The organism is Cylindrospermum sp. FACHB-282, assembly GCF_014697195.1.
GTDB lineage: Bacteria > Cyanobacteriota > Cyanobacteriia > Cyanobacteriales > Nostocaceae > Cylindrospermum.
This window is the reverse complement of sequence record NZ_JACJRJ010000003.1, coordinates 57,672-115,342: the sequence shown is the minus strand read 5'-3', so window position 1 is coordinate 115,342 and position 57,671 is coordinate 57,672. Positions and strand designations below refer to the sequence as shown.

Sequence of the window (57,671 nt, the reverse complement as noted above, 5' to 3'; positions counted from 1 at the left end):
TTGGCGGAAATTTCCTTTTGTATGGACTTTTGGTGCAGTTCTGGTAGTTTTTCCATTTCTTTCACCAGAGGGGCAATGTAGCGCGGGGGCAGGGTATTATCTGCCGCTTTTGCCCTAACTGGTTCAGGTAGCAAATCTGAGGACATAGCTGTCCATTCGTCGCTGAGTTGTCGCACTTCTCGGCGCGTGATGCGATCGCCTTTTTGGGCAGCTTCACTCACCATCTGTTGTACTTCTGGGGAAGCTTTGGCGGTTTCGACAAAGGCACGTTTGCTAAAATTATTTACTGCATCAGGGTCAAGTTTGCCATCTTCAATCAAGGTATCAGCACTGTTTGCCAGTTGAATCCAGGCATAAGCTTGACTTTTACTGATTTCCCGTTCCTTCAGCCATCGCAGAAAGCCGGTACCGCGTCCGTCTCCGCCTTTTTTCTCTCTGTCACGGATAGCGCGTAAAATTCGCCCCCGCCAGATTTCGGTTTGTAAATCAAAGCGATCGCATACCTGCCAAGCTACATCCAGCTGCTGTTGAAAATCTGACTCCAGAATCAGTTCATCTTCGGGGTCGGGCAGTTCAAAGGTTAAATCGGCTGGCTGTTGCAGTGCAGCAGCAATGTCATTGATAGATTCGGTATCTTGCACGATGGATAGCTGGTTGGTGTGTGCGATCGGCTTATTATCACACAATCTGTATACTTAAATTGTTGACAGCATTTGCAGCAATAAGCAGGTGAATATTATAAATGAGAATTTTCTATCTGCTGCAATTTTCAGCAAATTTAATTTCACGTTACCTTAAAACAAAGTAGCTACAATTTAGACTCTGCATTTCCGGCTTGACAAAAACTGCATCTTCTAAGTCAAGACCATAAAAGAATTATAAAGCCATGAACCAGGTAGATTACCTCCGAATTAGTTTAATTGATCGCTGCAATTTTCGTTGTCAGTACTGTATGCCTGAGGGGGCAGAACTAGACTATATCCTCAAGCAACAATTGTTAACTGATGAGGAACTCTTAACCCTGTTGCAATACGTGTTTATCCCTCTTGGTTTTACCCGCTTTCGCTTGACGGGGGGGGAACCGCTGTTACGTCCCCGTGTACCGCAGTTGGTTCATGCGATCGCATCTCTCAGACAAACTCAAGATATCTCAATGACCACCAACGGGTTTTTACTAGCCCCAATGGCGCAAAATCTCTATGATGCAGGTTTGCGGCGGATTAATATTAGCCTAGATTCTCTCGATCCAGACACCTTTGAGCAAATTATTGGTAATCACGGACGTGGGCGTTGGCAACAAGTTTGGCAGGGAATTCAAGCCGCCTATCGTGTGGGATTTGACCCGTTGAAGCTGAATGTAGTGGTGATTCCCGGTGTCAATGACCACGAAGTGCTGGATTTAGCTGCCCTGACCATTGACAAGCAATGGCACGTCCGGTTTATTGAGTTTATGCCGATTGGCAATTCCCAGTTATTTGGCGATCGCGGTTGGGTATCTTCAGCCGATTTACGACAAAGCATCCGCGAGCGCTGGGGATTGACAGAATCACATATCTGTGGTAACGGGCCCGCTGATGTCTTTCAGATTCCCGGAGCCAAAGGGACATTGGGATTTATTAGCCAGATGTCAGAATGTTTTTGCGATCGCTGTAATCGGATGCGTCTTAGTGCCGATGGCTGGCTGCGTCCCTGTTTATTGAATGAAACTGGGCAAATTGACTTAAAAACTTCTTTGCGTGCCGGCATCAGTACCGCCGAATTGCGAGAGCAGGTGAGGCAAGTACTAACAATCAAGGCAGAAATTAACTTTAAACAACGCGACTCTGGTACTGTCGGCACATACACCCGTACCATGTCGCAAATTGGGGGTTAGTCATTGGTCATTAATCCTTAACTAATGACTAAGGACTAATGACTAAGGACTAATGACTAAGCCTGACGTGAGTAGTATTCCACCACGAGTAGTTCATTGACTTGTAGTGCTACCCATTCCCGCTCAATTAAGCTGTTGACTTTACCAACCAGCTTGGTTTTGTCAAACTCCAAATGATTGGGGATGTTGGCTAAACCGGGATATTGCAAGTTAGCTTCCACCAACTTCCGTGATCCTTCCTTATTCTTGACAGCAATTTCTTCACCAGCACGGCACTGATAGCTAGCAATATTCACTATTCGACCGTTCACAGTTATGTGACCGTGATTCACCAGTTGACGAGCTGCTGGAATGGTGGGAGCTATACCCATCCGGAAAACGGTATTATCCAGACGCATTTCTAGTAATTGCAGCAATACCTGTCCGGTAGAACCAGCCACACGTCTGGCTTTCCGTACATAGCGTAGCAGTTGCTTTTCAGTCAAACCGTAGTTGAAGCGGAGTTTTTGCTTTTCTTCTAGACGGATGGCATACTCAGAGCGCTTCTTGCGGTTCTGGCCATGCTGACCTGGTGGATAAGCGCGTCTGGGGCTTTTCCGAGATAATCCTGGTAATTCACCCAGGCGACGTACAATTCTGAGGCGTGGCCCTCTATATCGGGACATGAGTTTCCTTAATCTAATTCTAAAATTAACCAGATCGACAATTTCAAAATTCACCCAACTATTCGTTAGGCGATTTTTGGTTTATCTGCTTTTCAGACAAGGTAGGAGGCAGTAGACAGAAGAAAAGATTTTCATGAAGAATGTCTTTGTACCTTGTCCATTTGGGTTTAAGACCCCTACTAAATAGCAGATTCAGTAGTCTTCAATTGGTTGGAGTCTAAGACCCCAATTAATTGTTCTTTCTGCCTGAAGTTTTTTTTGCCACCAATTTACTATTATAGTCTATATCAACAAAAATTGACATATCTATTTGATCGCCTAGCCCAAAAATAATGCTAACGCTGAAATTTGCTTGATTAGAGCGGCGTTTTCGCAGATTTGAGTTAGCATTACCTTGGGTGTTTGGAGAATAGCTATGTTACGGAGCGAAAAAGAGATTAGCAGAGTTAGGAACAAACAAGGCAGAACTGCCTACGGGATTTTGACAGTACCAGTTGTGGCGATCGCTGGATTGTTAGCAAATGTCTTACCCAGTATGGCTGTTACTGATTCCTATTACAATGATTACCGTGTCTGTGCTGCTCAACTTCTGAGTGTAGGTGTAACCGCACAAGCGGCTTCTACTGGTTGTGCAACGGCATTGCGTCCACGGGACTTATCGAGTTGCGTGGCTACAATTAAGAAGGAGACACAAATTGACCCTGCGGAGGCGTTTTCTCCCTGTAGACAAGCCCGCCGTCCCAAAGAGTTAGCTTCCTGTGTTGTTGGTATCAGCAAAAATACGCAAAATCAAGTTAACCCAGACGTTTTAAGATACTGTGGTCGCAGTTTACTACCTGTGACTTTTGCTCAGTGTGTAGTTGGCTTGCGGAAAGAAATCGACTTAGCCCCCACTCAGGCGCTGGATACTTGTATTGATGCCAGTGAACGAGCCAGTGCGCTTGGGACTTCATCTACACCGCCATCTAGAGTGCCGACGGGATTTAGTCCCACTTTTGAAACTCAGCCAATTCCCGCAAATCCTGGCAATTAATCACCGCTATTAAAGGCATTTGCGCCTTTCACTAAGTAAAATTCAGGGGGTTTGGGCGCAAATACTTGGTAGAAATTTGTCTACTTTCACCCAAAAGTCAGAAGCAATCTTCTGACTTTTGATTTATCAGTCGTCTTTTTTACCGAAAACGGTCTGTAAAATCATGGGGATGCCACCGTCTTGGTGATATTTATCTGCCCAAGTGCGGATAATGTCATCTAACTCTTCCTTAGCCTGCTCCATGCGTTCGGCGGGGATATCCAGTTCTTCCAGCAAGCGCATAGCATTTGGTCGTCGCTCTGCCCAATCTTTCATGATGCGGAAATACCGAGCGGTATCTTCCACCATAATGTAAGTACGCTCTTGGTCATCTGCTGGGGCATAAAAAGGACGGGTAAGAGCGTAGAAGGGCATTCCCCAAGGAGAATCAATGCGTGTGACTGTTCCTGAGTATAGGAGACGGCGCTTGATATGCTCTGCTAAGGCTTCGCTCAAAGGCATCTGATGGTGAGATGGCAATTCCTCTTGCGATCGCTTGTGCAGAAACTCAATCAACTCCAGAAACTCAAATGAGGAGACTAACTGGGCATCAGGCAGATTATTTGGTAGCTTCTGCTCAATTTGTCTTTTTTCTTCACTTGTCAGACTTGTACCAGGAACGCGGCTGCGCCCCGGTTGCCAAGGATATTTTTCGATCCAGACATAAGGTAATTGAATCAGATAGCGAGGTTCTTGAGAACCCAGCATCTTCAGCAATTTGCCCTCAGTTAGGGCTAGTCTGACTTCCTCGACAATGATTTTTACTCGCTTCGGCTCAAGGTGGTGCAAATGCCCTGTCATTCGCAGGTTTTGTCCCTGTTCCAGATAGGTCATGTAAATTGCACATTTGGCTGCTGTTGCGGCGGCGTCTAAAAATGCCCCATGCCTGTGCCCACTAGTCCGCATGGCACTAAAAGCCAGATAAAGCATGATCTGATCCATCGCACTGGGGCTAAGACGCTTGATCAGATCTATGTCGTTAGTCATATTGCAGTCAGTTGAATAGCATGTTTACGATGTTGAGAGCCAAATTAAATTAAGCAGTATACACCCAATTCACGGCGATGTTCTTACTCCAAGTTATTCATTATGCATTAACTGGGGAATTTTTGGTTGGCAAAATTGTGAATTTCACGTATTTTCTGGCACATTGGCAGACTTTGTTTTGTGGCGAGAGTTGCCTTGACAGGTAATCCTCCGTAATTTTCTATGGTGCTAGGAGTTTTTGTCCTCCTCAATTGCCTTCTGGACAATCCGTTGACTCGTGGTGACATGGTTTTTTTTGTCTAGTGCTGAAATTTTATACAGTGTTCTTTCTTAAATACCTGAATTTCAGATATGAAAGTTTCCATATATTTAGCAGCATTTTGATCAGTTATGGTTTCCAAAAATATAAACATATATCTCCTGATTAAAGTTAGCAGGGTCTCACCCCGACGGGGTGTTAGCGCTTGCTCCACTCTCTGAGGCATAACAATGCCCCCTATCCCTAGGCTCAAAAATGGTGGCAACAGTTGGAGATCACAAAAGCTGATTCACTAGTGCACCATGGCGAAAATAACTATCCAGTTAAAAAGATTCATTTATCTGATCAAAACTTGCAATATCCCTGCTGCTGAATTGCTCTAGCTCTTGCACCATCCACAGTCTAGAATCCAAAATGGTATGAGGAGCGGGTGCATTCATTGAGCTAGAAAGTGCTATTGGTGGAAGTCACCATGTTTAGGCTGATTAATACTCGACATTTAATTAGGGGAACTAGAAGGTTTAACCTGATTCCGCATTTTTTCAAAGCTGAAAGCAGCCGCGCCAAAAGTGACTAGTAATACGCCCAAAACCTGGACAATATCCAAGGCTTCCTGAATCATCAATCCGGCAAAAATCACGGTTAAGACTGGGACGGAGGCACCAATGATGGCTGACCGCGATGCACCTAGTTGGCGAATGCCAAAATTATTGAATAAGTAGCCGCAGAGAGTCAGTACACCCAACATAAAAGCACTTAAAATCAGTTCCAGTAATCTAGAGGTGTCAATGTCTAAACTCCAACTACTGGGTAAAGGTATTAATAAACAGATAAAGCTACAGAGCAACATGGTAGCGAAGTTAATTAATGTAAAAGATACTGGGTGAAGTTTGTCAGAGCACAATCGCGTCAGAATCACATAGACAGCAAAGGCCATGCCAGAAAATATGGCGGTGGTACTTCCGACCGAGGTATTACCGATGTTGGGAGAACTGGCCAAAACTAGCAATTCACCGCAAAAAATCGAGGCGATCGCACCGAAGCCCCATAAATTAGGGCGTGAGCGAAACAGAAACCACGATAAGAGGGCGCTAATCAAAGGATAGATAAAGAAAAGTGCGATCGCCATCCCAGTCGCTACTTCACCAATGGCCATGTATATCAGCACCTGAGACAAAAACAAAAAGCAACCACTGACAATGGACAACAGCAAAACTCGTTGTATCGCTGCACGATCAGGATTAGCATTTCTGCGTTTTGAATCAAAGAGATTTTGCAAGTCTTCCCAAACTGGTGGATGTAGTATCGGAGCCAAAAGCAACATCAGCGGTACAACCACAAGTAATCGCAGCATCAAAACTAAGAGAATATTGCCTACAGTCGGTTCTAACCCTGCGAAAACATCAGAACCTGTTTGGAAAATTGCCTTAACAGCTACGTTGTAAAGTGACGACACCACCGTTGACAACACAACCAACAAAAAACCCACCTGAATCGGCGACCAGTTTGGGGAACTACGGGATGGTCGGCGTCGGGGGGTTGCACCATGCTTTGATGGTGATACAGCTGGAAGCTTTGATGTAGTTGACAAATCCGGTCTGAGGACAGAAATTGGCTCTGGGGTCTTTTCCCTTGCTAGGGGCTTGGGTATTGATACAGCAGGAGGTATTGATGTATCTGTACTCTCTGACAAGTCTGGGATGAGAACAGAAACTGGCTCCGGGGTTTTTTCCTGGGGTATTGATATAGTTTGGCTCTCTGACAAGTCTGGGATGAGAACAGAAACTGGCTCCGGGGTTTTTTCCTGGGGTATTGATATAGTTTGGCTCTCTGACAAGTCTGGGATGAGCGCAGAAAATGGCTCCGGGGTTTTTTCCTGGGGTATTGATATAGTTTGGCTCTCTGACAAGTCTGGGATGAGAACAGAAACTGGCTCCGGGGTTTTTTCCTGGGGTATTGATATAGTTTCGCTCTCTGACAAGTCTGGGATGAGAGAAATTGGCTCGGCGGTGTTTTCTTGGGGTGGCGCTAAACTAAGAGGAGGCTCGGATATAGTTTCGCCCTTTGGTAATTCCTTGGGGATGAGAGAAATTGGCTCAGTACCGTTTCTCGTTGTGGATGCCTCAAAGAAGCTTTTTTCTCGTGGGTCAATTAGTTGCAATACAGTTGGTGTTGTTGGAGCTTGTAAGGGTTTTGCTTCTGTGGTTTTTTCCAGTTCTCCATGTAGGCGATTGACAAACTCAGCCAATATTGCTTCCCCTTGCTGTTGTTGGTCATACATCCGGGACAGCTGTTGGGAAAGACTACTTTGATAGTTTTTTAGCTCCTGTTGCAATGAGTTAAAGGTGATGGTAACGGTATCATCGAGAGTGTCAAGCATTTGTCCGACATTCTCATTGATCTCGCCCTTGACATTGTTGTTTACTTCAGCGGACTTGAGAGCAGTTCGTCCGTAGGATTCACCCTCAATTGCTTGGGTTGCTAAAGTTGTTAGTGAGGATTGCAGTTGATTCGAGATGTGCTTGGCTAAAACTTCTGCTAGCTGACGAATTAACACTTGCTGTTCAGTAATTTGCCGCGTCTGCTGTAGCTTGTCTCTTTCCTCTAAAAGCCGTTGAATGTCATCAGCTAAACGGTTTTTGTCTATTTCTAACCGTTTTACGTCTTCCTGCAACGACCTCAGCACGTTTGAAGAGAGATTTTCCAAATCTTCAACTACAGCCCAGAGGGCATTTTCTGCTGCTCTGGATAGGTCGCCTCTGACTCGTGGGTTTTCTGGTCGCTTCTCAAATCGCCCCATCATTTTTTAACCTCTAACACCTTGACGATAAAGTTGCTTCCCATACAGTGGCTCGGCGCTCATACTAAATTTCCTGTATTTTGTCAGATAAAACAGAAATTTTAACAGGACTTACGCGTTTCAACGTAATTCTGGCCCGCTGAATACGGGGTTAACAAAGTGTAAAATTTACCTATTGTCTACTACGCTGGGTTGTCTCCAGCATCACAGACTAAAACTCTGTCGGTCTAGTTTCCCCTGAATATTCTCCAGTGCAACTTTTATTCTTCAAAAAAATTCCACCCAAAATTAATACATATTATTTTGGTGAGGATATTAATTGTCAAAGACTTGCAGATGGGTATGTTGCTACAAGCAAATTGTCTGAACTGTTAAGCTATCTGTAAATTTGTGCGGAATGTAACTTGCGTGACAGTTTACATCTCGGATAGGGATTTAAAGTATTTTTCTGTGGAAATTAAAACTATTACCATCCCCTGCACAACATTCTAAATGAATGAGCAGCGATTATGCAAAAGTCCGCTTTGTTTAGAAGCGTTCGTTGCATAGTTTTATGGTTTCAAGATTCATCTTAAAGAAACAAAATCCGGGCGATGGTAAAAATACCGGCACTGAGGAGGGCGCTGATGGGGACTGTAATTAACCAGGCGGCGGCGATTCCTTGGAGAGTTGAAAATTTAATTGATTTGATATTCTGCACCAATCCTATACCAACTACACCGCCAACAAGGGCGTGGGAGGTGGAGACGGGTAAACCTAAGCGAGAGGCTAGTAAAATGGTGGTGGCGGTGGCGATTTCGGCACAGAATCCACTACTAGGTTGCAAGGAGATGATGTTTTCGCCAATGGTGGCGATGACTTTTTTTCCCCAAACTGCTAAACCACCGACAATGCCGGCACCACCAAGGATGAGTATCCAGATGGGGATAGTAAGATTATCTGCGGGTACGCCACCAGTGTGATTGATGTAGACGATCACAGCTAAGGGTGCGATCGCATTTCCGACATCATTAGAACCATGAGCAAAGGCGACAAAGCAAGCACTCAACAGTTGAAAGCGCCCAAATAATCCTTCAACGGGATTTGGAATTTTGCTGTTTTCTAGTTGTCGCCAACTGATGAGGGTGAGTCCAATGGCTGCTGCTGCACCTGTAAAAAGTGGGATGTCGTGGGGGGGGATGTTGTACCCAAGTTGGTTAATTAAAAAGTTTGTCAGGGGTTGGGTGAGTGTGGGTAAAACAATTATGCCAAATACACTCAGTAAAATTGTGCTTAACCAGGGTATCCACTCCTGTAACTGGATTACTGGATTTGGTTGTTCTAAAATCCAACCCTTGATGGAACTGTAAAATAAAGCGGCGATCGCCCCACTCATTAGAGGTGTTAAAATCCAGCCAATGGTGATTAAGCCAAGTGATGACCAATCTATGGCACTTGCGCCCAAGGCTACCCAAGTAAATCCGGTGATCGCACCGACTACTGCATGAGATGAGGATACAGGTAAACCCCGTGAGGTGGCAATTTGCAGCCACACCCCACTAGACAGCAGTACCGTTAACATCCCCATAACTAATGTTTGCGGTGTAGTGGCGAATAAAGCAGGGTTGGCAATTTTCGTCCCTAGGGTTTCTGTGACTCCCTGCCCAAACAAGATAGCACCGCTAAACTCTAATACCCCAGCAATAATTAGTGCCTGTTTTAAGGTGACAGCTTTGGAACCCACGGAGGTTCCCATCGCATTAGCAACATCGTTGGCGCCGAGATTCCAGGCGACGTAGAAGGCTAATATGGCGACTATAACTAGGGTGTAGGGCATTTTTTTTGGACTGGTGAGTAATGGGTAATGGGTAATTTATACAACCCATAATCTAGGTTTTAGGGATAAATTAAGATTTTGTAGGTTTCTGGTGTGGGTGCGATCGCCATTTCGACAGCTGCTGATAAATTTTGTAATGGATAGCGATCGCTAATTAAGGCTGATACATCAATGCGACGATTAAAGACAATATCCGCCGATAAACTCTGAAGCCGATAGGATGAGCTATAACTGCCCATCAAGTCAATCTCCCGACGGTAGAGTGTATTTGGGTTGATGGGAATTGTCAACTCATCGGGAAATTCAGCGAAAAAGAGGATTTTTCCGCCTTTGCGGGTGCAGTCAAGGGCTTGAAAGAAGGCTTTATCACTGGGGACAGCTAACAAGGTGACATCCACACCCATCCCATCAGTAAGAGCATGAATTTTGGCGGCTAAATCAGGATCACGAGCGTCAAAAGCCGCTTCTGTACCCACTTCTAGAGCTTTTTCAATTCTGGATGGGAGTAAATCAGTGGCGATCGCTTTACCGCCGAAATACTTCACCAACATCATAAACATTAACCCAATCGGCCCCGCGCCAGTTACCAAAACCGTTTGTCCCGGTGCTATTTGCGCTTTTTTCACCGCCTTCAAACAGCAGTTAGTCGGTTCAACAAAACTCGCTTCTTCAAAACTAATATCATCAGGAATGGGAATTAAGCCCCCATTTTGGACAATATGACCTGGTACCTTCACATACTCAGCAAAACCGCCGCCACTGGCGTTAAAACCCGCTGTGGTGGAGATATTTTTGTACACATTGCACATGGAGAAATTATCATTTAGACAGTAGGCACAACGCATACAAGGAATATGGTGCATCACCGCCACCCGTTGTCCCTCTTGCCAACCTACAACCTGAGAACCAACAGCCGCAATGACTCCAGCGGTTTCATGTCCAAAAATGCGCGGCGGTTCATAAAGTGGATATCGAATTTTTTTAATATCTGACTGACACAACCCCACAACCCGCACCTGTACCAATACTTCATCCGGTTCCAGCGTCGGGACTGGGATCTCTTCGTAGGATAATTGATTAACGCCTCTAAATACCTGTGCTTTCACGCTGCTTTTTCTCCACTCAACGTTACTAGATGTAACATTTAGCGGTTCAGGTTAGCTTATAAAGTTTCAGATTTCTCTGTTTTAGCTTCTTATAATTGTTGCTTTAAGCTTTGTTCAAACATTTGGAATGCTTCAACATCCACTGAGGATAGATATCCCCCAATTAAGCCATTCTCAAGTCTGAGAATCTCACCACGGTTGTCTTTAGCCGTAATTGTTAAAATTTCGCCTTTTTGCCAGAGTCGATAACGTTCACCCTCAAAGCATCTTCCACCTTCTGGTGCTTTCTTTGCAAACTGACTCTTCAAAGCTTGTTTGGCGGTTCGCACAATTTCCTCAGCATAAAACTGGCAACGAATACTACGAGCAAATTTTGGTACTCTATTATTTTTTTCTAACTTGTCAAGGGACTCAGGAACAGTTGCTGGACGTTTAAGATCATTAGATTGCTGCCAAATAACTTTAATCATTGTTCCTAGATGTTGCTCATCAAGGTACATCAAAAAATCGTCTGGATGCCAAGCTTCAATATCATAAGGAGCTAAAGCTTCTAAAGGAAAGTCTTTGAGATTAGCAGTAACAATGAGTTCTGCTTTAGCAACTATAGCAGCAGCGACAACATGGCGATCGCCTGGATCATTCCTCATCGCTGCAACTAAATACTCTGGTACTTCTACCATCGCATCAGGAAAATTTGTCTTGATTTGTTCTTGAAAGTATGATTCCTGGGCATTTGTCATTCTCCCCTTTTTTACAAGGTTGCGAGTAGCGCCATCTAGAATTTCCTGTGAAAAATAGAGTTCGTATAACTCTGCCTCAGCAGCACGCATCAAAGTATCACACAAAGGCATAGGGTAGATGACACAGGAATCTAAAACAACCGAGAGTACCATTTTACTGATCTAATTCGCTACTCTCATCATCATAGAACCCCTCAGCTTCCAAGAACTGAGTGAATTGCTTAAGTCCTTCCCGACGCTTACTATCGCGCTGTTCCTTATATTTCATCAAATCGTCAAAACGAACACGTCGATGTGTTCCCACTCTAATGTAAGGAATTTCACCTTGGTCTAATAACTTAATCAGGTGAGGACGTGATACTTTGAGAACATCAGCTGCTTTTTGAGTCGTCAGTTCTTTATCCTGAATGACTACAGACACCAGTTTACCTGATGCCATTGCGTGGACAACATGACGCAACACCTGATAAACTGGGTCAGGAATGGTAATTTGTTCTCCGTTTGCTCCTATTAGTTGCGCTTGGGAGCCTTCAATCTGGAGGATACTTTCAAGGTGCTTAATAGATAATGAATCCTGTTCTTGAGCCATCACTGACTCTACAGGCAAGTTTTGCCCAGGTATGATGGTCTTCATGGTTATGGTTACTACAATTAATAGATGATTCTTGTTTTTGAGCCATCACTGGCTATGTAGGCAAATTCTGCCCAGGGATGATGGCCTTCATGGCTGTGGTTACTGCAATCAATATAGGGGGGGAGCATCCCAATGCAAGCAAAAACGCGGAATTAAGTATCCGACAACCCTCTGCTTTTTTCTTACCTTCGTGTTCTTTGCGTCCTTCGTGGTTCGTTCATTTCATAAAAATACACGGTAAGTGGGAAACTCAGCGGCTTTAGCCCTGAGAGGGAAACGGCACGAGCGGTTTTAACCGCTTTGAATATTTTTTCATTACCGCCTTGGAGTCAGAAAATTTGGGGTACTTTTGTGATGTACTTTCAACGGGACAATTACCGATTCAAATTTCCCAACTCTGTACGCATAATGTGTTGCTCCGAAGAGCCTCCCTTTCGGGGTAATGTTAGCTATCTCCCAAGGGGAGACGCTTCGCGAACGACCAGTTATCAGAGCTTGTTAGGCTTGCAACACTGTCCCAGTGACCTTAGAACTGTTTAATCACAAGCGACAGAGCAAGGAACTAGCTACGCATTCCAGGGTGTCGTGACTCAAATAACGGCTACCCTTTGACTAGGCTTAGGGTGGTCTGGTCAGTACGGCTTGCTTGATTACTCTTACAAGCCCAGTCCCTTTAGGGCTGGGTTACTGACGTCTTGTTTAAGTTAGAAGCTCAGAAAAAAATAAACTTACATATGTGGGATATACCCTAGTAGGGTATATGTTGATCTTGCCATACATCTCATATAAACGCAATATCCGAAACCATCCATTCGTTAATATAGTAGCTATCTCAAGAACAACTGGAATTATGGTTAATATACAGATTGCATTCAAATGGATAATGCATAACGCTTAAAAAAATATCTGCGCCCCTAGCTAGGGTTGGGGTTACACCAGCATAGAATGCTTGTACAGCAGGATAAAAAGAGGGGACGAGTTGAGAAACTTATCCCCTTGCTTGTTGCTGGTGAAAAACAATCATTACAAAAACACACAAAGCGCTATTTATGGTTAATCAGATATATACAGCCGATGTTTTGGTTGTTGGTGGGGGTACTGGCGGGACTGCTGCGGCTATCCAAGCGGCGCGTAGAGGCGCTAAAACTATCCTTGTGAGTCAGTTTCCTTGGTTGGGGGGAATGCTAACCTCGGCGGGGGTTTCTGCACCGGATGGGAATGAATTAGAAGCCTTTCAGACGGGGTTATGGGGTGCGTTTTTACAGGAATTGAGACGCCGACAACCGGGGGGATTAGATAATAGCTGGGTGAGCTTTTTTAGTTATGATCCGCGTATTGGGGCGGAGATTTTCGCCGATTGGGTGCGGGAATTGCCCAATTTACAGTGGATTTCGGGAAAAGTGCCGTTAGAGGTTTTGCGGACGGGAGACTGTATTACAGGTGTCCGCTTTGCAGATTTCACTGTCACCGCTAAGGTTATTCTCGACGGTACAGAGTTAGGAGATTTATTGGCTTTAGGAGAAATACCTTACCGTTGGGGCTGGGAATTGCGATCGCCTAGGTTGGGGCGAAGCCCATCGCAATGGGGAGAGCCGAGCGCACCAGACAAACCCAATTCTCTCACAGAAAAATATCCTGTGCAAGCGCCAACTTGGGTAGTCATCATGGAAGATTTTGGGGATGATATCGCACCAGTTATTCCCGCTGCTCCTAATTATGATCCATCTCAGTTTGCAGGTGCTTGGGATGACTATGGCGCTGAGAAATTTCTAAATTACGGACGCTTGCCAGATAATCGATTTATGATTAATTGGCCTATCTGTGGCAATGACTACGGCGTTGGGGTAGGGCGTTTGTTAGAGTCGGAGACATCAAGAGGTGAGTTTCTCCAAGAATGTCGCTGGCATAGCCAAAACTTTGCCCATTTTATCCAAACTCAGCTTGGTCGGCGCTATGGTTTAGCAGAAGGGATTTTTCCTTCTTCTGCTAATGCCTTTGCACTGCATCCCTATTACCGGGAAAGCCGCCGTTTAATCGGGCTGACTACGGTTTGTGAGCAGGATATTTTACCATTACCAGAGGGTAGAGTAGCATCTCTTTTTGATGATGCGATCGCAGTTGGTAACTACGCCAATGACCACCATTATCCTGGTGTTAAGTTCCCACTGCAACCAAAATCTATCCGCTGGGGGGGGCGTTGGACTGGGACTCCCTTTACAATTCCCTATAGAAGTTTAATTCCTGCCACTACAGATGGTTTGTTAGTTTGTGAGAAGAATATTTCTGTCTCCCATATCGCTAACGGGGCTACCAGACTGCAACCTGTAGTCTTGGCCATTGGTCAAGCAGCGGGTATGGCGGCGGCTTTGTGTGTGGAGTTAAACTGCCAGCCAAGGGATTTAGCGGTGAGGATGCTGCAAGAGGCTTTATTAAAATGCGATGGCGCAAAAGCCGCAATTATTCCTTTATTTAATTTATCGCCCAATCATCCAGAGTGGTTACACTGGCAATCTTATTATTTAGACAACCCAGCAGCTTATCCCCTCAGCGGTAATTACCCAGGCTCATCAATTGTTGAGTCTGATTACTCAATGGGCGAATTGGACTGTGTTACAGGGGTTTTTCACCGCTTGGATGGGCAAAATTACAAATTCCATATCACAACACCAACTAAATATCAATACCTCGATTGGCAGATTGTGACTAAGCGATCGCACATTGATGAGCAATTACAAGCCCTTGTCGATCAACAAATTATTACCGTCTGGGGACACCTGAACCTCTCTGGTAATTGGTTTCTAATCGAACATCTAGATAGAGAATAAAACTGTTTTTTGTTCAGTACAGCACAATACTTTTTAAAAAATTGTCCGGATGCCCATACAAAACCTAAGTATAAGTGAATTGGAGAGTTCTAAAATAGACATCTACTATGCGTGCTGCCATTTCACTTTTAGTATCGAGTCTGGTGTTCGGCTCCTTAGCTTTAAACTGCGAAGCGATGCTCGGCCAATTATCCCGTCTGCTGCTTGTCAGCCCTGGTTCACAGCTGTTAGTCTCTGCAAAACCTAAACCTAGACCTAACCAACCAGACAAGCCAGTTCCTCATCGGGGTAGCGGCCGCAGAGAGCTAATGGAATCTTTCGGAAACACTCATTCTGTTATTTAACAACCCTAGGGTAATGCGAATTCTAGAAGGGTTAGTTGTTTGGTAGCAAGGGAATCAAATTACCATACACAACTTCTCTTTCCAGAAATACAGACAGTTAACGCACGACAGAATTGATTAATTGTTGAGTATTTCATCCTCTTTAACAGAGATACAAACAGTTAACGCACGACAGAATTAATTAATTGTTGAGTATTTCATCCTCTTTAACAGAGATACAAACAGTTAACGCACGACAGAATTAATTAATTGTTGAGTATTTCATCCTCTTTAACAGAGATACAAACAGTTAACGCACGACAGAATTAATTAATTGTTGAGTATTTCATCCTCTTTAACAGAGATACAAACAGTTAACGCACGACAGAATTGATTAACCGTTGAGTAATTCATCAGTGAGCTTTTGTATAGGTAGTTAGCGTGAACCCTTGCTTTTGCCACGCGAACCAAACCAATTACCTATCTCGACAGCATCACCAACGCCTCAAACTACAAAACTCTGGTTCGTAATCCTGATAAGGTTTGGGTCTTAACCATCAACTGTTCTAGAAAACGAAATCCTCTTAGGTTATCTATCTCCTGTAACAAAAGGTTTTTCTCCTCAGGGCTTGCACCTAACGATAAATATCCTCCAAGGAGATGCCAGAGAAACCTAAGTCTTATTACCCTCCAAGACCAGATGCTCCCATTTCGCATCTGGTTTTTTTGGGCTTCATTAAAGTTATCCTTTCATTAGCGGTTCCTGATCCAAAATCTACTCGTTAGATGGGTAAACTCGGACGCTTTTTGGCAGCATCACCCAAAATATTGGGTGAAAACGAGATTGTCAAAGCCGCCAACTAGCATTGGAACCGCCAATTTTGTCCAGGTTTTTCCCAAGGGTTAATTTTTCTGGATGCCTTGAAGGAACATTGGCACAAACTTCTCGATAAACGCCTGTGGATCTTTCTGCCAAACCTTTTGTGCAACCTGAATCCTAGTAAACTGCAACTCAGGTGCTAACAAGGTATGGGGTAAGCGTTCCATCAGGTACTGGGGGCGTTGCCAAAGGGGCATTGTATTTGCCACTTCTACGAGCTTGGTAACCCGTCGCAGCTCTGCTCCTAGGGTGAAATCCATTCCAGCTTCAAATGCTGCTTGTTCAATTGCGGCATATTTCTGCTTGGCTTGCTCTACTTTTTGCCGATGTTCTGGGCTTTTATCGGCTAACTGTGCTAGCCAGCGGTTACCCCAGCGGACGTGTCCTGCTTCCTCTGGAAAAATTTTGGCGATCGCATCCCTGATTTTAATGTTTTCTTCGGTTTGCGGTGCTTGTTTGAGAGCGTAAATGTGGGCAGAAAAATACTCACAACCCCGTTTTTCAGTGACGTTGATCGCTGCGAGGGCAGAAATCAGATAATCATCCAGATCCTTAGCAGGATCATAGGCGTCTTTGTCGAGCAACCGATCAAATTCATCAATATACGATGTACCAGGAGGCTTGCCAATATCTGCCCCCAAATCCATCAATAAATCAGTCAGCCACATGGCATGACGGGCTTCATCGGCGATGTGGTGGGATAGATCCCTGATTAGTTCTCGTGGCTGTCCGTTTAATTGTTCAAGTACCTCAGTTAGGTCTTTACAACTGCGTTGCTCACTGTAGCGGTAGCGGTTGAGGGTAATTAGATGGATTGTGCGATCGCCGACTATATTTTTCAGCAGATCCCTTGCACCCAGAGAATTCCGAAATTTACGCGGATAAACAACTGTCATCGCTTTTATTGCGTTTTGTTAACGATATTTTTTCTGATAATAACTTAAGTTGCTGCCAGCACCTCCCGCTTCGTTTTGTCCAGGATTCCCCAAACCCACCAAAAAATCTTACCTTTACACCGCCAGACTCCAAACCCATCTGAGTCTATATTTCGGCAATTAATGGCTTTTTTAGCTGAATTTGTGAGATTTATACCAGATCAAGAACCTTCAAAATGTAAAGTTTTATTAAATTAATCAATTTCGTAGCTTATGATACAGAATCCCTGTTACTATAGTTAGTGAAAGGATAACTCGCCAATATCACTAAAAAATAAGAGAGGACTATATTATGTCTATTCAAGAAAAATCTCGTGCACTAATGGTGCTTGAACATCAGCAAGTTAAGAATCGTCAACAATCGATGCTGATGCGTTCTGCACAAGAACTCGGTCTGCATGAAGAACTATCCCACTACTGGAACCCAATCCAAGGCAAGATAGATCCGACAACGCAGATGATTTATGGACGCAGCCATGCTTCCATGAGCTAGGTGACGATACTATTTAAACTTTGTAGTTTGATTGGACTGACGCAGCAAGTAAGAAATTTTGGGGCAATTCAGGAATTACCACTACGGTAAATCAAGGCTTTCACCTCATTTTTGCGTAAGTTCTGCTTGAGTTTGAGTCTCGAAAAAACCTGAGTTTTTACGTCATTTGGAAAAACTAATGCAAAACCTAACCCCCTCGCTCCCCTCTCGGAGGCGCAGGGGTTAGATTTTATGGGAAGATTTACAGCGAGTAAAAATTTTAATAAAATAAGCTAAATTAAAAGATTCGCAGAACTATAAATGGACTGGATTACGCTACTGCGATCGCTACAGTCTGATTTTATTAAAAGATTCACTTCTGGTTGTCTGATTCATTGTGAAACAGAAGGTCAATATAGTGAATTAACTATCATCTCTGGAGAGAGGTTAAAGGCTCTACGGGAATTTTGCTGGCAGATGGCTGAAAAATATAAGCGTACTTCGCCAGTCCGGGGTGTTTTTATCAATAATCTCAAAGGCAAGTTAGGTGAGGAAGTTGTTAAAGAACGTTTAGGGAATGTTATTACTGAAGTCGATTATGAAAAAAGATTCGGCGGCGATGGCAAAATTGATTTTACCCTGACGTCTAACTCTTCAATTGGTGTTGAGGTGAAATCCCGTTACGGCAGTATTGATAAAGTTAGATGGTCAGTTAGTTCCGAAGAAGTAGAAAAAAATGCTGTTGTCGTCTGCATTTTGATTCAAGAAGAAGTGAATGAAGCACAACCTAAATATCACTTGTTATTGGCTGGCTTTCTCCCTACCCAAATGATTAAGTTGCGAACTGGTAAAATTTCCTTTGGCATAAATCAATTGTTGTATGGTGGTGGTTTATTGTCCTATTTAGAACAATTCCAAGCTGCTACAACTTCTCATGTTATTAGACAAAATCCCCCATTTTTTCAACATATACCCAAAGTAGACCTGCCTCCTCAAATACCTAAGAATCAGTTGAAAACTCATCAGGTCGGATTTGATTATATTTACCAATATGCAGATTTAAATCTACTTTATAGAAAACTAGGTGATGAATCTTTAGACCAAGGGGATTATGAAGCTGCAATTATTAACTACAATCAAGCTTTACAACTTAATATTAATGATTTTTATATTTATAACAAACGAGGTTTTTCTTATTATAAACTAGGAGATTATACAGCAGCCATTGCCGATTATAATCAGGCAATCAGAATTAATCCTCATGTTGCTATTGCTTATAAAAACCGTGCTAAATCGCGTTTTCACATAGGAGATCATCAGGGCGCAATTGAGGATTATACTGAAGCAATCAAAATTAATCCTCATGATGCTATTGCTGATAAAAATCGAGGAATTCCCGATTATTTATTCAGAGAAAAGCAGGAAGTTAAGCCAGGAATCAATATTGAGCCTGATTTAGATTATTATGAAGCAGCCATTGCCGATTACACTCAGGCTATACAGATTAATTCCCATGATGCTGATGCTTATTACAACCGTGGTAATGCTCATTTTGAATTGGGAGATAAGCAGGGAGCAATTGAGGATTTTCAGAAAGCAGCAGACCTTTATTGGCAAGAGGGCAAGCTAGAAAAACACAAAGATACGCGGTCAAAAATTGTAGATTTAGAAATAGAAGCATCATTAGACATTTTAAACTTCTAAATTACCCTTAAAAAAAATGCGGCAGATAAGTAAGTATGCAAACAGAAATCAAGCTATATTAAGTAAAGTAAAAAATGCTGAAATTAGCTCGTAGTGAGGGCTTTAGCCCTCTCTATCTCCTGTGGTCGACGCTACGCGGTAAGCGCAGCAATGCCCGGAGGGCTTTACAAAGTAGGGCTGAAGCCCTTACTACAAACCTTTAATTATTTACGTTGCTCTACTTACAAGCCCGGAAACACTATCAAATCAAGAATTTTGAATTTTGAATTGATATAACATCTCTCTCTATTCATCTGAAAATAGCTGGCAGTAAAATTTAGCATTAAATAGGTTTCAAAGCATGATTTTAGGCTTGAAAAATATCAGTTTTGTTGGTGCTTTACTTCTAATAGTAAGTTTTAGCGGCTTTGATAATTTAGCTATAGCAAATGCCGAAAATCAGCCCCAGCAGCACAGTAGCAATACAAAATCTCAATTACACCCAGTTTTTCGCTCGATTCTGCCTAAATTAAAGCAAAAGACTCAGATTCAGATTTTATTGCCCAAGTTTATTCCTGAATCGGATGAGAAAACCCCGATTTACGCGATTATCGAAACTGCTACAAAAAGTAAGTACGAAATTTTATTGGGTTTCAGCCCAAACTGTAATGGTGGGACTGCTTGTCGTCTGGGTATTGTGGCTGCTGAAGCCGTAACTAAAAAAATGCCCCGCCTCCGTGGAAAGTCAGTATCTTTAGCTAAGGGCATCACTGGCTATTTTGAAGATTTTAAATGTGGTGCTAATTGCTCAGATGCTACTTTAACTTGGAGGCAAAAGGGTGTGCAATACGCTATTGGGTTAAAAGCAGGAGATCGCACTTCTTTGGTAAAAATGGCTAATTCAGCAATTTTACCATAGCCTCACAATTGGACTTGCACAAACAATAATAGAAGTTGCAAAGTACACAACGTAATTATACGGAAGTCAGCAACCAAATAATTTATCAGTTCCAATTCCTGAAATATCTGAAATTTCCAGCTTTATCAGTAATATTAGGGGCTAATTTAGCAATCACCGTCATAGCACTTCCAGCTTTCTTTATGTCAGTAACAGTGTAACATTCACTTGTAATGACACTGAAGCCGGACTTCGTTGATAAAAATGGCTAATTCGGCAAATTCACCATAGCTTCAAAATTGGACTTGCACAATAATAAATAGAAGTTGCAAAGTACACAACGTAATTGTACGGAAATGAGCAACCAAATGATTTATCAGGCCCAATTCATGAAATATCTGAAATTTCCAGCTTTATCAGTAATACTAGGGGCTAATTTAGCAATCACCGCTATAGCACCTCCAGTCTTAGCCCAAGATACATTCATATCTGTCAAGAGCACTGTAACATTCACTTGTAATGACACTGAAGCGACAATCAAAGGCAAAAATGGCCCTAGGGTAACTGTTGGGACAACAAATATCTACGTTGGTTATCAGCAAGTATCATCTACTAACAAAAATCCTCGCATTATTCGTTTTGACAATGGTGTCAAGAAATGGTGTCGCACTGACTACGAAACAACAAGTGACGATAGTACAGGCTACGGTCTCCTTTGGAATGGTAGTGATGTTTTATACGGCGTCTTTTCCTCCACTGGCAGCCAAACTGGTGATGATTTTCGGCGCTTTACTACTGGCCGTTGGCTATCCAGTTATGGCACTGGTGGCGGGGCTAAAGTAGCCATTATAGCTAGAATTAATCCTAGCAATGGTGACGTTAACTACGCTACATTTCTCACTGCCAAAAAGTTGAGTGATGGTAAAACTAACTCTTTAGTAGTGACAGGATTATCATGGAATGGCAAAAGTTTGACTGTGGAGGCAGATTCCTGGTGGAGTCCCCGCCGTGCTGATAAAAATTCCATGATTTGCGTTGGTACATCACCTTTTAAATACACTGGTGTATTCGGTGGTGACTTAAAACAGGTTAGCTGGGCTGCTGCAACCGGCTGTTATTAAATCAGTTATCAGTTAGCTCATAACTGATAACTGTTGACGGGGTAGGTTTTAATATCCGCCTTCTTCTTCGTATTCTGGCTGTCTTTCTTTGAGTTTTTTGGGAATATTGACTGGTTTTGGCTCATCCTCCCAAGCATCGCCTTCTACGTCGTCGTAATCATCGTATTCTTCGACATAAGGCTTGTTATAGGGTTGGGGTTCGGATTTTGGCGGTTGTTGATACCTATCCCTACCTGTGGCTTCACTCCAGTTGTCTTCTTCGTCTTCTTCGTATTGAATAGATTCATACTGCCGCGCCTTCATTACTTGGCGCTGGGGTCTTTCTTCTTCAATATAATCTTCATTCCATTCTTCTTCCTCCCTTGCTACTGGTTCGGGGGCGCGAACTTTTGGTCTGGGTGGCTGTAATGGCACTCCACTTGGCAACTGATTTGGTGTGGCAATTGTCCGGGGAGGACTATAGCCATATTCTTCTTCAGCATCTCTTTCCCACGGTGGTTTCCCGATGCCCAAGCGTTCCAGGACACCGACTGTCAGCTGGTTCACCCGTTCTTCGGCTCCCTCAAATACAATCAATCTGTTGGGGCCAGTACTCACGATTTCGTCTACTGATAACTCGTAGGTACTCAAAAATTGATCGGGGATTTGGGGCAATCCCAAAGAAGCAATGACTATGGAGTAAATTTTGCCGTTTTCTCCATTAAACTTGAAGCCCCGCACTTTGCCTAATACTTCACCTGTCTCTGTAATCACTTCCCAGTTTACCAGGTTGCTGAGAGCTTCGACCTCAACATCTTCAATGACATCTTCGTTATCAACTAGGATGACATCACCAATCTGGTTAATGCTATTGAGGTACATATAACGGGGCAGACCAGAAATAGAGATCAGGCTGTCTCGCAAACTAAGAGCCACAACCTCTCGCTGATCAATATCAACCCAGACTTGACTGATGATACCTAGCCGCTTGCCGTTGTCGCGGGTGATCACCTGGGTGTTCAATATGTCGGAACGCCTAATTATCTGTTCAGAGGTCATTCTATACCGAGTCCTGATCTCGAATCCGGTTTATCTATACACTATTTTTAACAGAAACTCAAGCCGATGTATTGGATGATTGTAATTTTATACCCAAAACTTGAGTATAAGCTCCTCGCGCTTGAGTAACGCCAATTGTGCGTTCGGCTGATTCTATCATCGGACGACGCAAACTCACAACAATAAACTGTGCTTGTTGTGCCTGTTGTTTAATCATTCTAGCTAATCGTTCCACGTTTGCCCCGTCTAAAAACATATCAACTTCGTCAAATGCATAAAATGGGGACGGACGGTAGCGTTGGAGGGCAAAGATAAAACTGAGGGCGGTGAGGGATTTTTCACCCCCGGACATGGAAGCTAGACGTTGTACTGGTTTACCTTTGGGGTGAGCGACTAAGTTCAGTCCACTGTTAAAGGGATCTTCTGGATTATCGAGTTGTAGATAGCCGTCACCGTCAGAAAGGATGGCAAAAATTGATTGAAAGTTTTCGTTGACAGCATCAAATGCTTCTTTAAAGGCCCTTTGGCGTAGGGTAGTAAAGTTTTCAATTCGTAAAAGTAGTTCGGTGCGCTCTCCTTCTAATGTCTGCAATTTATCTGTAAGTTCTTGGAGGCGGTTTTGGGTGCGTTCGTATTCTTCCAAAGCCAGCATATTTACGGGTTCCATTGCCTGTAAGCGTTTGGCTAGCGATCGCAATTCTTTTTGCAATTCCTCTAAATCTACTTTATCGGGAACTTCTGGCAGGGGACTGGGTAATTCAGATCCTAAATCCCGCAATTGGGTTTGCAAAGCTGTTAAATCTTCCCGTCGCTTTGCCTGGGTTTCTTGGAGTTTTTCTAGTTCCCATTGTAATTGCTGCTGCCGCAACAGATGCGATCGCAATTCCTGCTCTGTAGCGTCCCGTTTTTGCTTCTCTTCCCCTAAATTCAGTTCCTTTTCCCGCAAAGATGCCTGAGTGGCGCTAATTTGATGATTGAGTTCTGCTAGTTGGCTGTTGACTGTTGCCTGTTGCCTGTTGCCTATTGCCTCTTCCTGTTGATATTCTGCAACCCGCGTTTGTCCTTCTTGAATTTTCTCTTGTAACCGCTGCTGCTGATTTTCTAGATTTTTTAATCTTTGCTCTGCTTCCCTTAACTTTGTTTCTTGTTGTTGCAATTGTTGCTCTTGATCTCTGATTGTCCCCTGGATTTGTTGCCATTCACTAGGGGTTTGAGAGGCTTCCAACTCTGCTAACGTGTGTCGTAATTGTTGCAATTGAGTTTCCTGTCCCGGTAATTCCCGCTCTAAAACTTCCAGGCGAGTTTGAGAAGTGGCGAATTTTTGGTTATTTTGGGCGAGTTGCGAGCGCGTCCCCTCTAATTGCCCTGTTAAACTCTTAATATCTTTCTGCAACTGCTCCAACTGTAACTGCTGTTCTCGCCGCCCTTGCCGGGTCTCTGCCAGTTCCTGTGTTAAGGTTTTGGTACGAGTTGATAAAGTGGCGATCGCCTCACTACAACGGTCTAAAACCCGCTCAATATCGGCCAAACGAGTTTTTAAAGCAATTGTTTCTTCAGATTCCGCCGCTTCCCCTGTGCCAAACCGCAACGCCGAACGCTGGGTATTGCTTCCCCCAGTCATGGCACCGCTAGTTTCCAGCAATTCCCCATCTAGGGTAACAATGCGATAGAGTCCGATATTTTTCCGTGCCTGTTCGAGATTGGTAAATACCACCGTGTTGCCGAAAACATAGCTAAAGACATCTTGAAAACGGCGATCGCACTCAACTAAATTCACCGCATAATTCACAAAACCGCTAGCGTAACGCAGGGTGGCATCTTGGGTAAATTTCGGCGCATGAATTTTCGTCAGCGGTAAAAAAGTTGCTCTCCCGGCGCGTTTTTGTTTCAGCAATTCAATTCCTGCGGCGGCGATGCTGTCATCTTCTACCACAATATGTCCCAAACGTCCACCAGCAGAAATTTCCAAAGCCAACTGATAGCGGGGTTCCACCTTCCCCAACTGCACAACCAACCCACAAAGCCCAGGCATACCCGATTGCAAAATCACCTTACTGGCTTGAGTACCTTGGACTTCTTGCTGTGCTTGGGACTGCGCCTCAATTTTATCTAAAGAGCGTTGTTTTTCGCGCTGTTCTTGCAACAGACGCTTTTGGGTTTCTTGCTGAATTTGCAACTCTTGTTCTGTAGCGGCGAGATTTCGAGCTAAAGCTTGAATCGGTTCGCTAGAGGCGTTAAAATCCCTTTCCACCCCACTGCAATCACCTTGCTTTTCCACTAATTGCGGTTCTAAAGTAGCAATTAACTGAGTTTGCTCTTGAATGAGTTGCTGTAATTGGTGATTGCGTTCCTGAAGCTGGGCTTGCTCAGTGCGTTGGGGTTCGAGAGTTTGCAACAAAGTTTCAATTTGGCGGTTTAATGCCGTTTGTTGCTGCACCCATGCTTCCGACGCCGAAGCAATTTCTGCCGCAGCAGCGCGAGAAACGAATAAAGCTTGCTGTGCCTCATGCCGCTGCTGTTGTAGAGAAGAAACATTTGCCGTCTCTACATTTTGTTGTTGTGCAGCTTGTGCCAAAGAAAGCTGATGTTGTTGAATTTCTTGTTGAGTTTGCGCCAGACGCCTTGCAGTTTCTTGCAAAGCCGTTTCTAACTCCTTTTGCTGACGCAGGAGCTGCTTACGTTCCGCCTCTTGCGTTGCTAGGGTAGACTGTACCGCCAAAAGTTCATCTTCTCCCAAGGCCTTAACATGGGCATTAAGTTGTTCAAGTTCAGCAGTTTTTTGAGTAATTTCTAAATTGAGAGTAGTGAGTTGAGTAGTAATTTCAGCAAAATTGCGATCGCCACTTTGAATTTGCGCCACCAACTTTTCTTGCTGTGCTTGCAGAGAACGCCAAGATAGAACCGCCTCCCAAGATTGCTTCTGCTGAAATTCCGTGCGGAGTTTTTGATATTTTTCCGCCTTCGCCCGGTCTTGAGCCAAGCGATCGCACTGTAGAGTTAATTCAGTTTCGATAATGCGACAACTATCTTCCCTCTCCTTCACCTCATCCAAAGTAGACTTAGCTTGGACAATTTTGCGATCGTAAGTCGCCACCCCCGCCAACTCATCAATAATTTCCCGCCGCTCCCGCGCATTCATCGAGATAATACTCGTGACATCCCCTTGCAACACCACATTATAGCCTTCAGGATAAACCCGCAGCGTCTCCAACTCCTCATGCAACTCCGTCAACGTGCAAGCAACACCATTGATATAGTAATTCGACGTATAACTCCCTTGATGAGTCACCCGCAACTTTCGAGTCACACTCCACTCAGCCGATTTTGGATTTTGGATTTTGGATTTTAAATCTTCCTCCTCCTCTGCTTCCTCTACCTCTTCCCTTTGCGCCTTTGCGCCTTTGCGTGAGACATCCGAAATATCAAACGTCACCGTGACACTAGCCTCAATAGAAGCCCGTCCCTTAGGCTTTTGAGCATTATTTACCAAATCTGGCAAACGATCAGCCCGCATCCCCTTAGAACTAGAGAGTCCGAGGCAAAACAGCAATGCATCGAGAATATTCGATTTACCGGAACCATTGGGCCCAGATATGACAGTACACCCCGGCAGCAAAGGGACTGAAGTAGTACCACCGAAGGATTTGAAGTTGGTAAGTTCCACGCGCTTGACATACACCATTATGCGCTGGTTAACTCGGCTAAAAGAACAAGTGTATCAATTATTTTAAGATAAGCAACCCTAAAGTTTATTACCCCTAGAAATATGACTAACCCCCGCCAATTAGCTTTTAACGCCCTGCGAGATGTTCACAAGGGGGCTTATGCTGATTTTGCTTTAGACCGAGTGCTACAAAAGATTGATTTGCCAGATCGCGATCGCCGTTTGGTCACAGAATTAGTTTATGGCAGCGTCAGAAGACAGCGCACCCTCGACGCCCTGATCGATCAACTGGCTACGAAAAAATCCCAGCAACAACCGCCAGACCTCCGCACTATCTTACATCTGGGTTTATACCAACTGCGCTATCAACAGCGAATTCCTTTTTCAGCTGCTGTCAACACCACCGTTGAACTAGCGAAAGAAAATGGGTTTCCTGGACTCACCGGTTTCGCAAATGGTCTGTTGCGCCAATATATCCGTTTGGCTGAAAAATCACCAGAACCGTTAGAATTACCAGAGGATCCAGTAGCACTCTTGGGTATTTTACACAGCTTTCCTGACTGGATGGTTCAAGTGTGGTTAGAACAACTGGGTTTTGACCAGACAGAGCAATTATGTGAATGGATGAATCAAACACCAACTATTGATTTGCGGGTAAACCTGCTTCGTAGTTCAATTGAGCAAGTTGAGTCAGCGTTTAAATCTGCTGGTGTTTTAGTGAAGCGCATTCCCCGGTTACCCCAAGCTTTACGATTGATTGGTAGCAGTGGCCCCATTCAAAATTTACCTGGTTTCCGTGAGGGTTGGTGGACTGTCCAAGATAGTAGCGCTCAATTGGTAGGTTATTTACTCGACCCCCAACCCGGTGAGGTGGTGATTGATGTTTGTGCCGCACCAGGGGGTAAAACGACCCACATTGCTGAGTTAATGGGGGATAATGGGAAAGTCTGGGCAAGCGATCGCACTCCCTCCCGTCTCCGCAAACTTCAACAAAATGCTCAACGGCTGAATTTGCAATCGATTGAAATTTGCACAGGTGACAGCCGCAATTTACCGCAATTTCAAAACACTGCTGACCGCGTATTAATGGATGCACCATGCTCTGGTTTAGGTACTATGCACCGCCATGCTGATGCCCGTTGGCGACAGACTCCAGAATCTGTGCGGGAACTCTCCCTACTCCAAACAGAATTATTAGCGCATACATCGACTTTTGTCAAAACAGGTGGTGTGCTGGTTTATGCCACTTGTACCCTGCATCCGGCAGAGAATGAAGAGGTTATTACCCAATTTTTAGCTGAATATCCTCATTGGCAAATTGAGACAGAAAGCCCTGATTCACCCTACTCTGCCTATAGTACACCGCCAGGTTGGCTAAAAGTCTGGCCCCATCAACAGGACATGGATGGCTTTTTTATGGTGCGCTTAAGAAAAACCAATAATTCCGAGTGAATACAGAAGAGCGATTGTACGATTTGATGGAGGCCCGAATCTACCAGAGGAGGCAGCAATGGCTACTCATTCTCATGTAAAAAAGTTAGTTAAAATCCTGATTGGAGCCGCTTGGATTGATGGCAGAATTCAGCCGGAAGAACGGCAATATCTGCGCGAAATAGCTCAAGCAAAGGGTTTGGCTCATGATCCAGAAATTAAACCTTGGCTGTATGAATTAGTCCCCGTACAGCCAGAAGAGTGCTACGAATGGGTAAAAGAATATTTAGGCGATCGCCCAAGTCTTGAAGATTGCGAAAATCTCATTGAAGCCATCAGTGGCTTAATTTACAGCGATGGTGAGGTAGCGGTCGAAGAGGCAAAACTCCTGACGAAATTACAGGAGTTAACCCAGTTAAATAAGTCAACCCAACCAGCTCATAATCTGCTGCTTAAACAAATTCAAAAGCTTTACCGTCGTTGGGTTGAGGTTCAAAATTAATATAACTTTGGTAATGGGTAATGGGTAATGGGTAATGGGTAATTGGTAATGGGTAATGGGTAATGGGTAATTGGTAATATAAACAACCAATTACCAGTTACCTTTTTGACCAAGTTACTACTTCGGGTCACCCAGACCTGGAGTTTCTTCTTTATCAACCTTCGGCACAAAGTTAGGACGCTCTTTGCTCTCCCAACCTGCGGGACGTTTCGAGTTGTACCAAGCAATTGAACCAATGGTGACAGCAGCGATAAAACCAACTACATATACCAAGGTAAAAGCCAAGGGAAAATGGGAGCCTGCTGCTGCTGGTGCTTCTATTTGGAGCAATAAATGCATGAGTATATTCTCCTAGTGTAGGTAATACTAATTAATAAAGAGTATAAGACGAGGGTATCATCTACATCCCCCCCTAGTTTGAATAACTTGCTATTTGGATATTACAAAGAGGAGAGGGAAGATAGGGAGATAGGGAGATGGGGAAATTCAGAATTAAGTTCTTTCTGTCTCTTCCCCTGGTACTTAGTTACTCTGAGGAGGATTGACCGGGTTTTAGTCTGTCCCGCCAAGAAGACTGTGACGATGAGGAACCGGAGGAACCTGAAGAACCTGAGGATCTATTACTAGGGGGAGATGAAGACCGCCGAGACTCTGGTTCTGCTTGTCGCGATCGCCGCCGTGGACGAGATGATTGGCTCTCTTCGCTGTTTTGAGAGCGACGCTGCCGTCTAGATGATGTATTGTCATCTAGCTGCTGGTAACGCCGTCTGCGTCTTGGGGTATCCTCTGATTGCTGCTCTGGTTGAGCAGAGCGACTACTGCGGCTTCTTCGTCTTCTAGTAGTAGATGAGTCAGAATTGCTATTCCTATCGCCATCTGATTTTTTATCATCAGTAGAAATAGGACGATTCACAATTCGTTTAGGCTTGAGAGGCTCTGCTTTAATGCTGCCTTTGCGATCCTCTAGTTTAGGTCTTGCCGGAAACTTTTCTACAGGCATTCCCTCTACTGCTTTTTTCATAAATTCATGCCAGGTATAAGCAGCACTACCACTGCTCCCCCAAGTGGGGCGGTTGTTATCGTTACCTAGCCAAACTCCTGCCACCACTTGGGGAATATAGCCAATAAACCACAAATCACGGGCTTCGTCAGAAGTGCCTGTTTTTCCAGCAACGGGTCTATTCTCTAATTGGGCAGCACTCCCAGTCCCCTGTACCACAACGTTGCGTAGCATCCAAGTCATGATAGCGGCACTATCAGCATCTAGGGCCCGCTTGGGCTGGTAATCAGCTGACCAAACTACCTCACCCCGACGATTGAGTATCCGGCGAATTCCATGAACTTCTGTATGCAATCCAAGGGTTGCAAAGCTGCCGTAAGCACTGGTTAATTCCAGAAGATTCACTTCATTGGAGCCGAGAGCTAAGGAATAGGTGGGCTTGAGTTCCGATTTAATCCCCATATCATGGGCCAGTTTAATCGTTGGCTCAAAACCTACGTCTATCAACACCTTGACTGCAACTATATTCACAGAACGGGTGAGGGCATCTCTGATGTTCACCCAGCCCCGAAAGTCGGAACTGTAGTTTTTCGGCTCGTAACCATCTACTACAAGGGGTGCATCTAGGTAACTGTCGTAGGGATTTTTGCCGCTAGCGATCGCAGTAGCATAGACAAACCCCTTAAATGTCGATCCTGGCTGTCGCTGTGCTTGAGTAACGCGATTAAACTGGTTTTTACCAAAGTCTTTTCCCCCAACCATCACTTGAATTTCACCATTGCGGGGGTCGATGGCTACTAAAGCCGCTTCCTTAAAGTTCTCCCAACGACCTTGATTTCTCAAGGTTTTGGCAACTGCTGCTTCTGCTGCTGCTTGCCAAGTTAGGTTCAAGGTGGTTTCCACCACTAAACCCCCTCCAGCCAGCACATCAGGGCCAACGTACTTTGGCAACTCTTTCTGAATGTAGGTAGTAAAGTAGGGAGATGCCACTTCCAATCGCTTGGGCAAACTGCTTTTGAGGGTTAGTTGTTCTTGAGTTGCTGCAAGCCTTTGATCTGCTGTAATAAATCCATCTTCCTGCATCCGCTGCAATACCAGATTCCGCCGCGTGATTGCCGCAGTTGGGTTTTGATCTGGGGCGTAAATACTGGGGGCGGGTGCTAGTCCGGCGATGGTTGCCATTTCTGGCAAGGTGAGTTGATCCACTGGTTTACTGAAGTACACCCAGGATGCATCTGCCACACCGTAAGCTCCAGCACCTAAATAAACCAAATTCAGATAACGTTCAAGAATCTGGTCTTTAGTTAATTCTTGCTCCATTGTCTGTGCCAGGCGGACTTCCTTAAGTTTGCGCCAGATTGTCCGCTCTTGTTTAAGAAAGAGAATTCGCGCTAGTTGTTGGGTGATCGTGCTACCACCTTCTACTACATTCTGCGATCGCAAATTATTCAAAACTGCTCTGACAATCCCCTGAGCATCAACCCCATTGTGTTGCTCAAATCTTCGATCTTCTGAGGCGATGAAAGCTTTTTTCAAGGTGTCTGGTATTTGCTCCAGCTTTAGCTGTTCTCTAGCCGTTTCTCCTTGCTGTTTTAAAATAGTACCATCAGCAGCTTTAATAGTCAGAGTTTGCTCTCGCACCACAGCTTTCAGTTCCGCTTTATCTGGCAAAGTCCGATCTATTGACTCAATGCCGTAGTTAAAGGCGATTATGCCGCCACCAACACCCAAGCCTGCCCAAAACCAAAGACGACGATAAAAGGGTTTATCGCTCCTGGCAATTCTGGCAAACATTCCAAATGAGACGTTCGTCATCTGGCTCAGTAACTGTTTTGCCTTCACCAGCATTGTCGGTGGTAAGTTCTCATGTGTGGACTCCTCATTTTCGTGATGATTACCAGGCGGCAATCACAGCTTTTTCCTTATCAGAGATACTTAAATTTAGTTGCCTGTTGTTCAAAGTTGTTGCCACCTAAACACCATAAGAAAAACTTGGTGTTAGCGCACCGCCTTTGTGTTAGTATAATATCCCATAAATAATTAACTAAATTCAGTACTAAATAATGTTCTTTGAGAATCCATCAATGAACCTAGCTTAGTATAAATTAATCCAAAACTTTGAATAATTTCGCGGGATATCAAGACTATTGAAAGCATCAGGAACAGGTGGGGTTAATTCCAGGCTAAGTAGCCCAGACAGTGGTTTACTCAAAGCAAGTGCAATTGCACTTGGCAGTAACATGGGTGATTCACAAGCCATCTTAGCAGCAGCTCTAGAGAATTTAGCCCAAACACCTGGTATTTTCCTAGAAGCAAAATCTAGTTGGTATAAAACTAAAGCGGTGGGGCCACCCCAACCTGATTACTGGAATGGTTGCGTTATATTGCAAGTAGAAATTTCGCCCCAAAGTTTGTTAGAAACTTTGTTAGAAATTGAACAAAAGTTTGGGCGTGTGCGTCAGGAACATTGGGGCCCAAGAACCCTTGATTTGGATTTATTGTTATATGATGACTTAATTGTGGATACACCAACTCTCCAAATTCCCCATCCCAGGATGCAGGAGCGAGCTTTTGTGTTGGTACCACTGGCAGAAATCGCCCCAAATTGGATAGAGCCAGTTTCTGGGCGTTTGATACAAGATTTGCTCAAAGAGGTAGACAGTTCTGATGTACACTTAGTGATGGGCAACTAAAATTACCATCGTTAAACGCAGAAAACCCCAGATTCTGCCATAAAACACCGTATATATTCTGTGTATTTACAGACAAAAAATTTTTACTATGCCATTAGGTAGAGAATTACCACAACTGCTAAAACAACGCTTACTCCATAAAGGGCGCAAGTTTAATTTTGAAGTTAATCGCTTGCGTTTACCGAATAAAGCGGAGGGAGAATGGGAGTGTATTCGTCACCCTGGTGGCGCTCTGGCCGTGCCCGTGACGGCCGAAGGTAAACTGATACTTGTGCGCCAATATCGTTTCGCAGTTCAGGGACGGGTATTAGAATTCCCCGCAGGTACTCTAGAACCCAACGAAGAACCCTTAGAGACGATAAAACGGGAAATTCAAGAAGAAATCGGCTACCGGGCTGACAAGTGGAACAAGCTAGGAGAGTTTTTCCTCGCCCCTGGCTATTCTGATGAAATTATCTATGCTTTTCTGGCTACAGATATCTCTAAGCTAGAGACACCACCAGAAAAAGATGCAGACGAAGACCTAGAAACTGTCTTGTTCACTCCTGAAGAACTGGAGAAAGCTATTTTGGAGGGAGAGCCGGTAGATGCTAAATCAATTGCTAGCTTTTTCCTGGCTCGTCCATTGTTAGTTTAATCACGAGAAAATTGCCGAACGGCACAGAAGCCACTTGCCTTGACTTCTGAGCCACTCCCTTGGGAAAAACCTGGACAAAATTGGCGGTTCCAACGCTTGTTGGCGGCTTTTACAATCTCGTTTTCACACAATATCTTGGGTGAAGCGGCCAAAAAGCACCGAGTTGACCCATCTAACGAGTAGATTTTGGACAAAGAACCGCCAATGAAAGGATAACTTTAATGAAACCCCCAACTTCAGCCCTACTCGGCAAGTTGGGGTAGTTCACATTTCGACTCTTCAGAAATCTCAGTCCTTTGAGGGCTGGGAAGCTTAAACCTTAGCCAACCAATCATTCTCTTCGGGGTCTTTGAATAGTGAGGTGCTGAGGTAGCGTTCACCGAAGCTAGGCTGTACCATCACAATTAACTTCCCGGCATTTTCTGGTCGCTGGGCTACTTGAAGTGCAACATATAAAGCGGCTCCTGTAGAAATGCCTGAGAGCAATCCTTCTTCTTTGGCTAAACGCCGACTGTAGATAATCGCATCCTCATCTGTTACTTGAATAATCTCATCAACTAATTCTGATCGGTAAATTGCGGGGACAAATCCGGGGCCGATTCCCTGAATCTTGTGTGGGCCTGGTTTTCCACCTGCTAACACCGGGCTGCTGGTGGGTTCAACGGCGATCGCCTGAAAACTTGGTTTCCGCTGTTTAATAACTTCAGCAACTCCCGTAATCGTCCCCCCAGTACCAACTCCCGCTATGAGAATATCCACCTTTCCATCAGTATCTTGCCAAATTTCTTCCGCTGTGGTGTTGGCATGAACTTTGGGATTTGCTGGGTTGCGAAACTGCTGCAACATAAAGGCATTGGGCGTTTGCGCTACAATTTCCTCCGCCCGTGCGATCGCCCCACGCATCCCTTCTACCCCCGGCGTTAACTCTAGTTGAGCGCCATAAGCCCTGAGCATCAGCCTTCGTTCCTGGCTCATAGTATCAGGCATCGTTAGAATAAGATGGTAGCCCTTAGCGGCTGCCACCATTGCCAATGCAATTCCCGTATTACCGGAGGTCGGCTCTACTAAAGTGGTTTTTCCGGGATAAATCAAGCCCGCTGCCTCTGCCGTTTCCACCATGCTGACGCCAATCCGGTCTTTGACAGAAGCTGCTGGATTCATGCTTTCTAGCTTCACTACAATCTGAGCAACTGCTCCCGACCTTTGGGGAATCTTATTTAATTGAACTAGAGGCGTCCTTCCGACTAACTCTGTAATATCTCTCGCTATCCGCACAATGGTACTCCTCCCTAACTAAATGTAATACATGGGACTCTGCTGGGCGCGAGCCTCTCTTTCCTGGCATAAATCTTGGAGTGTATAGCTACGCAATACCTCTATAGAGGCGGCGTTGGCTTGTTCCCAAATTTCATGAACCAGACTCCTTTCCAAAGTGGAAGCCGCAGAGCTTTCTTTCTCTTTACGCTCACCTTCCACTACAGTGACAATCTCCAATAAGGTAATTTGCCAAGGTTCACGAGCTAAAACAAAACCTCCTTTAGCGCCGCGTTGACTCTGCACCACACCAGCACGCCGCAGGTTGGTCAAAATTTGTTCTAGATAGCGTTCCGGTATGGGTTGTTTGGCAGTGATCTCGCTCAGATTTAGAGGTACCTTTTTATCGTGGTGGCTTGCCAGTTCTAATAGTGCCAGCAGTGCGTATTCCACTTTGGAAGAAAGATCCAGAAGAGCGTAGTTTTGGCTATTCAAGTCTGTACTCAATATACTACGGTTTGTCAAGGGAATTATCGTATTTGCTGTTAATTAATTTTCCCAAAGTGTCAGATGTGATAGCATCCCACTTAATCATTACAGTATTATCATAAATCTATCTGTTTACCGTAGATTATCCGATAAATTCCCACAAATAGCTTCATCTGTTGAGGGAATTATCTTGATGTTCCTTTTCTTAGCTTCGCCTACCAACGGCGATCTCAACCAAATATGCTACTAACTGATTTGCGAACGATTTTTGAGCGTGACCCCGCAGCCCGTAACTGGCTAGAGGTTTTGTTCTGTTATCCTGGACTCCAAGCTTTAATGTGTCACCGTCTGGCACACGGACTATATAAAATGGGGCTGCCGTTTATACCTCGGTTTATTTCTCATATTAGTCGGTTTTTAACCGGAATTGAAATTCACCCAGGGGCAGTTATTGGCCAGGGGGTATTTATTGACCACGGCATGGGAGTGGTGATTGGCGAGACAGCCATTGTGGGTGATTATGCCCTGATTTATCAGGGTGTTACCCTTGGCGGTACTGGAAAAGAAAGCGGTAAACGTCATCCCACTTTAGGCTCTCATGTGGTTGTAGGAGCAGGTGCGAAGGTTTTGGGTAATATTCAAATTGGCGATCGCGTCCGCATTGGCGCAGGTTCAGTAGTACTGCGAGATGCCCCCAGCAACACTACAGTCGTTGGCATTCCTGGGCGTGTCACTCGTCAGAACAACCTCAATGCCGATGCTCTAGCTCATGATAAAGTGCGCGACGTGGAAGCTGAAGTCATAGGTGCTCTATTTGAACGGGTCAAGACTCTAGAAAAGCAGGTTGAGCATTTGCAAAATACATCAAGTTTGAACTTAACCGAGTCCGAAACAGAACAAACTGCCAATACTCAGAGCGATTCTGATTCCATGATTGCAGCGTTTCTGGATGGTGCCGGAATTTAGGAATTGGGATCAAGATTCTCAGATTAAAGGATTAACATGATTGATTTGAGGATTATAAAGATTAAGGAGTGCTCATCCAAAAATCCTTAAATCCTGATTGGTGATTGGTAAAACTCTTACCCAGTAAAGAGTAAAGAGTCTGCTAGCTCAAAGCGTAAGCGGGAAAAACCTTGGCTTTTTTGGGTTTGATATAAACTTGCTGGTTTTCCTGGAGTTCGAGTTGCTGGAACTGTTCCCGGCTGAGGTGAACATTAATTCTTTGTCCCAACTCTAAAAGCAACTCGACCCGAATCTCCCAACCCAAGTGAATAATGTGGTTAACTTTGGCGGGTGCAACATCTTCGGCTGCATGAGTTTGAATGAGAACATCATGAGGGCGTAAAAAGACTTGATCGTCTGGAGTTACCAAGCCATTATTTGGTTGGATGCCAGAGTTAGCAGGTAAAACATTTACCGATCCAAGAAAGCTCATCACAAAAGCTGTTGCCGGTTGGTCATAAATCTCTGCTGGAGTACCAACTTGCTCTACCCGACCTTGATTCATTACCACAATCTCATCAGCAACTTCCATTGCTTCTTCCTGGTCGTGGGTAACAAATACGGTTGTGACCTTCACACCTTCATGGAGGTGTCTTAACCAACTTCGCAATTCTTTGCGGACTTTGGCATCTAATGCCCCAAAGGGTTCGTCAAGCAGTAATACTTGTGGCTGAACTGCCAAGGCCCGTGCCAGTGCTACCCGTTGCCGTTGACCGCCTGACATTTGAGAGGGATAGCGATCGCCTAATCCTTGCAATTGTACCAAATCTAAAAGTTCCTCAACTCGCTGCTTGATCCTGTTTTTTGGAGCCTTACGCAGTTCCAAGGCAAAAGCCACATTCTCCCGCACTGTCAGATGTTTAAACAGGGCGTAATGCTGAAACACAAACCCAATATGACGTTCCTGCACCGATTTGTAGGTGGCATTTTCACCAACTAGCCAAATTTCCCCAGCATCAGGCTTCTCTAAGCCTGCAATCATCCGCAGTAGGGTTGATTTTCCTGAGCCGGATGGGCCCAAAAGTGCCACTAAAGAGCCGATTTTAATCTCTAAACTAACTTGGTCAACAGCCCTAAAGGAGCCAAATTGTTTAGATACATTGTTAACTACAATACCCATAGCTTTTTGTCACCTAATATAGGTATACTACGGTTAGTATATCGGAAAAGGACTATATATACAATGACGTCAAGGACTTTATACACAAGTCTTACCAATTCATCCAGTAAAAATGCCCAGAATTTTTTTACACGGCGGTCATTTTTGCCAGAACAGAAAAATGCTCTGTGGAAAATTGAAAGGGGGTTTGTTCGGACTTTTACCTATTTAGAAGACGGTACAACAGTCGCTCTGGGGTTGTGGGGGACTGGAGATATTGTTGGTTTAGCTCTATCCAAGATCAAGCCTTATCAGATAGAGTGTCTGACGAAAGTAGAAGCGACTATCTTACCTCTAGATGATTACTCTGAACTGACAGAGACTTTGCTAATCCACATCCAACAGGCAGAAGAATTGATGGTGATTCGTAGCTATAAAAAAGTGGAAACTATGCTGATTAAGTTATTGGCCTGGTTATCCCAAAAATTTGGCTCTGAAGTGGAAAAGGGACGTTTAATAGATATGCGTCTAACTCATGAAGACTTGGCGGAACTCCTTGGTTCAACTCGTGTGACAATTACTCGTATCCTCGGACAATTTGAACAAGAAGGCTTGATTAATCGGCTATCTTTACATCGAATTGTGGTGCGAGAAGAAGAGATTTGGTACTATGAAATTTGAGCTAATTAACTATCGAATTTAAATTCCTGTGGCTTCAGTCTGGGGAGAGTTCAATATTAATTTATCAAGTTGGAATCATCATGAAGGAAAGACCCATCCAGCCAAATTGGTATTCCCAGTTTTTCTAGGTATCTCAAACTGGAGTGCAGTTGCTTGGTTCTCCCCCACAAATCCAGGTCAAACCAGCCATCATCTTGCAGATTGGGATTGAGTATTGCACTGGTAATGTTGACTGTGAGCTGATAGCGAGATACTAAAGAGGAAATTATTGGTTTTTCGTGATAGGCTTTGAGGATGCATAGTTGCAAGCGTAGTCGATTAGTTTCACCTGTAGAAATCCATTGCTGGAATTCTTCACCCCATTGAGTTTTGAGCAGTATTCCAGGTTTTCTCTGGGTCAGATTGCTGTCTATGTTGGGGAAAGACTGAGGGTTTTGGTTAGACTGGATGTGATTTGCGATCGCCAATTGCACTAAATCCACTCCCAATCCTTGCAAGTAAGAAAGGCTATTTGTCAATTCTTGGGGATTTCCCGAAATTTCTAAATCAAACCAGCCGTCACTGTCGCTACCTGATGCTAAGGATGCCGCTTTGATATTCACCTGTAAACCATAGCGCGAAACCAGCCGAGAAATCACAGGTTGCCTGTGATAACGCTGGGGTACAAGAATGCGGCTATTAACTGGGGTGAAGTTTACAAATTTATTGGTAGACATGGGACTAATTCCCGATAGTAATCAAGCAGTCTAGTATTTTAGGCTTTATTTAAACTACGATAAATCTATCAAAGTAGTGTATTTAATACTTATTCTAAAGTAAATTTCCAAAAAAGGCACAAAAAACAAAGTGCAAATTCCCTTTTTAACGTAACGCGGAAGTCCCCACCCTCAATGTAATCATAGGGTGGGGATAGGGAGCGGTTGATGACGATTGCATCTATTACCAAAATCAACCACGAGTTGATAAGGGAATGGATGCATGAGGAATCAACACTCTTTATTTTTCGGTTCGGACAAAGAATCTATTAATTCTTCTATCACTTGAGTTATTTTTTTATCCGAGACGAGCTAAAACATAATCACGGGTACGGGAGTCAAGAGGGTTGGTGAAAATTTTAGTTGTGGGCACAAATTCCAGCATTTGACCAATGCGATTTTCATTGCTGTGAAACAAAGCCGTAAAATCAGATAAGCGAGAGACTTGCTGCATATTGTGAGTGACAATCACAATTGCCAAATCAGAACGCAACCTCTGAATCAGTTCTTCAATTTTCAGGCTAGCGATATGATCAAGACCACAACAAGGCTCATCCATCAAGAGAACTTTCGGTTTAACTGCTAGCGCACGGGCAATGCATAATCGCTGCTGTTGTCCACCAGAGAGGTCTAAAGCCGATTTATGCAGCTTATTTTTCACTTCATCCCAGAGGGACGCAGCAATGATTGCTGATTCGACAATTCTATCTAATTCAGCTTTTGGATGCCACCCTACTAATTTCACCCCATAAGCTACATTATCGTAAACACTCATGGGGAAAAGATTGGGCTTGGGGAAAACCATACTAATTTGGCGACGTAGCCGATTTAAGTTGATCCGACGCTCATAAATATGCTGATCAAAAAATTCTACCCTCCCTTCAATTCGCACTTTTCCTTCTAATTCACTCATGCGATTGAGAGACTTCAGAAAGGTAGACTTGCCACAACCATTAGGCCCAATAATTGCTGTCACTTTGTTTTGCTGAATATCCATTGACACGCCTTCAAATATCTTTTGGGTGTCATAATAAAAACCGAAGTTTTTGACTCTGATGGCGGGAATTATTTTACTCATACTTGCAAAACGGGTGAAATCAATATTGATTAAGCAAAGCAGTCAAATCAGCGGTGCAGTTGCACTATCTTGCTTTTAAGAAAAAGGCTGTAAGAGATGAAAATAACTAAACAGCAGATATTTGGTCATTAATTAGATATTGCAGAATATTTGCTAGAAGTTAACCTTTACCTAACCAACAATTAATTTATATATTACCTTGCCGTGTGACTTTATATTATACACGCTTCATTTTTTCACTGTTTTTTAGCTTAATAGAACTATTGTTCCTTTCGAGTGATTCAGCGGAAATATCACGTGCAATAAACTAGGAGTCTTTTTGTGAACAGAATTAATCTTAAACCTAACAGCTTGAAAGCATTAGGTGTAATTTCATTAATGACAGCGACCTTGGGTGTATCAATGTCCGCAGTTCAGTCCCAAAGTGTCAGTACAATTAAGATTGATGGTTCCAGCACAGTTTTCCCCATTACTGAAGCAGTAGCAGAAGAATTCCAAAAGTCTCAAAGAGGTAAAGTTAGAGTTACCGTTGGGGTTTCTGGTACTGGTGGCGGCTTTAAAAAATTCTGCCGTGGTGAGACAGACATCTCCAATGCTTCCCGCCCCATCCTACAAAAAGAAGTTGATCAATGCAAAGCTGCTGGCATTCGTTACATCGAAATACCAGTAGCTTATGATGCCTTGACAGTGGTAGTTAATCCCCAAAACACTTGGGCAAAAAACCTGAGTGTAGCTGAACTCAAGAAAATTTGGGAACCAGGGGCGCAGGGTAAAATTAATAACTGGAATCAAGTCCGTGCAGGATTTCCCAATGCACCACTGAAGTTGTTTGGTGCTGGTACTAACTCTGGAACCTTCGACTACTTCACCGAAGCCATTGTTGGCAAATCTAAGTCTAGCCGGGGTGATTTTACCGCTAGTGAAGACGACAACGTACTTGTGCAGGGTGTTGCCCGTGACAAGAATGCCCTAGGCTACTTTGGTTTTGCCTACTATGCAGAAAATAAGAATAAACTGAAGTCAGTAGCCGTTAACGGTGTAGCGCCCTCAGAAGTGACAGTAAAAAATGGCACTTATAATCCATTATCTCGCCCTATATTTATCTATGTCAGTAACAAGGCTGCTAACAAACCAGAGGTTAAGCAGTTTGTGCAATTTTACTTGCAGAATGCACCTAAGTTGGTGAAAGAAGTAAAATATGTAGCCTTGCCAGGGTCAGCATACACTACTGCCCAGAGCCACTTCAACAAGAAAAGATTTGGCAGCGTGTTTGGTGGTAAAGAAGCAGTTGGGCTGAAGATTGAAGAACTGATACGCCGTGACGCTAAAGAATAAGTCTAGTTCTGAAGTTTGAACTTGCTGATAATTTACCAAAGGGAGGTATCACACCTCTCTTGATCCATTTAAATTAATCATACAAGAAGCGATCTGCACCAAACCAGTAGCGCTTATCCCCAACATGAGTAGTGTACAACAAACTCAATTTTCTCCAAAGCTAGTGCGCGATTTGCGGGAACGGGCAATTGAGTCTGTCTTGTTTCTAGCGGCACTTTCCTCTGTAGCAACTACGGTAGCAATTATTGGTGTGTTGTTTTACGAGTCGATAATATTTTTCCAGAAAGTATCTTTATGGGAATTTCTGACAGATACCCAGTGGACACCTTTATTTGACGATAAACACTACGGAATTTGGCCGCTGGTTTCAGGGACTTTAGTTACCACAACTGTTGCCTTATTAGTAGCAATACCGCTAGGTACAACTATTGCTATATACCTGAGTGAATTTGCTCCTCCCTTAGTCCGGGAAGTAGTCAAGCCAGCCTTAGAACTGCTAGCGGGTATTCCTACAGTAGTTTATGGTTATTTTGCGCTGTTATTTGTCACACCATTATTACAGGTACTTCTACCGAATTTGCCTGGTTTTAGTATGTTGAGTGCAGGGCTAGTCATCGGCATCATGATTATTCCTTATGTTAGTTCCTTCAGCGAAGATGCCATGCGTGCGGTACCCACCAATCTGCGTGAGGGTTCTTATGCAACCGGGGCTACCCGCTTACAAACAGCTTTGCGAGTCGTATTACCAGCATCAATTTCTGGCATATCAGCAGCTTATATTTTGGCGATTTCTCGTGCCGTTGGTGAAACAATGGTAGTTGCTATTGCTGCCGGTGGACAACCCAACCTGACTTTAAACCCGATGGAACCAGCAGCTACCATGACCGCCTATATTGTGTCAGTGAGCCTTGGTGACCTACCTCATGGCAGCCTAGAATACGAGACTATTTTTGCAGTGGGACTAACTCTAGTGCTGATAACTTTGGTTTTCAACATCATTGGTCATTTCCTCGCCAAACGCTACAGAGAAATTTATTAACATGACAACTCTCAATATTCGGGAAGTCCGCAAGACTATTACCCGCAATAAGCGAGCAGAATATATTTTCAGCACTATTGGTTTTTTGTCGATGCTGATTGGTATTGTCACACTGCTGGCACTGTTATTTGACTTGAGTAGTGATGGTTTGCCACGTCTTTCATGGCAATTTTTGACTTCATTTCCTAGTCGCAACGCAGAAGAAGCCGGCATCCTTTCAGCTTGGGTGGGAACCCTCTTAGTAATGTTGGTAACTTCATTAGTAGCAATCCCCATTGGCATAGCTTCAGGGATTTACTTAGAAGAATATGCCCGAAAAAACTGGTTGTCTGATTTAATTGAAATTAATGTCACCAACCTGGCAGGAGTGCCCTCGATTATTTATGGGCTTCTAGCTTTGGGAGTGTTTGTCTATGGGTTCAACCTTGGTCAAAGCATTATCACCGCTGGGTTGACCTTGGCCCTATTAGTTTTGCCAGTAGTGATAGTTAACACTCGTGAAGCTTTGCGTGCCATTCCTAATAGTATCCGCGAAGCTGCTTATGCGGTAGGAGCTACTAAGTGGCAAATGATTTGGGATCATGTTCTACCTTACTCAACAGGTACAATTCTTACTGGTATTATTGTTGCCTTAGCACGAGCCATTGGTGAAACTGCCCCTCTAATTACTGTTGGTGCTCTCACATTCATTGCCTTTTTACCAGAACCGCCAATTACAGAGCAGTTTCCCTATATTTCCTTTTCCTGGTTACTGGCTCCGTTCACAGTTTTGCCCATCCAAATGTTCGATTGGATATCCCGTCCCCAGGCTGACTTTCAAGTGAATGCAGCAACGGCAGGTATTGTCCTAATTGCCATTACTTTGGTTATGAACTCTATAGCAATGTATATTCGCTATCGTATACGCAAAAAAATCAAATGGTAGAAACAGCATCATCAACGCTGGGAAGACCAGTCAAAGCTTCGGTTAATTACCTCAATTTCTACTACGGAGGAACTGCCCACGCTCTGAAAGACATTAATATGCCAGTAGCTGAGAAGCAGGTAACTGCACTGATTGGCCCCTCTGGATGTGGCAAAACTACTTTGTTACGCTGTTTCAATCGAATGCACGACCTCTATCCCGGAAATCGCTATCAAGGAGAAATTGCCTTGGAGCCGGATGGGATTAATTTGCTCAGTAATAAGATTGACCCCATTGAGGTGCGGATGCGGATTAGCATGGTATTTCAAAGACCGAATCCTTTTCCTAAGTCAATTTATGAAAATGTGGCTTATGGTTTGAGGGTACGGGGTGAATCGAGGCGTGGAGTCATTGATGAGAAAGTAGAGAAAGCTTTGCAGGGTGCAGCTTTGTGGGGTGAAGTAAAGGATCGCTTGAATGACTTAGCTTTTAACCTTTCTGGCGGTCAACAGCAGCGGCTGTGCATCGCTCGTGCTTTGGCGACTAACCCTGAGATGATTCTATTTGATGAGCCGACATCAGCCCTAGACCCAATAGCTACTGCCAGCATTGAAGAGTTGATTGCTCAACTGAAAAAAACAGTGACAATTTTGATTGTTACCCACAATATGCAGCAGGCAACTCGTGTGTCTGACTATACGGGGTTTATGTATTTGGGCGACTTGGTGGAGTTTGATAAAACAGAAGTAATTTTTAATCAACCATCAAATAATAAGACCGCCGACTATGTGAATGGTCGTTTTGGATAGTTGGAAGCTTTAGCTGAAACAGTAGAAGCCCCACACCATATTTGTACTCAAATTGGTGTCGGGATGAATCCGAGTCAGTTGGGAGAAGGTAGTTTTAATATTTTTCTGCACAGCAGGAACAATTAAAACTACCATTGAGCAATGAACACAATATTTATTTGATTTCTGCCAGGGTATCAAATAATTCTTCTAGTACTTGTGTCATTGTTTTATCAGCCTGTGCTGCATATAACTGTAGCTTATTCAAAGGTCTCTCAGATATTCTTATTTTTAATGATTTATTTTTCATTATGTGCATCCAATGTTAATTAAACTCAATAACTGGCGATCGCCTCCGGGCTTCCTCACCCGGTGGAGGCGTTGATCAAAGCAGGCACAATTGATTGAATAAAAGTTATGGCGCTCATAGTTCAGAAATACGGTGGTACATCTGTTGGTTCAGTCGAAAGAATTCAAGCTGTTGCACAGCGCGTTTACAAAACTGTAAAAGCAGGAAACTCGCTGGTGGTAGTGGTTTCGGCGATGGGGAAAACCACTGATGGACTAGTCAAACTAGCCAATGCAATATCAACCAATCCTAACCGCCGGGAAATGGATATGCTGCTTTCCACTGGTGAGCAAGTAACCATTGCTTTAGTGAGTATGGCATTGCAGGAACTCGGACAGCCAGCAATTTCGATGACTGGCGCTCAGGTAGGAATTGTTACCGAAGCTGAACATACCCGCGCCCGCATTTTGCACATTGAAACCGATCGCCTGTTGCGGCATATCAATGCAGGCAAAGTAGTGATAGTAGCCGGGTTTCAAGGTATATCCAACGGTGGAGAAATGGAAATTACCACTTTGGGGCGTGGGGGTTCCGATACTTCAGCGGTGGCTATGGCAGCAGCCATTGGGGCAAATTATTGTGAAATTTATACAGATGTTCCAGGGATTTTAACTACAGACCCCCGCCTCGTGCCCGAAGCCCAACTAATGGGGGAAATCACCTGTGATGAAATGCTGGAATTAGCCAGCTTGGGGGCAAAGGTGCTCCATCCCCGCGCTGTGGAAATTGCCCGGAATTACGGTGTGCCTTTGGTTGTACGTTCTAGCTGGACGGATGAGCCGGGGACTTGGGTGACAACAGCTAAACCCCAAGGGCGATCGCTTGTGAATTTAGAAATTGCCCTGCCTGTAGATGATGTAGAGTTCGACACCGATCAAGCGAAGGTGGCTTTATTGCGCGTACCCGATAAACCAGGGGTAGCAGCGCGGCTATTTGGGGAGATTTGCCGCCAAAATGTAGATGTAGACTTGATTATTCAGTCAATTCACGAAAGTAATAGTAATGACATTGCTTTTACCGTAAGTACACCAATATTAAAACGGGCAGAAGCGGTGGCAGCTGCGATCGCCCCAGCACTGCGAAATCAACCTAACTCAGATGAAGCTGAGGTGATGATTGAGCAAAATATTGCCAAAGTTAGCATCGCCGGCGCCGGTATGATTGGGCGTCCTGGGGTAGCGGCGAAGATGTTTGCTACCTTAGCCGAAGTAGGGGTAAACATCCAGATGATTTCTACCAGTGAAGTGAAAGTGAGTTGTGTAGTCGCAGCTGCAGAATGCGATCGCGCGATCGTTGCACTCCGGGAAGCCTTTGATTTAGAAGAAGTAAAAAACAAAACTCAAAACACCCCATACAGGAACTCAGAAATCAACACTCCTCTCTCCTCACTCCCTGTCCGTGGTGTTGCGTTAGATATGAACCAAGCCCGTTTAGCTATTCGCCAAGTACCTGATCGTCCGGGGATGGCAGCCAGGTTATTTGGACTGTTAGCGCGACACAACATCAGCGTTGATATGATTATTCAATCCCAGCGCTGTCGGGTGGTTGATGGCATTGCCCGGCGGGATATAGCCTTTACTGTCGCCCAGATGGATGGGGAAAACGCCCAGCAAAGACTTTCGCAAATTGCCCCAGAATTAGGATGGGGTGAAGTAGTCTTAGATAGTGCGATCGCTAAAGTCAGTATTGTCGGTGCAGCCATGGTAGGACAACCAGGAATCGCCGCCAAGATGTTTGCAGCCCTAGCCGAAAACCAAATCAATATTCAAATGATTGCCACTTCAGAAATTAAAATTAGCTGCGTTGTAGCACAAGAGCAAGGTGTGCAAGCTTTGCAAGTCATTCACGCCGCCTTTGATTTAGCAGGTAGCGAAAAATTTGTAGTTCCAGCTTAAACAATTCAAAATGAAGGAAATATCAACCCTGGCCTTTCTCCTAATAGCAGCACTAGGAGAAATTTCTGGGTGCTACAGCTTTTGGGCATGGTTGAGATTAGGAAAGAGTATATTTTGGATTATTCCCGGAATTTTCGCCCTAATTTTCTTCGCCATTACTCTCACCAAAGTAGATGCCACCAATGCCGGCAGAGTATACGCTGCTTATGGTGGCATTTATATACTTTCATCTCTGGTTTGGTTATGGTTAGCTGAAGGCGTCAAACCAGATAGGTGGGATGTTCTCGGTGTGGCAATTTCCCTCATAGGAACCGTTGTAATTTTGTTTAGTCCCCATCGATAAATCGTGTTTTTTTTAGTCCTATACTTTTAGGGGGACGATATTATCATCCCCCTAAAAAATTTATTTAAGTAGCCAATTTCCAGCTTGCGGAATCGGTATCAGCCCCCTAGCGAGACAGATATGGGCCTACGCTGTTGATTTCAAGCTCACAAGCTTTAGAAACTGCTTCTGAGGGTAATTTATCAAAACTGACTAAGGGTAAATGAGAGGGGTTTGCTATCAGTTCTTTGGCTAATAAATAGCCAGTAATTGTCCAGGTTTGATATTTCCTCGCTTGTTTACCAATTAATCGGCCCTTCTTACCATCGTAATATTCTGGCCATTCATCTCCACCTAGGCGTGATTGGGCAATTTCAATCGCCTTTTCTGCTAAACTTACTCTCTTAGTCTTCACAGCAGCTGCCGCTAACATCCACATTAAGACAGGCCAGCTACCAGCATTATGATATGACCAAGGTATATTTTTTGGGTCACATCCTGTAACCACTCTGTATTCTTCATGTTCCAAAGCTGGGAAGCAAATTTTCATCGGCATATCTCCCACTAAATCTTCCCATCGTTTTTCAATGAGATTCATAATCGCTTGGGACTGCTGTTCGGTAGCCAAATCAGAAACTATCGCCATTAAGTTTCCCAGTGAAAAGAAGCGAGTATCTAGCTGTGATGGGCCCACATTGCCTGCTAAATAACCACCTTTTTTTGGTAGCCATTTATCTAGTTCATAATAAGGTAGGGAATCCGCATAGATGTTAAAAAGATTAACAGCCGCTTTGCCATATTCTTCACTCTTGAAGCGATAAATTGCATTCAGGCGATTAATATCTATCCAATAATGCTGACGAATATGACCACATAGCAGCGGTAATCGATTATCTATTGCTTCAACAATCTCTTCATTTCCTCGACAAACTAGTAACTCACGAGCTGCACGCAATGCTGTAAAAAATAGGACTTGAATTTCCAACGGATGACCATAAATACCCATCCGCCGATCAATCATGCAAGCGCCATCTGGAACTAACAGCGTTGGATACATATCAAAGCGATTAGCCAAGCAAATATCCATAATTAACCTGATACCAGTTTGGAATTCAGGTTGATAGGCTAGAGAATAATCATTTGTGGAAACTACATAAGCACGCAACAAAATCAGCCACCACAGGCAAGAATCAACCGGTGTGACTCTGGCGATCGCATGTTCACCAAAATCCGCTTCTAAAACTTCTTCTCCATCTGATAAGACAACTTTGAAGCTAGCTGGTATCAAACCACGACCAGGTTTATAGGCATCTAATGCCTTTTCTTTAGGCTGTAACTTTAATGTTTCTTCTAGAAAATTGCGAACAATATCTGTTCTACCTTTAATCAAAAAAATCAAGGCGGAAGAGACAAAATCTCGGATAAAGCACTGGTCATAATTAAGCGCCTCTACAGAGGGATCGTAGGCAGCTAAAGTACCTACAGGACGCCCTTTATAGTAGAGGATTGAATTTTCTAGCGCTTGCCACGCTTCAGTTTCTATATTTTCAGTTTTGCCCAATTCGTTTAGTTGCATCGCCAGAATAACTCCATTGAGAACGTGAATTTGTGGTAGATGCGTTTTTTCTCTTTATTTCTGCTATTTTCAGCATAACAAAAACAGATTTTAAAATAGCAAATATAGATAACTTTTGCTGGAATTAAATAATCAAACAATATAAGCTAAAGTTACTGATTATTATGCAGCTTAATTGACAGTTAATTTGCTGATAATCAATTATCATTTTAGTGAATTATAGTTAGCTTTAATCTACATCAAGCAATGAAATAATACCTAAAAACAGTTCCACAAGATATATTTTTAGCTTATTCATTTCTCCGTTCTTATGCCCGGAACTTTGCTTGACAAAACAAAAATATCTCTCTGGTACTGTTCAAGGTTTGTGTGAAGTTTAAACCCCTTGCAGTATATTCATTCATTTAGGATTACTTTTTGACACTACAAACCAAACTATTCCCCTATAACCTAACAATTTATAACCTTTTGTCTGAATAAGCAATATGAAAGGCAGAAGAATTTAGAATGTCAATCCTTCTGAAGGGCTATATCTCGAATAGACACCTATTGTAACCTATTGAACCTTGAAAATACGAGCTTCTAGCAGTAAAATCGAAAATGTCTAAGTACACTAGAGTAAAGTCATATCATAGCTTTTCTTCCAGCCCCAGAAAGAAACTAGCGGCTAGAAAATAGAAAATAAAGCAGTGTTTGAAACAATCACACAAGTTTAATAATTCGAGTTAAACAATCGTAACTATACTCCAAGAACAATAAGCAAAATTGCCTAATTATAAAATATCTTGAGTAAGATAGCAGCCTATGCTGATATTGTGCAATATACTCAGGTATTTAGCCCTTTTTTTGGTGTTTTTATCTAATAACTTCAATTTTTGAATGTAAATGATGGTAAATTGCTACACAATTTAGAAGCAATGTACCAGGATTTGTTGACTGAGTGATCGCTTACGTAACTGGCAATTAAAATTGTGTAACTTATTTATCATCCATCGATAGCGCCTGAAACTCCCGATAAGCTTGATTAACTGCTTGCATTGAAACTTTGGCAGTTACAGAATCGTTAATATCAGGATGATACAATCTGGCTAATCGCAAGTAAGCAAGCTTAACCTCTTTGGGGTGCGTATGCTGATCTACGCCCAAAACCTGCCACCATTCCCCTGATAAAATGCCCTTAGGTGTAAATTCGTCAAAACCTGGCATTTGCTGCCAAATCTTGATACTGCCGTTATTACCGCCACTTAAAAGCGTTTTACCATCAGGATGGAAAGCAACAGGACAGCACCCAGAAAGAGTTTTTAGTAATTTCCCAGTTTGGATATGCCAAAGTTTAATTATGCCATCTCTGCTGCTACTGGCGAGGGTTTGTCCATCGGGACTAATAGCAAGGGACAGAACCGCCGTGGAATGTCCAGTTAGGTTGTAGAGTAATTCTCCGGCGTGAAAATTCCACAGCTTAATTGTGGTGTCATTACTTCCACTAATCAGAGTTTGATTATCTGGACTCAGAATAACTGTATTTACTGCTGAATGTTGAGTCAAAATACAGCGCTGTTGATAATTTTGTAAATCCCAAATTCTGATAGTTTTGTCAGCACCGCCACTAACAAGAGTTTTGCCGTCGGGACTAATAGCAATAGTCAAAACTGCATCTGAATGTCCGTTTAAAGCCAGTTTGAAACTTCCCGTGTATCTTCCCCAAAGTCTAATAGTTTTATCATTACTAGCACTAGCAATAATGTTCCCGTCAGGACTGTAAGCAAGCGCGTGAACAAAGCCATTATGACTGTAGGGAGAAGTTAAATAAAAGAATGTGCGGTTAAATTTTTTTGTATCTAGCTGCCAACTGCTGATTTTGCGATCTATGCTACCACTAACAATCTGTTTACCATCGGGACTAATAGCAACAGATAAAACTGCTTCAGCTTGTCCAGAAAAAGTATAAAGCCATTTTCCTGTTTTTGAGTTCCACAGATGAACTTGTCGGTCGTTACTGCCGCTGATAAAGGTGTTACCATCGGGATGAAATGCGATGGCATTGACAGCGGCTGTGTGTCCCTTGAGAGTCTGTACGCATCTCCAAGTTTCCGGCGTCTGGCTTGTGAGAGTTCCTATTTCTGGTTCAATCTTGGGGGTAGAAGATTCACGCTGCTTTAATTTAGCTTTCAGCGCTTGTAACTCATCGTCAATTTCCAAAGCTGCAAATTTTGAGTTGATATCCTCACCGGATAAAAATAAATCTAACTCAATCACAGCAGCGTTGTAATAATCCATCTGTGAAACTTTTTCTTCCATGCGTTCAAAAACTTGCATGGGAGTTTCTTTAAATTGAGATTCGTCTAACAGTTTGGCGACACCATAGGCGGCGACTCCTACCACCGCACCAACTCCCGCCATTGGTATTGTACCAACGCCAAATGCTAAACCAATTTTTGGTGCAACAATTCCCATCCCACCAACAACACTGGAAAAACCTGCACCACCAAAAGCGCCAATTCCCATCGCACCAAAAGCTGCTGCATCTCCTGTTGCGATCGCTTTAAAAGCTCCATAAACAGCCGCACCAGCAACAGCACCAGCAGCAGTTACAGGAGTTGTGCCAATTCCCACAGCACCAAATCCGCCTGCTAATCCCATTCCGCCGACTGTTGAGGAGATTCCCGCACCTGCTAGGGTTCCGCCGGCGATGAATGCTGCACCTGTTTTGGATGTTTGTGTCACTGGTTTGTGTTTGGAGGAATTGAAGAGGAACGAACCGCAGAGGCGCAGAGGACGCAGAGAAAGACGGAAGAGGTGCTATTTTGCCTATTTTGGAAAATAGCGGTAAATTTCTTTGCGGTGTAAAACTCTCTCGAAGATTACTGTTTCACCATCAAAGATTATGCCAATACGATAATCACCTACACGAATTCGATAAGCATTATCATATCCCTGAAGCTTTTTGATATTGGCGATTTCTTGAAAGGTTGATATTTGGCGTATTTCTTCAAAAGCAAATTTCTTAATAGACTCGTAAGAAGGTGTACTTTTGAGTACTTTTAAGTCTTTGACAAAGCTAGGTAAATACTGGGTATTCACTCTTTTTCTAATTCTGCTAGTGCTTCATCAAGGTTTAGTGGCGTTTCATTTTCTACTTTTTTCATTGCTAGGATCAGTCCTTCGTCCTCAATTGCTTCTAGCAAGCGTAGATAGTCAGGGAAATTAATCACTACTTTTTTGATGTTACCTTCAATATCAGTAATCAGTTCTTGAGCAAAGGGATATTTATCAGCTTGCATCTGGTTTTGGTATTGGTAGTCTTAACCATGACTTTATCGTAGCTTACCGTAGGTATCGCTTTTCTTAGTTTCCCCAGTGCTTAATAGTGAAGAGGCAAGAGGAATGAACCATGAAGGACACAAAGAACACGTTCCCGAAGCGTCTTGAAGAGAAGGAAGAGGGGAGAAGGTGCGATACTAAAGTTCATCTAGTTGTTTTCGCAGTTCTTCAAGTTCATTATTAACCATGCTTGAGCTAGAAGTACTTGTTTGTTGAGTATCGGGTATTGAGTCTTGATGTTGTGCTATACCCAATTTTTCCCTGAGTTTTTCTAGAAGTATCAGGTTTTGTATAAGTAGATTTATCGTAGTTTCCTGCTGCTGAAGCTGAGTTTGAATAGTAAGCGCAATTTCGTTTTTAATTTTTTTATTCGCTACAGCTTTAAGGGCTAAATCATCATCATTATTTTTCAAGGCTGTCTGAGCTTTTTCGTTCCAGTATTTAGCTTCTATCTGCGCTTTTTTAAAATCTTTTTGAATATTGTCTTGATTAGCAACAGCGTCTGTTACAACTTGTTCTATCTCGTTAATAGCCTCTGATAAAAGTAGTTTAGCATCTTTTTTATCTTGAGTTTGCTCTTGAAAATCAGGTGTTACAAATAATACTTGTTTAAGCAATTGTAATTCATCATCAGCCAATATATCAATATCTTCATTCTGTGCTTCAGAAACCTTTGTCTCCCAAGATGTTAAATTACTTTTAATTGCATCTACTTGTGGTTGTTGATCCTCTACAAGGATTTTTAGCCTGCTAGCAATTGCTTGGTATCGTTCTTTTTGGAATTTTGCTTTACTAATTAAATCCTGATTATCTGCTTTTAGAGCAAGTTGATATCGTTGTTCCCATTTATCAGCTTCCGCTTGAGCTTTCGCATAATCTCGTTGAGCAATTTTTTGGGCTGCTCTGGAGTGGCTTGCTCCTTCGCGTAACTTTTGTAACTCATCCTGTGCTGATTGGTTTTGGTCGTAGAGTCCCATGAATTGCTTGAGTAACTTTACTAACCAAGTTTAGACTAATTAATACTTTGACGCCTATAGAAAAATTACGGAAGCATTGATTTTTGATTTTAGTGGTAAATCAGATTAGCCAAAAACCGCCCATCCTCTTCTTGTTCAATCTCTATCGTTAACTGTATGGCCTGTAAAGGTATTGTTATAAAAGCGCCGTCTGCATAAAACGAATTATTATGACTTCCATAGACTCCAACAAACATAAAAAAGCTAGAGCCTTAAAACCCACAAGCCGCCGTCCAGCCAAAGAACTCTGTAGCGAGTGCGGACTGTGCGATACATATTATATCCATTATGTCAAAGTAGCTTGCGCCTTTATAAATCAGCAAATCGGCGAACTAGAAACCCAAACCCACAACCGCCCCCGCAACCTTGAAGACGAAAATGAAGTATACTTTGGTGTTCATCAAGACATGATAGCGGCGCGGAAACAAGAACCCATCGAAGGCGCACAATGGACAGGAATCGTTAGCAGCATCGCCATTGAAATGCTGAATCGTGGCTTAGTTGAAGGCGTCGTTTGCGTGCAAAACACCAAAGAAGACCGCTTTCAACCCATGCCAATTATCGCCCGCACCCCCGAAGAAATACTAGCAGCGCGAGTAAATAAACCCACCCTTTCTCCCAACCTTTCCGTATTAGAACAGATAGAAAAATCGGGAATGAAGCGGTTATTAGTCATTGGTGTAGGTTGCCAAATCCAAGCATTACGAGCCGTTGAAAAACAACTGGGTTTAGAAAAACTGTATGTTTTAGGTACACCATGCGTAGATAACGTTACCCGCGCCGGACTGCAAAAATTCTTAGAAACCACCAGCCGATCGCCTCATACAGTAGTAAGTTATGAGTTCATGCAAGACTACCGGGTGCATTTCAAGCATGAAGACGGTTCAACAGAAACAGTACCCTTCTTCGGCTTAAAAACCAACCAACTCAAAGATGTTTTCGCCCCCTCCTGCATGAGTTGCTTTGATTACGTCAACTCCTTAGCAGATTTAGTTGTTGGCTACATGGGCGCACCCTTCCGCTGGCAATGGATTGTAGTCAGAAATGATACAGGCAAAGAAATGTTAAATTTGGTGCAAGACCAATTAGACACCCAGCCGGTGATGTCCCAAGGCAACCGCAAAGAAGCCGTACAACAAAGTATTCCTGCTTATGATCAAGGTGTTACCTTGCCAATGTGGGCGGCAAAACTCATGGGTGTAGTGATTGAGAGAATCGGCCCCAAAGGTTTAGAATATGCGCGGTTTTCTATTGATTCCCACTTCACACGAAATTATTTGTATGTGAAGCGGAATCATCCAGAGAAGTTGGAGGCGCACGTTCCGGAGTTTGCGAAGCAGATCGTTGGGCAGTATAAATTACCGGAATAAAGGCTCACGCAAAGGCGCAAAGGCGCAAAGAAAGATGGATGAAAATGAGATTGCCAAGGAGATTGTTGATGCAGCTTACAAGGTTCACAAAACTTTGGGGCCAGGCTTGCTGGAGTCTGTGTATCAGAAGGTTCTGGAATATGAGTTGCACAAGCGAGGATTGCGGGTTGAAGCAGAACAACCGATACCCGTCGTTTACGAACGTGTACATTTAGAGGTGGGCTTTCGAGCAGACCTGATAGTTGAAGACAAGGTAATTATCGAACTCAAATCAGTAGAAACAATTCATCCAGTACACAAAAAACAACTACTAACCTACCTTTGCCTTGCTAACAAACGCCTTGGCTTACTCATCAACTTTGGCTCCTTCCTCATCAAAGACGGTATCTCGCGAGTTGTAAATCGTTTATAGAAACTCACATCAAAGACGCAAAGATGCACTTAAAACTCCTTCCTTTGCGCCTTTGCGCCTTTGCGTGAGCCTTTCTTAAGCCGGGCCTATGGCCTCAATCGCCGCCTGAAGTGCGATCGCCACATGAGTCCAATGAGTCCCCCCCTGGCAATACACCACATAAGGCGATCGCATTGGCCCATCCGCTGACAATTCCAAAGTACTACCCTCAATAAATGTCCCTCCAGCCATCACTACCTGGCTCTCATACCCCGGCATATCATCAGGAATGGGGTCGAGGTAAGAACCAATAGGCGAATGCTGTTGAATCGCTTTACAGAAGGCAATCAGCTTTTTAGCAGAACCAAGTTTAATAGCTTGAATCACATCCCCACGAGGCGCAAGGGGTGCAGGATTCACAGGATAACCGAGTTTGTCAAATACGTACCCAGTCAGGTAAGTTCCTTTCATCGCCTCCCCAACCATCTGCGGCGCCAGAAATAAGCCTTGAAATAACAGGCGATTTTGGTCAAAAGTGGCACCGCCATAACTACCAATACCAGGAGCAGTCAAGCGACAAGCAGATGCTTCGACTAAATCAGCACGTCCAGCAACATAACCGCCTGCGCTCACAATAGTCCCACCAGGATTTTTAATCAATGAACCCGCCATTAAATCAGCACCAACATTTGTCGGTTCCTGGGTTTCAATAAATTCGCCGTAGCAGTTGTCTACAAAGCAAATGGTGTTAGGGTTTTGCTGTTTGACTAAATGGACGATTTTTTCAATGTCGGCAATTGATAAGCTGGGACGCCAAGAATAGCCACAAGAGCGTTGAATTAATACTAAACGAGTGTTATCAGCAATACTGTTGCTTAAAGCTTGCCAATCTATTGTTCCTTCAGGAATTAGCTCCAATTGGCGGTAATTTATGCCAAACTCGATTAAGGAGCCTTGTCCTTGCCCCCGTAAACCAATTACTTCTTCGAGCGTATCGTAGGGAGAACCAACTACTGCTAACATTTCATCTCCAGGACGGAGTACACCAAATAAAGCACAAGCGATCGCATGCGTTCCTGAAACAAACTGCACTCGCACCGCCGCAGCTTCGGCACCCATCACTTCAGCAAAAACTTTATCTAAAGTTTCTCGCCCTAAATCATCGTGACCATAACCACTTACACCAGCAAAATGGTGTGTACCTACACGGTGATTACGAAAAGCATCTAGCACTCGTTTAAGATTATGCTTGACCTGTATGTCAATTACAGAAAAAATTTCTAACAGTGCCTGTTCTGCTTGCTGCATCTGTTCCAAGCTGTTCATTACTTCCCCTTTCAAAAAAAATTTAGATATGCGGATTTTAAGATCGCGCACCCTTAGGCTGAACAATTCCTATTCAGGTTAATGCATGACAATTGCTACCTCAACAAAACCTCAACTTAACTGGGTTAATACCCTATTTTTCGCTGCACTACACATTGGGGCTTTGTTTGCCCTTCTCCCTAGTAACTTTAGCTGGAATGCAGTTGGTGTAGCTTTATTGCTTTACTGGGTAACTGGCGGTTTAGGAATTACCCTAGGATTTCACCGCCTTGTCACCCATCGCAGTTTTCAAACGCCCAAGTGGCTAGAGTATCTCTTGGTTCTTTTCGGGACACTTTCCTGTCAAGGTGGGCCAATCGAGTGGGTAGGTATACATCGCCTTCATCATTTACATTCAGATACTGATACCGACCCCCATGATTCCAATAAAGGCTTCTGGTGGAGCCACATGGGTTGGCTGGTCTATCACTCACCGGCTCAAGCAGATGTTCCTCGTTTCACCAAAGATATTTCCGAAGACCCAGTCTATCAGTTTTTACAAAAGTATTTCATTCTCATCCAAGTAGCTTTGGGTATCGGACTATTGCTCTTGGGTGGCTGGTCTTTTGTTGTTTGGGGAATTTTTGCCCGCATCGTCTGGGTTTATCATTGCACCTGGTTAGTGAACAGCGCTACTCACAAATTCGGCTATCGCACCCATGATTCAGGTGATCATTCAACTAACTGCTGGTGGGTAGCCGTACTCGTTTTTGGCGAAGGCTGGCACAATAACCACCATGCTTTTCAATACTCAGCTCGTCATGGGCTGGAATGGTGGGAAATCGATTTAACTTGGATGACAATTCAAGTGCTGCAACTCCTCGGTCTAGCTACGAATGTCAAGCTAGCAGAGAGAAAGCAGTAACTCCAGAGTCAATATTCATATAGTCAATAGTCATATAGTCAATAAATCATTGACTGTGGGCTATTGACTCTTTGCTTGTGAATCTTGACCCTTGATTAATTTTCTCCAGTAACTAAAATATCTATTCGCCAATTCGGAAACAGTTGACAAAAAATATTTTCATGTGCGCTGTGGTAGCTTAGGTTGATATAATCCGAAACATTAATGTTACAAAACTTTGCGGCAAGCCACTTTCCTGAGTGACTTGACGAAACATTTTGCTGTTTTTCAGGTATTCATGACTACTACATCAATTAAAAACGAAACATTTGGTAGAGACGAAATTAATCGTACCTCTACAGACCTTGGTAATTCCGACCTGAGGCTAAAAGATATTGTCAAAAGCCTACCAAAGGAATGTTTTCAGCAGAATAAACGCAAAGCCTGGACAAGAGCGCTAACTAGCGTCTTTATGGTAGCCTTATCCTACTTTTTCTTGGCGATCGCACCTTGGTATCTCTTACCCCTAGCTTGGATTTTCACAGGGACTGCTTTAACAGGTTTTTTTGTAATTGGTCATGATTGTGGTCATCGTTCATTTGCCAAACGTCGCTGGGTAAACGATTTGGTCGGACACTTGTTCATGATGCCGTTGATTTACCCCTTTCACAGTTGGCGCATTAAACATAATTATCACCATAAACACACCAACAAACTGGAAGAGGATAACGCTTGGCATCCTATTAGACCAGAAGTTTTTGCAGATTGGGATAAAAGCAGACAGTCTGTGTTTGAAGGCTTCATGCGTTACCGTCTCTGGTGGGTAGGTTCAGTTGGACATTGGGCAGTTGTGCATTTTGATTGGCGGAATTTTAAAACAAAAGACCAATCTAGCATCAAGCTTTCTGTGGCTGTAGTTGTGCTATTTGCAGCGGTTGTTTTCCCAACTCTCATTGCTACAACTGGTATCTGGGGATTTATCAAATTTTGGGTTATACCCTGGCTGGGTTACCATTTTTGGATGAGTACTTTTACGATTGTTCACCATACTGCTGCCGATGTTCCTTTTCCAGCAGCCGACAAGTGGAACGAGTTCATAGCACAGCTATCTGGTACAATTCATTGCGATTACCCTGCTTGGGTAGAATTTCTTTGCCACGATATCAATGTCCACGTCCCTCACCACATATCTACTGCCATTCCTTCTTATAATTTGCGGTTAGCTTACCGTAGTATCAAAGAAAATTGGGGTGATTATCTGCATGATGAATGTCAGTTCTCTTGGTCTTTAATGAAGCAAATTACAGACCAGTGTCAACTATATACAACTGATGTTGGCTATAAGTCTTTTGACGAATATTACGCAGAGCGATAAATCAGCATGAAGCATGAAGTATGAATGTATGTCACCATTATTTATCCTTCAGCTTTCATCCTTTATCCTGAATATCTGGCAATTCTCCATATTAATTAAATTGCTAGATATTATCTATGTACAATTTGGAAAGTTCTCAGAAATAACCCAAGCTGTGCATCACTTCAAATGTGACTACCTTGTTATATCCAACAAAAGAATCTAGTGCAATCAAATACAATCAATCTCAACCAGCCTGATAGCTCTGAATCATCTGAGGCTACAAATAAACTCCCCTTTACCCTTCAGGATTTAAAAGCTGCAATTCCCGCTGAATGTTTTCAGCCCAATGTAGGGAAATCCCTATTTTACTGCTTTCGTGACATCCTGATTGTCGGTCTGCTGTATGCAGTTGCTAATTACCTAGATTCTTGGTACTTCTGGCCAGTTTTCTGGCTAATGCAAGGCACAATGTTTTGGGCTTTGTTTGTAGTTGGTCACGACTGCGGACACCAATCTTTTTCTAAGCATAAATGGCTCAATGATTTAGTTGGACATCTTACCCACACACCGATACTTGTTCCCTATCACGGTTGGCGCATTAGCCACAGAACCCACCACAAAAACACTGGCAGTTTAGAGAATGATGAAAGCTGGTATCCTATCTCTGAATCAGAGTACAAGGAGATGCCAACTTTACAAAAGATAGGCCGATTTTATGTTTTTCTATTGGCTTATCCAGTGTATTTGTTTAAGCGTTCTCCGGGTAAAGAAGGCTCCCACTTTTCACCCAGTAGTCCGCTGTTTAAACCATCTGAAAAATGGGATGTTCTCACTAGTACTGCACTTTTGATTTGCATGGTAGGTTTGTTGGGTTTCCTCACCTATCAATGGGGTTTCTTATGGTTTATCAAAAACTATGCTGTACCCTACATTGTGTTTATCATTTGGCTAGATTTGGTGACGTTTTTGCACCACACAGAACCAGAAATTGCCTGGTATCGTGGCGAAGAATGGACTTTCCTTAAAGGTGCTATTTCAAGCATTGACAGAGACTACGGTTTGATCAATCATATCCATCACGATATCGGTACTCACGTTGCTCACCACATCTTCCTTAATATCCCTCACTACAATTTGCTGAAAGCAACTGAGGCGATTAAACCGATTATGGGTGACTACTTCCATAAATCTGAAGAACCTGTTTGGAAGTCTTTATGGCGTTCTGCTCTCAACTGTCATTTTGTTCCAGATACAGGGAGCAAGGTTTATTACACCTCGAATAATCAGATTGTGAAGTAAACTTTCAATGCTGTACATAAACAAAGTCCGCAAAAGCGGGCTTTTTTTTATTTCTCTCGTCTAATATAGGACTTACTTACCTTGA

At 43.5% G+C, this 57,671-nt stretch carries 50 protein-coding genes (1 of these 50 only partly in view); 26 read left to right on the top strand and 24 right to left on the bottom strand.

Translation table 11 applies throughout. The features are described 5' to 3' along the window. Positions 1-641: the 5' portion of a hypothetical protein gene (locus H6G32_RS02545; protein WP_190454284.1), read on the bottom strand. Its footprint begins 391 nt before the window's first position; 641 of the gene's 1,032 nt are visible here — the first part of the coding sequence; it begins with the start codon at positions 639-641; its stop codon lies beyond the left edge, outside the window. 245 nt (positions 642-886) lie between these two features. Here H6G32_RS02545 and moaA point away from each other — a divergent pair, with 245 nt between their 5' ends. After that, on the top strand, positions 887-1,873 hold the full coding sequence (gene moaA, locus H6G32_RS02540) for a GTP 3',8-cyclase MoaA (RefSeq protein ID WP_190454281.1): 987 nt from the start codon (positions 887-889) through the stop codon (positions 1,871-1,873). A 56-nt stretch (positions 1,874-1,929) separates the two neighbouring features. Here moaA and rpsD read toward each other — a convergent pair whose 3' ends face one another. After that, on the bottom strand, positions 1,930-2,538 hold the full coding sequence (rpsD, locus tag H6G32_RS02535; protein WP_015206287.1) for a 30S ribosomal protein S4: 609 nt from the start codon (positions 2,536-2,538) through the stop codon (positions 1,930-1,932). Positions 2,539-2,953: 415 nt separating this feature from the next. Here rpsD and H6G32_RS02530 point away from each other — a divergent pair, with 415 nt between their 5' ends. Continuing rightward, positions 2,954-3,571 carry a hypothetical protein gene (locus H6G32_RS02530; protein ID WP_190454278.1) on the top strand — a complete coding sequence of 206 codons (618 nt, stop codon included), beginning with the start codon at positions 2,954-2,956 and terminating at the stop codon, positions 3,569-3,571. 126 nt (positions 3,572-3,697) lie between these two features. On the opposite strand, the gene hetR is transcribed toward H6G32_RS02530, so the two are convergent. The 6 genes from hetR to H6G32_RS02500 form a co-directional block, all read right to left on the bottom strand. Next, positions 3,698-4,597 carry a heterocyst differentiation master regulator HetR gene (gene hetR, locus H6G32_RS02525; RefSeq protein WP_190454275.1) on the bottom strand — a complete coding sequence of 300 codons (900 nt, stop codon included), beginning with the start codon at positions 4,595-4,597 and terminating at the stop codon, positions 3,698-3,700. Between the two features lie 758 nt (positions 4,598-5,355). Then, complete coding sequence (locus tag H6G32_RS02520; protein WP_190454505.1) at positions 5,356-7,656, bottom strand: EamA family transporter; 2,301 nt, start codon at positions 7,654-7,656, stop codon at positions 5,356-5,358. 571 nt (positions 7,657-8,227) lie between these two features. Next, positions 8,228-9,472 (bottom strand): inorganic phosphate transporter, encoded by a 1,245-nt coding sequence (locus H6G32_RS02515; protein WP_190454272.1) that lies wholly within the window; start codon positions 9,470-9,472, stop codon positions 8,228-8,230. 59 nt (positions 9,473-9,531) lie between these two features. After that, positions 9,532-10,578 (bottom strand): zinc-dependent dehydrogenase, encoded by a 1,047-nt coding sequence (locus H6G32_RS02510; RefSeq protein ID WP_190454269.1) that lies wholly within the window; start codon positions 10,576-10,578, stop codon positions 9,532-9,534. Between the two features lie 89 nt (positions 10,579-10,667). Then, positions 10,668-11,471, bottom strand: a complete 804-nt coding sequence (locus H6G32_RS02505; protein ID WP_190454266.1) for a PIN domain-containing protein — start codon at positions 11,469-11,471, stop codon at positions 10,668-10,670. 1 nt (position 11,472) lies between these two features. Next, complete coding sequence (locus H6G32_RS02500) at positions 11,473-11,952, bottom strand: helix-turn-helix domain-containing protein (RefSeq protein ID WP_242046475.1); 480 nt, start codon at positions 11,950-11,952, stop codon at positions 11,473-11,475. Between the two features lie 1,049 nt (positions 11,953-13,001). Between H6G32_RS02500 and H6G32_RS02495 the strand changes: the two genes are divergently transcribed. Beyond that, positions 13,002-14,777 carry an FAD-dependent oxidoreductase gene (locus H6G32_RS02495; protein ID WP_190454264.1) on the top strand — a complete coding sequence of 592 codons (1,776 nt, stop codon included), beginning with the start codon at positions 13,002-13,004 and terminating at the stop codon, positions 14,775-14,777. 107 nt (positions 14,778-14,884) lie between these two features. Beyond that, positions 14,885-15,121 (top strand): heterocyst-inhibiting protein PatX, encoded by a 237-nt coding sequence (patX, locus tag H6G32_RS26615; RefSeq protein WP_242046474.1) that lies wholly within the window; start codon positions 14,885-14,887, stop codon positions 15,119-15,121. A gap of 882 nt (positions 15,122-16,003) precedes the next feature. Here the strand turns inward: patX and H6G32_RS02490 are convergent. Beyond that, a complete protein-coding gene (locus tag H6G32_RS02490) occupies positions 16,004-16,876 on the bottom strand; it encodes a ferritin-like domain-containing protein (protein ID WP_190454260.1) in 873 nt (290 codons plus the stop codon). A gap of 331 nt (positions 16,877-17,207) precedes the next feature. On the opposite strand from H6G32_RS02490, the gene H6G32_RS02485 reads away from it, so the two are divergent. From H6G32_RS02485 to H6G32_RS02470, 4 genes are all read left to right on the top strand, one after another. Next, complete coding sequence (locus tag H6G32_RS02485; RefSeq protein ID WP_190454258.1) at positions 17,208-17,408, top strand: hypothetical protein; 201 nt, start codon at positions 17,208-17,210, stop codon at positions 17,406-17,408. Between the two features lie 300 nt (positions 17,409-17,708). After that, positions 17,709-19,091 (top strand): tetratricopeptide repeat protein, encoded by a 1,383-nt coding sequence (locus H6G32_RS02480; protein ID WP_190454255.1) that lies wholly within the window; start codon positions 17,709-17,711, stop codon positions 19,089-19,091. Positions 19,092-19,431: 340 nt separating this feature from the next. After that, the gene (locus H6G32_RS02475) at positions 19,432-19,989 is read left to right on the top strand and encodes a hypothetical protein (RefSeq protein ID WP_190454252.1); all 558 of its coding nucleotides are present in this window, start codon (positions 19,432-19,434) and stop codon (positions 19,987-19,989) included. 368 nt (positions 19,990-20,357) lie between these two features. After that, on the top strand, positions 20,358-21,089 hold the full coding sequence (locus H6G32_RS02470; protein ID WP_242046473.1) for a hypothetical protein: 732 nt from the start codon (positions 20,358-20,360) through the stop codon (positions 21,087-21,089). A 48-nt stretch (positions 21,090-21,137) separates the two neighbouring features. Here the strand turns inward: H6G32_RS02470 and H6G32_RS02465 are convergent, their stop codons facing one another. After that, complete coding sequence (locus tag H6G32_RS02465) at positions 21,138-22,127, bottom strand: PRC-barrel domain-containing protein (RefSeq protein ID WP_190454246.1); 990 nt, start codon at positions 22,125-22,127, stop codon at positions 21,138-21,140. Positions 22,128-22,185: 58 nt separating this feature from the next. After that, positions 22,186-25,809 carry a chromosome segregation protein SMC gene (smc, locus tag H6G32_RS02460; protein ID WP_190454244.1) on the bottom strand — a complete coding sequence of 1,208 codons (3,624 nt, stop codon included), beginning with the start codon at positions 25,807-25,809 and terminating at the stop codon, positions 22,186-22,188. 84 nt (positions 25,810-25,893) lie between these two features. On the opposite strand from smc, the gene H6G32_RS02455 reads away from it, so the two are divergent. Beyond that, complete coding sequence (locus H6G32_RS02455; RefSeq protein WP_190454241.1) at positions 25,894-27,243, top strand: 16S rRNA (cytosine(967)-C(5))-methyltransferase; 1,350 nt, start codon at positions 25,894-25,896, stop codon at positions 27,241-27,243. Between the two features lie 58 nt (positions 27,244-27,301). Continuing rightward, positions 27,302-27,724 carry a TerB family tellurite resistance protein gene (locus H6G32_RS02450; RefSeq protein WP_190454237.1) on the top strand — a complete coding sequence of 141 codons (423 nt, stop codon included), beginning with the start codon at positions 27,302-27,304 and terminating at the stop codon, positions 27,722-27,724. Positions 27,725-27,841: 117 nt separating this feature from the next. Here H6G32_RS02450 and psb35 read toward each other — a convergent pair whose 3' ends face one another. Both psb35 and H6G32_RS02440 read right to left on the bottom strand, forming a co-directional pair. Beyond that, on the bottom strand, positions 27,842-28,063 hold the full coding sequence (gene psb35, locus H6G32_RS02445) for a photosystem II assembly protein Psb35 (RefSeq protein WP_190454235.1): 222 nt from the start codon (positions 28,061-28,063) through the stop codon (positions 27,842-27,844). Positions 28,064-28,250: 187 nt separating this feature from the next. Then, positions 28,251-30,572: a transglycosylase domain-containing protein gene (locus tag H6G32_RS02440; RefSeq protein ID WP_242046480.1), complete on the bottom strand. Its 2,322-nt coding sequence runs from the start codon at positions 30,570-30,572 to the stop codon at positions 28,251-28,253. 392 nt (positions 30,573-30,964) lie between these two features. Between H6G32_RS02440 and folK the strand changes: the two genes are divergently transcribed. The 3 genes from folK to H6G32_RS02425 all read left to right on the top strand — a co-directional run bounded on the left by folK (position 30,965) and on the right by H6G32_RS02425 (position 32,237). Next, on the top strand, positions 30,965-31,417 hold the full coding sequence (gene folK, locus H6G32_RS02435; protein ID WP_242046479.1) for a 2-amino-4-hydroxy-6-hydroxymethyldihydropteridine diphosphokinase: 453 nt from the start codon (positions 30,965-30,967) through the stop codon (positions 31,415-31,417). A gap of 88 nt (positions 31,418-31,505) precedes the next feature. Continuing rightward, positions 31,506-32,054 carry an NUDIX hydrolase gene (locus H6G32_RS02430; RefSeq protein ID WP_190454226.1) on the top strand — a complete coding sequence of 183 codons (549 nt, stop codon included), beginning with the start codon at positions 31,506-31,508 and terminating at the stop codon, positions 32,052-32,054. Positions 32,055-32,093: 39 nt separating this feature from the next. Continuing rightward, positions 32,094-32,237: a hypothetical protein gene (locus tag H6G32_RS02425; RefSeq protein WP_190454223.1), complete on the top strand. Its 144-nt coding sequence runs from the start codon at positions 32,094-32,096 to the stop codon at positions 32,235-32,237. Positions 32,238-32,366: 129 nt separating this feature from the next. Here H6G32_RS02425 and cysK read toward each other — a convergent pair whose 3' ends face one another. Together cysK and H6G32_RS02415 are read right to left on the bottom strand one after the other, a co-directional pair. Beyond that, positions 32,367-33,329 (bottom strand): cysteine synthase A, encoded by a 963-nt coding sequence (gene cysK / locus H6G32_RS02420; RefSeq protein ID WP_190454219.1) that lies wholly within the window; start codon positions 33,327-33,329, stop codon positions 32,367-32,369. An 18-nt stretch (positions 33,330-33,347) separates the two neighbouring features. Continuing rightward, positions 33,348-33,815: an RrF2 family transcriptional regulator gene (locus H6G32_RS02415; RefSeq protein ID WP_190454499.1), complete on the bottom strand. Its 468-nt coding sequence runs from the start codon at positions 33,813-33,815 to the stop codon at positions 33,348-33,350. Positions 33,816-34,037: 222 nt separating this feature from the next. Here H6G32_RS02415 and cysE point away from each other — a divergent pair, with 222 nt between their 5' ends. After that, positions 34,038-34,763 carry a serine O-acetyltransferase gene (gene cysE, locus H6G32_RS02410; RefSeq protein WP_190454216.1) on the top strand — a complete coding sequence of 242 codons (726 nt, stop codon included), beginning with the start codon at positions 34,038-34,040 and terminating at the stop codon, positions 34,761-34,763. A 142-nt stretch (positions 34,764-34,905) separates the two neighbouring features. Here the strand turns inward: cysE and H6G32_RS02405 are convergent, their stop codons facing one another. Further along, entirely contained in the window at positions 34,906-35,922 is a 1,017-nt protein-coding gene (locus H6G32_RS02405; protein ID WP_190454213.1) for a sulfate/molybdate ABC transporter ATP-binding protein, read from the bottom strand. Positions 35,923-35,985: 63 nt separating this feature from the next. Here H6G32_RS02405 and H6G32_RS02400 point away from each other — a divergent pair, with 63 nt between their 5' ends. Beyond that, entirely contained in the window at positions 35,986-36,582 is a 597-nt protein-coding gene (locus tag H6G32_RS02400) for a Crp/Fnr family transcriptional regulator (protein ID WP_190454210.1), read from the top strand. A gap of 56 nt (positions 36,583-36,638) precedes the next feature. On the opposite strand, the gene H6G32_RS02395 is transcribed toward H6G32_RS02400, so the two are convergent. Beyond that, positions 36,639-37,298: an NIL domain-containing protein gene (locus H6G32_RS02395; protein WP_190454207.1), complete on the bottom strand. Its 660-nt coding sequence runs from the start codon at positions 37,296-37,298 to the stop codon at positions 36,639-36,641. Between the two features lie 337 nt (positions 37,299-37,635). Next, positions 37,636-38,415 (bottom strand): phosphate ABC transporter ATP-binding protein, encoded by a 780-nt coding sequence (locus tag H6G32_RS02390; protein ID WP_190454203.1) that lies wholly within the window; start codon positions 38,413-38,415, stop codon positions 37,636-37,638. Positions 38,416-38,736: 321 nt separating this feature from the next. Here H6G32_RS02390 and H6G32_RS02385 point away from each other — a divergent pair, with 321 nt between their 5' ends. The 6 genes from H6G32_RS02385 to H6G32_RS02360 all read left to right on the top strand — a co-directional run bounded on the left by H6G32_RS02385 (position 38,737) and on the right by H6G32_RS02360 (position 45,068). After that, a complete protein-coding gene (locus H6G32_RS02385; protein ID WP_190454201.1) occupies positions 38,737-39,750 on the top strand; it encodes a PstS family phosphate ABC transporter substrate-binding protein in 1,014 nt (337 codons plus the stop codon). Between the two features lie 124 nt (positions 39,751-39,874). Beyond that, on the top strand, positions 39,875-40,789 hold the full coding sequence (pstC, locus tag H6G32_RS02380) for a phosphate ABC transporter permease subunit PstC (RefSeq protein ID WP_190454198.1): 915 nt from the start codon (positions 39,875-39,877) through the stop codon (positions 40,787-40,789). A gap of 1 nt (position 40,790) precedes the next feature. Beyond that, on the top strand, positions 40,791-41,714 hold the full coding sequence (gene pstA / locus H6G32_RS02375; protein WP_190454196.1) for a phosphate ABC transporter permease PstA: 924 nt from the start codon (positions 40,791-40,793) through the stop codon (positions 41,712-41,714). Then, entirely contained in the window at positions 41,708-42,502 is a 795-nt protein-coding gene (gene pstB / locus H6G32_RS02370) for a phosphate ABC transporter ATP-binding protein PstB (RefSeq protein WP_190454193.1), read from the top strand. The genes pstA and pstB overlap by 7 nt, the downstream gene beginning before the upstream one ends. Before the next feature lie 396 nt (positions 42,503-42,898). Beyond that, the gene (locus H6G32_RS02365; protein WP_190454190.1) at positions 42,899-44,725 is read left to right on the top strand and encodes an aspartate kinase; all 1,827 of its coding nucleotides are present in this window, start codon (positions 42,899-42,901) and stop codon (positions 44,723-44,725) included. Positions 44,726-44,735: 10 nt separating this feature from the next. Beyond that, positions 44,736-45,068 carry a YnfA family protein gene (locus tag H6G32_RS02360; protein WP_199327966.1) on the top strand — a complete coding sequence of 111 codons (333 nt, stop codon included), beginning with the start codon at positions 44,736-44,738 and terminating at the stop codon, positions 45,066-45,068. Positions 45,069-45,174: 106 nt separating this feature from the next. Here the strand turns inward: H6G32_RS02360 and H6G32_RS02355 are convergent, their stop codons facing one another. The 5 genes from H6G32_RS02355 to H6G32_RS02335 all read right to left on the bottom strand — a co-directional run bounded on the left by H6G32_RS02355 (position 45,175) and on the right by H6G32_RS02335 (position 50,921). Next, complete coding sequence (locus H6G32_RS02355; RefSeq protein ID WP_190454187.1) at positions 45,175-46,623, bottom strand: glycoside hydrolase 100 family protein; 1,449 nt, start codon at positions 46,621-46,623, stop codon at positions 45,175-45,177. Between the two features lie 978 nt (positions 46,624-47,601). After that, entirely contained in the window at positions 47,602-49,347 is a 1,746-nt protein-coding gene (locus H6G32_RS02350; RefSeq protein WP_190454184.1) for a DnaJ domain-containing protein, read from the bottom strand. Positions 49,348-49,431: 84 nt separating this feature from the next. Then, complete coding sequence (locus H6G32_RS02345) at positions 49,432-49,704, bottom strand: type II toxin-antitoxin system RelE family toxin (RefSeq protein ID WP_190454181.1); 273 nt, start codon at positions 49,702-49,704, stop codon at positions 49,432-49,434. After that, on the bottom strand, positions 49,701-49,904 hold the full coding sequence (locus H6G32_RS02340) for a hypothetical protein (protein WP_190454178.1): 204 nt from the start codon (positions 49,902-49,904) through the stop codon (positions 49,701-49,703). Before H6G32_RS02340 ends, H6G32_RS02345 begins: the two co-directional genes overlap by 4 nt. Positions 49,905-50,081: 177 nt before the next feature. Then, positions 50,082-50,921: a PspA/IM30 family protein gene (locus H6G32_RS02335; protein WP_190454175.1), complete on the bottom strand. Its 840-nt coding sequence runs from the start codon at positions 50,919-50,921 to the stop codon at positions 50,082-50,084. A gap of 209 nt (positions 50,922-51,130) precedes the next feature. On the opposite strand from H6G32_RS02335, the gene H6G32_RS02330 reads away from it, so the two are divergent. Continuing rightward, on the top strand, positions 51,131-52,330 hold the full coding sequence (locus H6G32_RS02330) for a Coenzyme F420 hydrogenase/dehydrogenase, beta subunit C-terminal domain (RefSeq protein ID WP_190454172.1): 1,200 nt from the start codon (positions 51,131-51,133) through the stop codon (positions 52,328-52,330). A gap of 34 nt (positions 52,331-52,364) precedes the next feature. Further along, entirely contained in the window at positions 52,365-52,742 is a 378-nt protein-coding gene (locus H6G32_RS02325) for a GxxExxY protein (RefSeq protein WP_190454169.1), read from the top strand. Between the two features lie 75 nt (positions 52,743-52,817). Here the strand turns inward: H6G32_RS02325 and H6G32_RS02320 are convergent, their stop codons facing one another. Beyond that, the gene (locus H6G32_RS02320) at positions 52,818-54,047 is read right to left on the bottom strand and encodes a methionine gamma-lyase family protein (protein ID WP_190454166.1); all 1,230 of its coding nucleotides are present in this window, start codon (positions 54,045-54,047) and stop codon (positions 52,818-52,820) included. An 85-nt stretch (positions 54,048-54,132) separates the two neighbouring features. On the opposite strand from H6G32_RS02320, the gene H6G32_RS02315 reads away from it, so the two are divergent. The 3 genes from H6G32_RS02315 (at position 54,133) to H6G32_RS02305 (ending at position 57,586) form a co-directional block, all read left to right on the top strand. Next, a complete protein-coding gene (locus H6G32_RS02315) occupies positions 54,133-54,951 on the top strand; it encodes an acyl-CoA desaturase (protein WP_190454163.1) in 819 nt (272 codons plus the stop codon). A 277-nt stretch (positions 54,952-55,228) separates the two neighbouring features. Then, the gene (locus H6G32_RS02310) at positions 55,229-56,305 is read left to right on the top strand and encodes a fatty acid desaturase (RefSeq protein ID WP_190454159.1); all 1,077 of its coding nucleotides are present in this window, start codon (positions 55,229-55,231) and stop codon (positions 56,303-56,305) included. Between the two features lie 204 nt (positions 56,306-56,509). Next, positions 56,510-57,586 (top strand): fatty acid desaturase, encoded by a 1,077-nt coding sequence (locus tag H6G32_RS02305; protein ID WP_190454156.1) that lies wholly within the window; start codon positions 56,510-56,512, stop codon positions 57,584-57,586. Positions 57,587-57,671: the final 85 nt, after the last annotated feature.

Excerpts from the sequence above, each read along its gene's own strand:
- moaA (WP_190454281.1), top strand. The coding sequence starts at position 887 with ATGAACCAGGTAGATTACCTCCGAATTAGTTTAATTGATCGCTGCAAT.
- rpsD (WP_015206287.1), bottom strand. The coding sequence starts at position 2,538 with ATGTCCCGATATAGAGGGCCACGCCTCAGAATTGTACGTCGCCTGGGT.
- H6G32_RS02530 (WP_190454278.1), top strand. The coding sequence starts at position 2,954 with ATGTTACGGAGCGAAAAAGAGATTAGCAGAGTTAGGAACAAACAAGGC.
- hetR (WP_190454275.1), bottom strand. The coding sequence starts at position 4,597 with ATGACTAACGACATAGATCTGATCAAGCGTCTTAGCCCCAGTGCGATG.
- H6G32_RS02520 (WP_190454505.1), bottom strand. The coding sequence starts at position 7,656 with ATGGGGCGATTTGAGAAGCGACCAGAAAACCCACGAGTCAGAGGCGAC.
- H6G32_RS02515 (WP_190454272.1), bottom strand. The coding sequence starts at position 9,472 with ATGCCCTACACCCTAGTTATAGTCGCCATATTAGCCTTCTACGTCGCC.
- H6G32_RS02505 (WP_190454266.1), bottom strand. The coding sequence starts at position 11,471 with ATGGTACTCTCGGTTGTTTTAGATTCCTGTGTCATCTACCCTATGCCT.
- H6G32_RS02500 (WP_242046475.1), bottom strand. The coding sequence starts at position 11,952 with ATGAAGACCATCATACCTGGGCAAAACTTGCCTGTAGAGTCAGTGATG.
- H6G32_RS02495 (WP_190454264.1), top strand. The coding sequence starts at position 13,002 with ATGGTTAATCAGATATATACAGCCGATGTTTTGGTTGTTGGTGGGGGT.
- patX (WP_242046474.1), top strand. The coding sequence starts at position 14,885 with ATGCGTGCTGCCATTTCACTTTTAGTATCGAGTCTGGTGTTCGGCTCC.
- H6G32_RS02490 (WP_190454260.1), bottom strand. The coding sequence starts at position 16,876 with ATGACAGTTGTTTATCCGCGTAAATTTCGGAATTCTCTGGGTGCAAGG.
- H6G32_RS02485 (WP_190454258.1), top strand. The coding sequence starts at position 17,208 with ATGTCTATTCAAGAAAAATCTCGTGCACTAATGGTGCTTGAACATCAG.
- H6G32_RS02480 (WP_190454255.1), top strand. The coding sequence starts at position 17,709 with ATGGACTGGATTACGCTACTGCGATCGCTACAGTCTGATTTTATTAAA.
- H6G32_RS02475 (WP_190454252.1), top strand. The coding sequence starts at position 19,432 with ATGATTTTAGGCTTGAAAAATATCAGTTTTGTTGGTGCTTTACTTCTA.
- H6G32_RS02470 (WP_242046473.1), top strand. The coding sequence starts at position 20,358 with ATGAAATATCTGAAATTTCCAGCTTTATCAGTAATACTAGGGGCTAAT.
- H6G32_RS02465 (WP_190454246.1), bottom strand. The coding sequence starts at position 22,127 with ATGACCTCTGAACAGATAATTAGGCGTTCCGACATATTGAACACCCAG.
- smc (WP_190454244.1), bottom strand. The coding sequence starts at position 25,809 with ATGGTGTATGTCAAGCGCGTGGAACTTACCAACTTCAAATCCTTCGGT.
- H6G32_RS02455 (WP_190454241.1), top strand. The coding sequence starts at position 25,894 with ATGACTAACCCCCGCCAATTAGCTTTTAACGCCCTGCGAGATGTTCAC.
- H6G32_RS02450 (WP_190454237.1), top strand. The coding sequence starts at position 27,302 with ATGGCTACTCATTCTCATGTAAAAAAGTTAGTTAAAATCCTGATTGGA.
- psb35 (WP_190454235.1), bottom strand. The coding sequence starts at position 28,063 with ATGCATTTATTGCTCCAAATAGAAGCACCAGCAGCAGCAGGCTCCCAT.
- H6G32_RS02440 (WP_242046480.1), bottom strand. The coding sequence starts at position 30,572 with ATGCTGGTGAAGGCAAAACAGTTACTGAGCCAGATGACGAACGTCTCA.
- folK (WP_242046479.1), top strand. The coding sequence starts at position 30,965 with ATGGGTGATTCACAAGCCATCTTAGCAGCAGCTCTAGAGAATTTAGCC.
- H6G32_RS02430 (WP_190454226.1), top strand. The coding sequence starts at position 31,506 with ATGCCATTAGGTAGAGAATTACCACAACTGCTAAAACAACGCTTACTC.
- cysE (WP_190454216.1), top strand. The coding sequence starts at position 34,038 with ATGCTACTAACTGATTTGCGAACGATTTTTGAGCGTGACCCCGCAGCC.
- H6G32_RS02405 (WP_190454213.1), bottom strand. The coding sequence starts at position 35,922 with ATGGGTATTGTAGTTAACAATGTATCTAAACAATTTGGCTCCTTTAGG.
- H6G32_RS02400 (WP_190454210.1), top strand. The coding sequence starts at position 35,986 with ATGACGTCAAGGACTTTATACACAAGTCTTACCAATTCATCCAGTAAA.
- H6G32_RS02395 (WP_190454207.1), bottom strand. The coding sequence starts at position 37,298 with ATGTCTACCAATAAATTTGTAAACTTCACCCCAGTTAATAGCCGCATT.
- H6G32_RS02390 (WP_190454203.1), bottom strand. The coding sequence starts at position 38,415 with ATGAGTAAAATAATTCCCGCCATCAGAGTCAAAAACTTCGGTTTTTAT.
- pstC (WP_190454198.1), top strand. The coding sequence starts at position 39,875 with ATGAGTAGTGTACAACAAACTCAATTTTCTCCAAAGCTAGTGCGCGAT.
- pstA (WP_190454196.1), top strand. The coding sequence starts at position 40,791 with ATGACAACTCTCAATATTCGGGAAGTCCGCAAGACTATTACCCGCAAT.
- pstB (WP_190454193.1), top strand. The coding sequence starts at position 41,708 with ATGGTAGAAACAGCATCATCAACGCTGGGAAGACCAGTCAAAGCTTCG.
- H6G32_RS02365 (WP_190454190.1), top strand. The coding sequence starts at position 42,899 with ATGGCGCTCATAGTTCAGAAATACGGTGGTACATCTGTTGGTTCAGTC.
- H6G32_RS02360 (WP_199327966.1), top strand. The coding sequence starts at position 44,736 with ATGAAGGAAATATCAACCCTGGCCTTTCTCCTAATAGCAGCACTAGGA.
- H6G32_RS02355 (WP_190454187.1), bottom strand. The coding sequence starts at position 46,623 with ATGCAACTAAACGAATTGGGCAAAACTGAAAATATAGAAACTGAAGCG.
- H6G32_RS02340 (WP_190454178.1), bottom strand. The coding sequence starts at position 49,904 with ATGCAAGCTGATAAATATCCCTTTGCTCAAGAACTGATTACTGATATT.
- H6G32_RS02335 (WP_190454175.1), bottom strand. The coding sequence starts at position 50,921 with ATGGGACTCTACGACCAAAACCAATCAGCACAGGATGAGTTACAAAAG.
- H6G32_RS02330 (WP_190454172.1), top strand. The coding sequence starts at position 51,131 with ATGACTTCCATAGACTCCAACAAACATAAAAAAGCTAGAGCCTTAAAA.
- H6G32_RS02325 (WP_190454169.1), top strand. The coding sequence starts at position 52,365 with ATGGATGAAAATGAGATTGCCAAGGAGATTGTTGATGCAGCTTACAAG.
- H6G32_RS02320 (WP_190454166.1), bottom strand. The coding sequence starts at position 54,047 with ATGAACAGCTTGGAACAGATGCAGCAAGCAGAACAGGCACTGTTAGAA.
- H6G32_RS02315 (WP_190454163.1), top strand. The coding sequence starts at position 54,133 with ATGACAATTGCTACCTCAACAAAACCTCAACTTAACTGGGTTAATACC.
- H6G32_RS02310 (WP_190454159.1), top strand. The coding sequence starts at position 55,229 with ATGACTACTACATCAATTAAAAACGAAACATTTGGTAGAGACGAAATT.